Raw genomic sequence first — 55,320 nt, forward strand, 5'->3', positions numbered from 1 at the left:
CCGGGTGGCGCGACGGGCGAGATCACAGAGCTTGGAGGAAGCGGGCCGCGATGGGGGCCGCCACCTGCGCTCCGGTGCCGCCGCCCTCGACCACGACGGCGAAGGCCAGGTCGCCGTTGTAGCCGATGAACCAGGAGTGTGTGGGAGGGTTCTTGCCGTTCTCGGCCGAGCCGTACTCGGCTGTGCCGGTCTTGCCGGCCGTACCGGCGGGGAAGGAGATGCCGCTCGCGGTGCCCTCGCTGACGACGGCGGGCATGAGATGGCGCAGCGCGGACACCACCGCGGGCTCCAGCGCGCGCGGAGGCGTGCCGCCCTCCGGGACGAGTGTGGCCGGGACCAACCGGGGCTGCCGCCAGGTTCCCGCGGCGATGGCGCCCGCGACGGCGGCCATGTTCAGCGGGCTCGCCAGGACGCGCCCCTGGCCGATGGCAGCGGACGCGAGGTCGGTGTCGTCATGCGGCGCGGGGAAGGCGGCGTCCACGGCGGGCACCCCGATCTTGATGCTGGCGCCGAAACCGAAGTCGGCGGCCACCTTGGACAGGCGGTCGGCGCCGAGGCGTCGCACCGCCATGTCGCCGAACGTCGTGTTGCACGAATGCGCGAAGGCGTCGACGAAGCGCAGCGCGCCGTAGTCGTGGAATTCGGCGTTGTGGAACGGGAAGCCGCCGATCGTCTTCTCGGCCGGGCACTCGACGGTCTGCCCGGGCGTGACGCCACCGGCGACCAGGGCTGAGGCGGTCACGATCTTGAAGGTCGAGCCGGGCGGGTACGTGCCGAGCAGGGCGCGGTTGTAGCCGCCCGGCTTGTTGACCACCGCGAGGACCTCGCCCGTGGACGGGCGCAGCGCGACGAGCGAGGCGGGCTTGTCCACGCCCTCCAGGGCCTGCGCCCCCGCCCGGTGCACCCGCAGGTCGAGGGTGGTCGTCAGCGGCTTGCCGGGCTTCGACCCGCCCTCGGCGAGCGTGACGACCTTTGACCCCGTACGGCTGTCGACCAGGTCGGCCCGTGCGGAGGCGGTGCCGGTCAGGCGGGAGGCGTACTGCTCGCGCAGCCCCTCGACGATCTGCTGCACGGAGCCGGGCGTGTCCGGCGTGTCGATGCGGGTGCCGTCGGCGGCGGTTATCGGGGCGCGCTCGGCAGGCACGGTGGTGAGCTTGGCCCGAACACCGTCGGTCATTCGAGGGTGGACGGCCGACGGGGTCCATGCCACCTTCCAGGCGCGGTCGCGCTCGACGAGGCGAAGCCTCCCGTCGTACGCGATGGGCAGCGGGCCGGTCAGCCGGGCCCGGAACCGCACGGTGTCGTCCTGGACGCTCGTCACCTGGAATCGCTGCCCCGTGAGCTTCAGGTTGTCGTGGAAGCGGCGATATGTGCTTTCGAAGCCGACCGGCGGGTCGGCGGCGAGCGTGCGCATCGCCGCGTAGTCCGAGCGCGACCAGGCCGCGAGGAAGTCCCGCGCGGTCTCCTCGGGCGATCCCTTCGTCCGCAGTGCCCACACCGTGACCCCCGCGGCCACCACCGGCACGAGCACCCCCGCCGTGACGTACGGCCAGCGCCTTCGCTCTCGCATGCGTCCCCCTTCGAGTCGAGTGCACGCCAAGAGCAGCAGACCAGCCGGAAGTATGTCCAATATGGATATCAACGTGCTTCATGTGCGATTCGGATATGCTCCCAGCTCATGGACTTGGTCCGGCATCTCGGCTACTTCCTGGTCGTGACGGAAGAGCTGCATTTCGGGAACGCGGCCGCGCGGCTGGGGATGGCCCAGCCGCCGCTGAGCCAGCGCATCAGGCGTCTGGAGGAGGAGCTGGGCGTGCGCCTGTTCGAGCGGTCGAGCCGCCGGGTGGCGCTGACCGAGGCGGGACGGCTGCTGGTGCCCGAGGCCCGCGAGATCGTCGCCAGGGTCGAGCGGATGCGTGACCTCATGTCCGACCTGGCGCGCGGCGACGCGGCGGTCGTGCGGGCGGGCGTTCCCGCCGACCTCGGCGCGGCCGTGCTCGCCGCGCTCATCGCGGGCTTCCGCGACCGCCGCCCCGACGTACGGCTGTCGCTGACCGAGATGGGCACGGCCGCGCAGGTTGCGGCGTTGCTGGAGGGCAGGCTCGACGTCGGGCTGCTGCGTCATCCGGTTGCGGCGAACGGGCTCGCGTACGGGCCGGTGCTCGTCCGGCATCCGGGCGTCCTGCTGGCCGAGGGCGACGAGCTGACCGAATGGGCGACCGTGCACCTCGGCGACCTGGCCGGGCGAGACCTGGTGCTGTTCCCTCGGGACGCGGAGCCCGGCCTGTACGACGACACGCTGGCCTCGTGCCGCCGCGGGGGATTCGTCCCCGCCGAGATCATCTGCACCGACCGGGTGGAGTTCGCCCTCGGCCTGGTCCTGTCCGGCACGGCCGTCGCGTTCGGCGCCCCCGCGGAGGTGCCGGGGGTGGTGTGGCGGCCCCTCGCGGGCACGCCCCTGGCCTGGCGCTGCTCCCCGGCCTGGCGGACCGAGCCGGGGCCGTACGTGCGAGACTTCACGGCCGTGGCCGTACAGGTGCTGAAAGAGAACGCCGGCATGGTGGACGAAGGCGTGCCGCCCGCGCCGCGCGTGGCGCCGCGCCCCGCGACCGGGTTCCTCGCATGAACCCCGGAATGAACCGCGGAATGAACCACGGCATGAATCCTGTGGAGCGGGTGTTCCGCAGCGCCGGCGTCACCGGGTGGCTGCACGCCGTCGACATCGACGACGGGCGCGAGGTGGGCCTGCGGGCCGACGAGCCGGTGGTGCTCGCGTCGGTCTTCAAGGTGCCCCTGCTGCTGGAACTGCACCGCCAGGCCGAGCGCGGGCTGCTCGACCTCAGCGAACGTGTTCGCGTGCCAGCGGCGGACCGTACGGCTGGGGGCACCGGGCTGGCGGCGATGCTGGACGACGCCACGCTCTCGCTGCGCGACCTGGCGTACCTGATGATGGCGGTGAGCGACAACACCGCGGCCGACGTGCTGCTCTCCCGGGTGGGCCGGGAGGCGGTCAACACGCTGCTCGACGGCCTCGGGCTGACGGCGACGCGGGTGGTGCAGAACTGCCGCGACATGCTCACCAGCCTGTGGGTGGACGCGGGCGTGGCGGACCAGTCGGACGTGACCCAGGCGTGCACCGACCCCGAGGTGGTGGCGCGGCTGCGCGCGCTCGATCCGGCGCTGGGCAACCGGAGCACGCCGCGTGAGATGACCCGGCTGCTGGCCATGATCTGGCGGGACGAGGCGGCGGGGGCGGCCTCCTGCGCGGCGATCCGCCGCCTCATGGCCCTGCAGGTGTGGCCGCACCGGCTGGCCTCGGGGTTCCCGTTCGACGACGTCGCGGTGAGCGGCAAGACGGGCACGCTGCCCACGCTCCGCAATGAGGTCGGGGTGGTCGAGTATCCGGACGGCGGGCGCTACGCCGTGGCCGTGTTCACCCGGTCGCTCAGCACCGCGCAGAACCAGCCGCGGGCCGACGCCGCGATCGGGGCCGCCGCCCGGATGGCGATCGACCAGCTCAGAACCCACATATGACAGACCCTTTCTATGTGGGCGGGGAGGGTGACATGCGGCTCAAGCGTGGCAAAGATGGGGGCATGGTCGAGGAAGGCGCTCTGCTCTGGGAACCCACGCCCGACGTCGTACGTGCGGCCCGGATCACCCGTTACATGGAACGACTGGGCCGTACGGGGGACTACGAGGACGTGTGGAAGTGGTCGGTCGAGTCTCCGGCCGACTTCTGGACATCCATATGGGACTACTTCGGTGTGGTCGGTACGCGTGGCGACGGGCCCGTCATCCAGGGAACGATGCCGGACGCCGAATGGTTCGCGGGATCGGCCCTGAATTACGCCGAGAACGCGCTGCGCGGCCACCCCGGCCGGACGGCGGTGATTTTCCGCAACGAATCGGGCAGCCGCTGGCAGTACTCGCTCGGCGAACTCCGTGAGGAGGTCGCCCGGGTCAGGGCGGGGCTCGTACGGCTGGGCGTCGGGCGTGGTGACCGGGTCGCCGCCTACGTCCCGAACATCCCCGAGGCCCTCATCGCCTTCCTGGCCACCGCCTCGCTGGGGGCGATCTGGTCCTCGTGCTCGCCCGACTTCGGCGCGCCCAGCGTGACCGACCGGTTCGCGCAGATCGAGCCGAAGGTGCTGGTCGCGGTGGACGGCTACCGCTACGGCGGCAAGGCGTATGACCGGTCGGAGGTGGTGCGCGAGATCGCCGGGAAGCTGCCGACGCTGCAGGCCACCGTCTGGATCCCCGCGCTCGGCGCCGACGCGCCCGAAGGCGCCCCTGATGCCACGCTGAGCTGGGACGACCTGCGCGCCGAGTCGGCGCCGCTGGAGTTCGAGCGGGTGCCGTTCGGCCATCCGCTGTGGGTGCTGTACTCGTCGGGCACCACCGGCCTGCCCAAGCCCATCGTCCACGGCCACGGCGGAATCGTGCTGGAGCACCTCAAGTCGCTGTCCTTCCACCAGGACCTCGGCGAGGGCGATGTGTTCTTCTGGTACACCACCACCGGCTGGATGATGTGGAACTACCTCATCGGCGGCTTGCTGGTGGGGTCCACCGTCCTGCTGTACGACGGCAGCGCGGCCCACCCCGACACCGGCGCCCTGTGGCGGCTCGCCGCCGAGGAGGGCGTGACGTACTTCGGCACCGGCGCGCCGTACATCATGGCGTCGATGAAGGCCGGGGTGAAGCCGCAGGGGCTCGACCGGCTGCGCGGGATCGGCTCGACCGGCTCGCCGCTGCCGCCCGAGGGGTTCGCCTGGGTCTATTCGGACGTGAAGCCCGACGTGCAGCTCGGCTCGTTCTCCGGCGGCACCGACGTGTGCACCGGGTTCGTGGGCGCGGTGCCGCTGCTGCCGATCCGGGCCGGCGTCATCCCGTGCCGCTGCCTCGGCGCGTCCGTCGAGTCCTTCGACCCCGCGGGCGCCTCGATGGTGGGCGAGGTGGGAGAGCTCGTCATCACCCGGCCCATGCCGTCCATGCCGGTCATGTTCTGGAACGACCCCTCGGGCGACCGCTACCGGGAGTCGTACTTCGCCGACTATCCGGGGGTCTGGCGGCACGGCGACTGGATCAAGATCCTCCCCGACGGGGGCTGCGTCATCTACGGCCGCTCCGACTCGACCCTGAACCGCGGCGGCGTACGGATGGGCACCAGCGAGTTCTACCGGGTCGTGGAGCGGTTCGAGGAGATCGCCGACAGCCTCGTCATCGACACCGGGCAGCTCGGCCAGGAGGGCAGGCTGCTGCTGTTCGTCACCCTGGCCGACGGCGCGTCCCTGTCCGACGAGCTGACGTCCCGCCTGCGTACGGCCCTGCGCACCGAGCTGTCACCCCGGCACGTGCCCGACGAGATCCACGTGGTCCCCGGCATCCCGAGGACGCTGTCGGGCAAGAAGCTGGAGGTCCCCGTACGGAAGATCCTGCTCGGCACCCCCGTGGAGAAGGCCGCCAACCCCGACGCAATGGCCAACCCCGAGGTCCTCACCCACTTCGCGCCGCAGCGGTAGACGGGGCGGTCAGGGGACGAGGGCGTACGCGCGGACGGGGAAGGTGCCCATGCCGGACACGGCGACGGGCGCCGCGTGGAGCCGGAACCCGGTGTGCGGCAGCCGTTCCAGTCCGCGCATGTGCTCGATGATCGGAATGCCCGCGGTCAGCAGGGCGGTATGGGCCGGGCGGAGCCCGTCCGCCGTGTCGTCGATGTTGACGCTGTCGATGCCGACGACGGCCGGTTGCCGCTCGGCGAGCAGGGCGGCCGCCTCCGCCGTCAGGAAGGGATGCTCCGGGTCGCCGTAGGCCGGGCCGCCCCAGTGCCTGTCCCAGCCCGTGCGCAGCAGGACCGCGCGGCCCCTGACGTCGTGGCCTTCGAACGCGTCGGCGCCGATGCCTCGCCCGGGGGAGCCGGAGACGTCGATCAGCAGGCCGGGGACGTCGACCAGCCGGGACAGGTCGATCTGGGCAAGGTCCTCGCCCTCCGCGAGCCGATGGAACGGCGTGTCGAGGTACGTGCCGGTGTTCGCCACCATCGTGATGCGGCCGATCTGGAACTCGGTGCCCGGAGCGTACCGGCCGCGCGAATCCTCGCGCGTCAGATGATCGGTGATCTCCGGTGCGGGCAGGCCGGGATAGGTCACCATGCCGTGCCGGACCACATGACTGAGCTCGACGACACGGGCGCGCGGGTGCTGCTGATTCTCGAACATCACGTGATCAGGATGACGTAGCCAGGACGCGCTCGTACGCCTCCTGCAGCAGTCGGGAGGCACGCGGGCGGTCGGGGTCTGGGCGGGGGATGCCCAGATGGGTCTCGCGCAGCTCGTCCATCAGATTTTCCCAGAGGGGCGGGCCGCCCTCCTCCAGCAGTCGTGCCCGGATGCTCAGCTCCGGCGTCGTCGGACGGTGCCGCAGGCCCCAGGAGCCGAGCGCGACCATGACCGGAATCGTCTGGATGCCCGCCTCGGTGAGGCTGTAGGTCCCTCGGCGCCCTCGCCCCGCGTCCTCGTGGGTCAGGAGACCTCCGGCGACGAGGGCCTTGAGGCGGCTGCTGAGGATGTTCGACGCGATCCCCTCCTCCGAGTTGGCGAGCAGGTCGCGGAAGTGCCGGCGGCCGCCGAAGATCACGTCGCGCAGGACGATGAGGCTCCACCTGTCTCCGAGCGCCTCCACCGCCGCGTTGATCGCGCACCCCGACCGCGGCTCGTCTCGCATGGCCGACCTCCAACTGATTGCGTTTTGCCACCACCTAGTCTACGCTCATTCCCAGCGGTTGCAATCCGCAATCACTTGCCGGAAACAGGAGATCAGCCATGTCTCGTGTCAGGGTGCACAACTTCTCCGTCTCCCTGGACGGCTTCGCCACGGGCGAGGGTCAGAGTCTCGATGAGCCGTTCGGTCACGCGGGCGGGCGGCTCCACGAATGGTTCTTCGCGACCCAGACCTTCCACGCCATGCAGGGGAAGACCGGCGGGAGCGCCGGGGTCGACGACGCCGTCACCGGTACGTGGGACGCGGGCATCGGCGCGGAGATCATGGGCCGCAACAAGTTCGGCCCTCAGCGTGGCCCCTGGGAGAACCACGACTGGACCGGATGGTGGGGGCCGAACCCGCCGTTCCACACGCCGGTCTTCGTCCTGACCCATCACCCCCGGCCCTCGGTCGAGATGGAGGGGGGCACCACGTTCCACTTCATCGACGCCACCCCCGAGGAGGCGCTGCGTCAGGCGCGCGAGGCCGCGGGCGATCTCGACGTGCGTATCGGCGGCGGGCCGAGCACGGTCCGGCAGTTCCTGGCCGCCGACCTGATCGACCACATGCACGTCGCCGTCGTCCCGATCATCCTGGGCCGCGGCGAACGCCTGTGGGACGGGCTCGAAGGGCTCGAGAAGCGTTTCCGGATCGAGTCGGTGACCACCCCGAGCGGCGTCACCCACATGACCTTCACACGACGCTGACCGCCTGAAAGGCTGACGGACATGACCGAGAAGACCGAGAACATCACGTCCAAGGACGGCACGACCCTCGCCGTCGACACGATCGGCCAGGGTGCGCCGGTGATCCTCGTCGGGGGCGCGTTCAACGACCGCTCGACCGTGGCCGGGCTCGGCGCCGAACTCGCGCCGGCGTTCACCGTCGTGACCTACGACCGGCGTGGCCGGGTGGGCAGCGACGACAAGAGCGACGACTACCGGGTCGCCAACGAGGTCGACGACCTGGCGGCCGTCATCGAGCACGTGGGTGGCCGGGCCTCGGTGTTCGGGCACTCCTCGGGCGCCGTCCTCGTGCTGGAGGGGGCCATGCGCGGGCTGCCGATCGACCGGGTGGCCGTCTACGAGCCGCCGTACTGCGCCGACGAGAACCAGCCGAGGCCGGCGGCCGACATCTACGACCGGCTCAAGGCCCTGGTGGCCGCCGGCGACCGCGACGGCGCGGTGGAGCTGTTCCTCCACGAGGCGGTCGGGGTCCCGACCGAGGCGATCGCCGGGATGAAGGCCGGGCAGGAGTGGGCGTTCCTGGCCGACAAGGCGCCCAGCCTGCCGTACGACGTGCTGGTCAGCGCGCCCTGGCAGGTGATGCCGTTCGACCGGCTCGCCGGGATCGGCGTGCCGGTGCTGGCGGTGTACGGCGACCAGACCGCGCCGAACCTGGCGGAGGGGACGAAGGCCGTCGCGGCGACCGTGCCCGGCGCCGAACTCCTGGTGATGCCGGGAGAGGACCACGCGGTGCTGCAACGGCCTGCGGCGCTGGCGCAGATCCTCACGAAGTTCTTCGGCTGATCCGTATGCCCGCTCCGGACGCCCGGAAATTGTCGGAGCCGGCGGATACCTTCGAGTCGGCATGCGAATCGACGGCGCGACCACTGAACTGGCCGGCACTGAACTGATCGGCACTGGGTTGATCGGCACTGGGCTGATCGGCAGGGAGCATCCTGCCGCGATGTTGCGCGCCGAGATCGAACGGGCGGTCGGCAGCCACGGCGGCCTGACGCTGGTCGCCGGTGAGGCCGGCATCGGCAAGACCACGCTCGTCACCAGCGCGGCCGAGGAGGCCAGGCGTCTGGGCGCGCTGGTCCTCAGCGGATCGTGCTGGGACTCCGACAGCGCCCCGGGCTACTGGCCGTGGGTGCAGATCCTGCGCGGGCTGCGGCGGTGCGCCGCGCCCGGGGAGTGGGCGGCGGCCGAAGAGGCGGCGGGCGCCGAACTGGCCGCGCTGCTCGGCGAGTCGCCGGGCGCCGACGTGGCCGAGGGCTTCCGGCTGTACGACGCGGTGACGAGCGCCCTGGTGGCGGTCTCGCAGAGCCGTCCCCTGGTGGTGGTGCTCGAAGACCTGCACTGGGCGGACGCCGCGTCGCTCAGGCTGCTGGAGTTCGCGGCCCAGCACACCTGGTTCGAACGGGTGCTGATGGTGGGCACCTACCGTGACGTGGAGGTGGAGTCGGCGGACCATCCGCTGCGGCCCCTCGTGCTGCCGCTGGTCGCGCGGGCGACGACGGTCCCCCTGACCGGGCTCGAACGCGAGGAGGTCGGCGCGCTGATGACCCGCGCCGCCGGGCGGAACCCGTCCGCCGACCTCGTCACCGAGGTGCACCGGCGCACCGGCGGCAATCCCTTCTTCGTGGAGCAGACGGCGCGGCTGTGGCGCAGCGGCGGTTCCGTCACCACGATCGCTCCCGGTGTCCGAGACACCCTGCTGCGCCGGCTTTCCCTGCTGCCCGCGCCGGTCGTGGACCTTCTCGTCACCGCCGCGGTGTTCGGGCGTGAGTTCCATCGCCAGGTGCTGGCCGCCGTCGCCGCCGCTCCCGTTCTCCAGGTGGAACGGCTGCTCGACCAGGCGGTGGCCGCCCGGCTCGTGGTAGCACGGGGTGTGGAGGCGCGGGGTGGGGAGGCATTCGCGTTCGCGCACGACCTGGTCCGCCAGACGCTCTACGAGTCTCTCGACGAGAAGGCGGCGTCCCGGCGGCACGCCGCGGTCGTCCAGGCCGTCGACCGGTCGCCCGGCCTCGCCGAGCACGTGCTCCCCGCCGACCTGGCCAGGCACGCCTACCTCGCCGGTGACCACGTCGAGCCGGCTCATGCGGCGGACCGGCTGCTCGCCGCGGCCCGCGGCGCCGCCGCTCGCCTGGCCTTCGAGGAGGCGCTCGGGCACTACCGCAGGGCACTCGAACTGGCCGCCGTCGCCGGAGAGCCGCGCCGGCATGTGCTGATCGCACTCGAACTCGGCCGCGAGTTCTACCACGGGGACGACCGCGACAGCGGCCGGCGTGCGTTCGAGGAGGCGGCCGCCGTCGCGCGGGAGACCGGCGAGTCCGAGCTGGTCGCGCGGGTGGCGCTGTCCGTCTACGCGGTCTGTGGTGGCGACGGCGGCCCGTTGGGCGCCGACCTGCTGCGGGAGGCGCATGGTGAGCTGGTGCGGGGCGGCCGGCCCCGCGATGAGGAGCTCTCCCTCGACCACCTCGCGCGGGAGCTGGCCATCCATGTGGCGCTGCTCGCCCGGCGAGGCGAGGACGACGAGGCGCTGGCCTTCAGCCTGTGGGCCTTCCACGACGCCATCTGGGGCCTGGGCACCGCACCGGAGAGGGTGGCGCTCACCGGAGAGCTGCTGACCCTGGCCCACCGCACGGGCGACGTGGAGATGGAGAGCGTCGCCGCCGCATTGCGCTGGGTGGCACTGCTGGAGCAGGGCGACCCCGCCTATCTCGCCCAGTTCCGTGAGTTCGTCGCGCTCGGCGGCCGCACCGACCTGCCGCGCATCGACATGGCCACGGCCAGCGACCGCAGCATCATCGCCGCGTTCACGGGCGACTTCGGCCAGGCGGAGACCCTGCTCGACGAGCTCGCCGGGTTCGAGCACGGGCACGACCACTTCGCGTACATGCTGGACCACCACCGCTGGGCGGTGCGGATGCTCCAGGGCCGTGACGACGACCTGGACGACATCCACCGTGCGCTGCGCAGGAGCCGGCACCCCTGTCCGGGCCTGCTGGAGGCCATGACCGCGCTGCGGAGAGGGGACGGCGCGACCGCGCTGCGCCACCTGCGCGACACCATGGCCAGAGGCGAGCCGCGGCGCTCGATTCAGCCGCTGTGGCTGCGGTTCCAGGCCATGGTCGCCGCGTGGTCGCGCGACCCGGAGCTGTGCGACAAGGCGAGGGCCGAGCTCGACCCCTACCTCGGCAACTGGGCGGTGTCGATGTACGGCTGGGACATCGGCGGCCCGGTGATCCTCCTGCGTGCTCTCGTCGACGCGGCGCAGGAACGCTGGGACCAGGCGATCGACGGGTTCACCGCCGCCTGGCACTCCGCCGACCTGCTCCTCGCCCGCCCGTGGTCGGTCGAGGCGCGGGCGCATCTCGCGGAAGCGTTGCTGCGGCGGGGACGTCCGGGCGACGCGGATGAGGCCGGGAAGCTGCTTGACGACGTGGAGGGCGAAGCGGACCGGCTCGGCATGGAGCACATCGTGGAGCGCGTCCGCCGGGTGCGTCTCAGGGAGCGCGCGCCCGTGCACGGCCGCTGCGGAGCCGAGTTCCGGCGGGACGGCGCGGTCTGGACCCTGGGATTCGGCGGCCACACCGTTCACCTGCCCGACGCCAAGGGCCTGCGCGACCTTCACTGCCTGCTGAGCCACCCCGGGGCCGACCTGCCCGCCGTACGGCTGCTCGACCCGGAGGGCGGGGAGCTCGTCGTCGCCGCCCGGGGGATGGGCGGCGACGCCGTCCTCGACGAGGAGGCCAAGGCGCGATACCGGCGCCGGCTCGCCCTGCTCGACGAGGAGATCGACCGGGCGGCCGAGCGGGGAGACGACGGCCGGGCGGCGGAGTTCGACAGGGAGCGAGCGGCCCTGCTGGCCGAGCTGCGCTCCGCCTCGGGGCTCGGCGGGCGCGACCGCCGCCTCGGCGACGAGGCGGAGCGCGCCCGCAAGGCGGTCACCGCCCGCATCCGTGACGTGCTGCGCAAGCTCGACCGGCTTCATCCCGCGATGGCCGCCCATCTGCGCGCCGCCGTCTCCACCGGCGCCACCTGCCGCTACCAGCCCGAGCATGAGGTCACCTGGCGCCTGTGACCTATTTACGGTTGTAGAGGCGCATGGTCAGCGCGCCGAAGACCACGATCGACACCGCGCCGCAGACCAGCACCCAGGTGATCTCCCCGGTGTCCGGGCTGCCCGCCATCAGCGAACGCGCCGCGGTGACCAGGTGGGAGATGGGGTTCACGCCGACGAACGCCTGAAGCCAGCCCGGCATGGTCTGCGGGTCCACGTAGACGTTGCTGAGGAAGGTGAGCGGGAACAGCACCAGCATGCTGACGCCCATCACCGACTTCTCGCTGCGCAGCAGCAGCCCGAACATCGTCCAGATCCACGAGAACGCGAACGAGAAGGCCACCAGCAGCGCGATCGCGGTCAGCACGCCGACGACCCCGCCCTGCGGGCGGAAGCCCAGCACCAGGCCGACCACGAGGATGACCGTCGCCGCCATCGTGTAGCGGAACGCGTCGCCGAGCAGGTAGCCGACCATGGTCGACGGCCGCCAGATCGGCAGCGTACGGAAGCGGTCGAAGACGCCCTTCTCGATGTCCTTGTTGACCTCGACCCCGGTGTACATCGTGATCATCACGACGCTCGTCACCATGATGCCCGGCAGCAGGAACTGCAGGTATTCCGTCGGCGAGCCCGCCAGCGCGCCGCCGAACAGGTAGGTGAACATCAACGTCATCATGATCGGGAACGCGGTGACGTCGAAGAGCTGCTCGGGCACATGCTTGATCTTCAGCATCGCCCGCCAGCCGAACGTCAGCGAGGCCGACAGTGCGCTGGGGCGCGGCGGGCGTGTCCCGGGGGCCAGCACCGCGCCCAGCGTGTCGGCCGCGGGGACGAAGGACGTGCCGGTCTCGGTGGTCGTGGCGCTCATGCCGCCGTCTCCTCCATCTTCTTGTCCGTGAGAGCCCTGTCGGTGAGTGCGAGGAAGACTTCGTCGAGGCTGGGCTGGCCGAGGGAGAAGTCGTCCACGACGATCCCGGACGATGCCAGCGCGGCGAGGGCGCGCGAGGCTCGCTCCGCACCTGCGTCCGCGTCCTCTCCGGGGATGCGGGCGGTCAGGGCCACGGGGTCGGCCTCCAGGTGGATCTGGGTCTTCAGCTCCCCGGTCAGCACCCGCTCGGCCTCGGGCCGTTGCGCGGCGTCTCGCAGCCGTACGTGCACCGACCCCGAGCCGACCGACGCCTTGAGCTCGCCCGGCGTGCCTTCGGCGATGACCCTGCCATGGTCGATGACCGCGATGCGCCCGGCCAGCCGGTCGGCTTCGTCCAGATACTGCGTGGTGAGCAGCACGGTCGTGCCGTGGGCGACCACGATCCTGACGATGTCCCAGACCTGGTTGCGGCTGCGTGGGTCGAGGCCGGTCGTGGGCTCGTCCAGGAACAACAGGTCGGGCGTGTTGAGGATGCTGGCCGCGATGTCCAGCCTCCTGCGCATGCCGCCCGAGTAGTTCTTGACCTGCCGACCGGCGGCCTCGGTCAGCCCGAACGCCTCGAGCAGCCGCATGGCCCTGTCCCTGGCGGCGGCCTTCCGGTGGCCCAGCAGCCTGCCGAGCAGGACCAGGTTCTCCATCCCGGTCATCTCCTCGTCCACCGAGGCGTACTGGCCCGTCAGGCTCACCCGGCTGCGTACGGCGTCGGGCTCGCGCAGCACGTCGTGGCCGAACACCCTGGCCTCGCCGCCGTCCGGGCGCAGCAGGGTCGCCAGCATCTTGACCGCGGTGGTCTTCCCCGCCCCGTTGGGGCCGAGCACGCCGTACACCGTGCCCGCGGGCACGGCGAGGTCGAGCCCGTCCACCGCGCGGTTCTCGCCGAATGTCTTGACCAGGCCCGATGTCTCTATCGCCAGCCCTGGTGTCCGGTCCCGCATGATCTGTCGTCTCCGTTCCGTCCAGCGTTTCACCAGAGAGGCGCCAGATCCGGGGCAGGCACCCGCTAGATCCGATCTAGCGGCCGTGACATCTGTCGTGGCGGGGTCGTGACAGACGGCGGAGGTCCGGACCGGGGCGGCGGCGGAGGCTTGCCGTATGAACCTTCATGACGGCGCCCCCGCCCTCTCCGTGACGGGGCTGCGCAAGACGTACGGCGAGACCCGCGCGGTCGACGGGATCGACCTGGTCGTGGGCCGGGGGGAGGTGGTGGCGCTGCTCGGCCCCAACGGCGCGGGCAAGTCCACCACGATCGACATGGTCGTCGGGCTGGCCCGCCCGGACGCCGGGGAGATCGCCGTGTTCGGCGCGTCTCCCCACGAAGCGGTGCGGCGCGGCATGGTGGGCGTGATGCCCCAGGAGGGCGCGTTGCTCGACGACGTGACCGTGGGGGAGACCGTGACGCTGATCGCGTCCCTCCACAGCGCCCCGCTGCCGGTGGAGGAGGCGCTGAGCCGCGCCGGGGTGGCCGATCTCGCCGACCGGCGGGCCGCGCGGCTGTCCGGCGGCCAGCAGCAGCGGGTCCGGTTCGCCATGGCACTGGTGCCCGGCCCGGACCTGCTGGTGCTCGACGAGCCGACGGCGGCCATGGACGTGACGGCCCGGCGGGAGTTCTGGCAGTCGATGCACGCCTTCACCCAGACCGGCCGCACCGTGCTGTTCTCCACGCACTACCTGGAGGAGGCCGAGGCGTACGCGGACCGGGTCGTGCTGATGCACGCGGGCCGCGTCGTGGCCGACGGCCCGGTGTCCGCGGTCATGGCCGAGGTGTCCGGCCGTACGGTGACCGCGACCGTGCCCGGCGCCCGCGCCGAGGACCTGGGCGCACTGCCGGGCGTGGCGGCGGCGCACGTCCGCGACGGCCGGGCCGAACTGCGCTGCACCGACTCCGACCTGGTCGTACGGGAGCTGCTGACGCGCTATCCCGAGGTCCGGGACGTCGAGATCGGCGCGCTGGGCCTGGAGGACGCGTTCCTGCGCCTGACCGGAGTGTCGGAGGCCGTGCGATGACCGGATACCTCACGTTCGAGATCAGGCGGACCCTGCGGGACGCCAAGTTCCTGCTGTTCGCGGTCGCCCTGCCGGTGGGGCTCTACCTGCTGATGGCCGACCGTTTCGCCGACCAGGGGGCTCCCGCGTCGTACGTGATGGGCGGCGTCGCGGCGTTCGGGGCGGTGAAGACCGCGCTCGACGTCGGTGCCCGTACGGCGGTGGAGCGCGCGATCGGCTGGCAACGCCAGTTGCGGCTCACCCCGCTCAGCGGCGGCGGCTATCTGCTGGCCAAGGCGTCGGTGGCGATGGTCGTGGCGCTGCCGCCGGTGGCCGGGGTGTCGCTGGTCGCCGCGCTTGTCAGCGGGGTGCACCTGTCTCCCGGCGGATGGGCGGTGGCCGTGCTCGGCGTGTGGGCGGGCACGGTGCCGTTCGCCCTGCTCGGCCTGCTGATCGGCCAGTTCGCCACCGCCCAGAACCTGCAGGCGTACCAGGGGGCGGTGGTGCTGGTGCTCAGCTTCGTCGGCGGGCTGTTCATCCCGGTGAGCACGTTCCCGCAGGCGCTCGCGACGGTGGCCAAGGTCCTGCCGAGCTACTGGCTCGCGCAGGTCGGGCACGCCGCCGCGCTCGGCGATGGCAGCGACGGTGGCAGCGGGCAGGCCGCGCTGGTCCTGACGCTGTACGCGCTCGTGCTGGGCGCCGCCGTGGCCGTCCGGTATCGCCGCGGCACCGCTCGGGCCTAGGGTGACTGACGTGGGCGAGCAGGGCGTATGGGGACGTTCCGCCTGGCCGGTGTGGAACCCGGCCCGGCCGGCCTCCCGTACGGCTCACATCCGCGGCGTCGTCGTGCTGTCGCTCTTCCTGCTCTGGCCGCTGTGGGAGGTCCTGCGCCCGGACGGAGGCGGACCGGATGCGGCGGTCGGGGCCGTCGTCCCCCTGTACGGCGCGGGCTGGCTCGTCGCCATGACCACCGGGCCCCGCCTGCCGCCCCGGCGGCGGATCCTGCTCGTCGGGATGCTGTTCGCGCTTGCGGTCGTGGCGGCGCTGCTGCGCGACGGCCCGCTCTACCTCGGCCACGCCGGCCTCTTCAGCTTCGCGCTCGCGGCGGCGGCCTGGCTGTTCCCGGCGCTGTGGGCCGTGCTCCTCGGGCTGGCAACCTGGGTGGTTCAGGTGCTCGCCAACTGGTCGGCCCCCGGTCCCGTCCATTGGGGACATGTGGGCGGACTCGTCCCCGGGATCGTGATCCCGGTGGCCGTGACGCTGCTGATCCGGCTCGTCGTCCAGCTCGGCCAGGCCCGCGAGGAGATCGCGGCGCTGGCCGCGGCGGCGGAGCGCGACCGGCTGGCCAGGGACCTCCACGACGTGCTCGGGCACAGCCTGACCACGATCACCGTGAAGACCGGCCTGGCCCGCCGGGTGCTGGAGAGCGGCGGCGACCCGGAACGCGCGCTGGCCGAGTTGCGCGACGTCGAGCGGTTGTCCCGGCAGGCGCACAGCGAGGTGCGCCTGACCGTGTCCGGCCGCCGCCGTCCCTCCCTCGCCGCCGAGCTGGCGGGGGCCCGCGCCGCGCTGCGGGCCGCCGGGATCAACCCGGTCCTCCCGCCGTCCGCGGACCACGTCCCGGCCGAACTGGCCGAGCCCTTCGCGTACGTCCTGAGGGAGGGGGTCACCAACGTGATCCGGCACAGCGGTGCGACGCGGTGCGAGGTGCTGCTCGGAGACGACTGGCTGGAGGTGCGCGACAACGGCACGGGGCAGAAAACAGCGGGGCAGCACGCGGCGAAGCCGGGCAACGGCCTGTCCGGGTTGGCCGAACGGCTGCGAGCCGTCGGCGGGCGGATCGAGGCGGGCCCGCTGCCCGCCGGTGGGTTCCGGCTGCGGGCGAGCCGCGCATGATCAGGGTGCTGCTCGCCGACGACCAGGCGCTCGTACGCGGCGCGCTGGCGGCGATGCTCGCGCTGGAGCCGGACATCGAGGTGGTGGCCCAGGTCGGCTCGGGCGAGGAGGTCGTCGAGGCCGCGCGGCAGACTGTTCCCGACGTGGCGTTGCTGGACGTCCAGATGCCGGGCAGGGACGGCCTGGAGGTCACCGCCGACCTGCGCGCCGCGCTCCCGTCCTGCCGGGTGGTGATCTGTACGACCTTCGGGCGGCCGGGCTACTTCGCCCGTGCCATGGAGAACGGCGCCTCGGGCTTCGTCGTGAAGGACGCGCCGCCCGAGCACCTGGTCGACACGGTGCGCCGGGTCCACGCGGGCCTGCGCGTGGTCGATCCCGCCCTGGCCGCCGAGTCGCTCGCCAGCGGGTCGAGCCCGCTGACCGCGCGGGAGCGCGACGTGCTGCGCGCGGCCCGGCAGGGCGGCACCGTGGCGGAGATAGCGCGGAGCCTGCACCTGTCCGCCGGGACCGTACGCAACCACCTGTCGGCGGCGATCGGCAAGACCGGCGCGAGCACCCGCGCCGAGGCCGCACGGATAGCCGACGAGCACGGCTGGCTCTGAGCCGTCTCCCCGCCTCCAAAGAGGCGCTGCGTGCGCCGAAGGGAGGACGCGGGCCGAGCGGGATCCCTCGCAGCATTGCGGCATGTCACACTCGTCCGCAATCGGGGGCGCCACACTGGTCGTTGGACCGCTGGTATGGCTGGCCGGACTGACCACCCGCCATCTGGCGGTCACGGCAGCGACCTTCACTCCGGCACAGGCCGCCCGACTGGCCGGCGAGGAGTTCGACGGGCCGAAGGAACTCGCCGCGTACGCGCAGCATCCGGACCTGGTCACGGCCGGTTACGCGCTTTTCGCCGCCGGCGCCGTCGTACTGTGCCTCGCTCTCGTCACCCTGGCCCGCGTCGCCGCCGCGCGGTCACCGCGGCTCGCCCTCGCCGGTGGCGCGCTCGTGGTGGTGAGCCTGTTCGCGCGCCTGTACTGGGCCGGTGTCGACCATACGGCCTTCCAACTCGTCGATCGGGTCGGCGTCGACCAGGCGACCAGGATCGTGATGGACATCTACCCGCAGATCTCCTACGGGCCCTGGAGACTTCCCGTGACGGCGGCCTTCGGCTGGTACCTCGGCGTGCCGCTGCTGGGCGCGGCGGCCTTCCGCGCGGGGACGTTCGGGCTCATCCGCCTTGTCCTGTTCCTCGCTTCCGCGACCCTCTGGAGCGGTGTGCTCAAAGCCAGCACGTGGGATGGGGTCGCCTCGTCGGCGCTGCTGTGCCTGGCGCTGGTGCCGCTGGGAGTCGGTCTGCTGCGTGGCCGGACAGCCCCAGCCGTTGCGTTCTAGCGTGGGTCTGTGGACGGCGTGGCGGCACAGATGAGGGTGTGGGAGACGCGGCTGGCGCCATGGACCCTGCCGGTCGTGGCCTGGTGCGCGGCGGCGTTCCCCGCCGTGCTGCCGCAGGCGCAGCCGTACGCCCGACTCGCCGCGATCGCGATCGGGCTGATGGCCGCCGTCGCGGCGTGGAAGGCGTCGACATGGGCCCTGCTCGGGCTGGCGACGGCGGGGGCGTTGTTCATGCCCCCCGCACTGCTGCTGGGCGTGGCGTCGTACCTCGCGGCCACCACGCTCAGACGCCCATCCGTACTGCCGGGCTACGTGGTGGTGGCGAGTGCGGTGGCGGTCGTGCCGCAACCGGGCGAGGACCTGACCTCCGCGCTCGGCGGTGCGCCCTCGCTGGTCTGGCTGCCGCTGGCGGTGGGACTGTGGGCCGACGCCCGCAGGCAGGTGGTGGCCGGGTTACGCGAGCGTGCGCAGCGGCTGGAACGCGAGCAGACGGCCCGCGCGGAGCAGGCACGTGCCCATGAGCGCGCCCGTATCGCCAGGGACATGCACGACATCGTGGCGCACCGGGTCTCGCTGATGGTCCTGCGGGCGGGCGCACTGGAGGTCAACGCCCCCGACGACAAGACAGCCCAGGAAGCCGAACTGATCCGGACGACGGGCAAGGAGGCGCTGGCCCAGCTCAGGACCGCCCTGGGCATCCTCGGCAAGGAGGGCGAAGGCTTCCATCCGCAGCCGACCCTGGCCGACCTCGACTCGCTGCTCGAGCAGTCTCGCTCCGCGGGCGTACCCGTGGAGATGCGGGAGGAGGGCACGACGGGCCCGTTGCCCGTGCTGCCGCAGCACACCGCCTACCTCGTCGTTCGAGAGGCGCTCACCAACATCCACAAGCATGCCGGTCCCACCGCCACCCGCGTGACGCTGCGCCACCTTCCCGCCGCCCTGGAGGTCACCGTCAGGAACGCGCCGCCCGTACGGCCCGTGCCCTCCCTGCCGGGAAGCGGGCTCGGACTCATCGGGCTGAGGGAACGGGTCGAGTTGCTCGGCGGGGAGTTCACCGCGCGGGCGGGCGACGACGGCGGGTTCGTGGTGTGGGCGAGGCTGCCGAAATGATCAGAGTCCTCATCGCGGACGACGAGGCGCTCGTACGGACCGGTCTCCGGATGATCCTGGAGTCCGCCGGTGACATCGCGGTGGTGGCCGAGGCCCAGACCGGCGCGGAGGTGGTCGACGCGGTCGCCCGCCACTGGCCGCAGGTCGTGCTCATGGACGTACGCATGCCTCGCATGGACGGCGTGACCGCGCTCCAGCACATCAACCGGTCGCCGAATCCGCCGAAGGTGGTCATGCTCACCACCTTCGACCGTGAGGAGTACGTCTACGGCGCGCTGCGCGCCGGGGCCGCCGGGTTCCTGCTGAAGGACACCGCGCCCCGAGACCTGATCGCAGCCGTACGCGCGGTGGCCGAGGGCAGCGCCATGCTCTCGCCCACGGTGACCAGACGGGTGCTCGACGCCTTCGCCGGACAGCAGGCGGCCGACGTGCGCGCCGCCCGTGAACGCCTGGCCGTCCTGACGGAACGCGAACGCCAGGTCGTCCGGGCGGTGGCGCGCGGACTGTCCAACGCCGAGATCGCCCGCGAACTCGGCATGACGCAGACCACGGTGAAGACACATGTCAGCCGCTCGCTTTCCAAGCTCGGCCTGACCAACCGGGTTCAGATCGCCCTGCTGGTCCGGGACGCCGGCGAGGCCGGCCGGGCCGGATGAGCGCACGCGCACGGTTGTGCCCGTTACGCCGCGTGCATCCACCCCCATGCCGCCGCTTCGCGGCGGTCCTCCTGGAAGCGTGTGATCGTCATGACGATCGCGATGGCCAGGGCGGCCGTCGCGATCGACAGGACGTTGCCGACGATGTCGAAAACGGCCGCATTCCGAATGGCCGGCATTTCCTCGGCATTCGCGTAGGTCCGCCGCCCCACTGTCGCCAGTAGTCCGGTGACCAACCACGCGAGCCACCAGGCCCAGACCAGGCCGGACCGGCGGGCGGTCGTGAAGTGTGCGGACTCTTCGACAGCGCCGGGCTTGGACGACGTCCAGATATCGTCGACGATTTGTTTTGGAAATACGAAATTGACGATTGGGACGACCCATCCGAAGATCAGCCAAGGCTTGGCGTGCCGGTGCGGCCACGGGCTCAGGATCTCGGCGTTCGCCCGGGCCTGGAACAGCCAGATCAGGAACATGACAGCGGTAGCGGCGAAGGCGACGCTCTCCACCAGGCCGGATATGAGATACCGCACGTCGTTGGCTTGGAGGTCGCGGATAGGGACCGCATCACTGTCGGCCAGAAACCTGTCGATGAGCACGACCCGTTGCACGTCGACGACGGAGGCGATCACGTACACCAGAGAATCGACGGCCAGCATCACGACGGTCGCCGTTCCCAGACGTCGTATCGAACGCAGCGGCGCAGGCGGTGGTGTGGAATACACAAAGGACTCCTCACAATAGGCCGTCAACTGATCGTCCGATACCGGGCGCAAAATCGACCGTTCGCGTTTCTCTCCTGGAATGGTTTCGGAATATCGCCGTAGCCGGACGACGGCGTCCGGCCACGCTGCGGCCGGTGGGCCATGACGCGGCGCCGTGATCGCCGACGCCCCCGGGAAAAAGCGGATGACCGGCACGCGGCTCGAGCGCGAGAATCGCCCCCATGTCTCAGCCGATACTGCGTACCGACCGCATCACGCTTGTTCCGCTGTCCGACGAACACCTGGAGCACGAGGTCGAACTGGACGCCGACCCCGAGGTCATGCGCTATCTCACCGGCCGCGCACGCAGCCGTGAGGAAGTGGAGGTCCTTCATCGCGAGCGGCTCGCCGCCGCGGACCGCGTCGCGGGGCTCGGCTTCTGGGCCGGTTTCGTGGACGGGCGGTTCGTCGGCTGGTGGCTTCTTGAGCCGCCTGCGCGTGCCGACCAGGGCCCGGTCGAAGGGCAGGCCGAACTCGGATACCGGCTCCTGCGGCGCTACTGGCGTCAGGGCTTGGCCAGCGAGGGAGCCCGCGAGCTCCTTCGGCACGGATTCGAAGACCTTCGGCTGACCCGCGTCTTCGCCGAAACCATGGCGGTCAACACCGCCTCCCGCGCCACGATGACGGCGATCGGCATGCGGCACGTCCGTACGTTCCACTTGGACTGGGAAGAACCGCTGCCCGGCAGTGATCTCGGTGAGGTCGAGTACGCGATCACCCGAGAGCAATGGCTCACTTTCTGATTAGGTTGTCGGCATGGAGGTAGAGATCAGCGGCTTACCGGTGCATTTCGCGGAGTACGGCGACGGGATTCCCGTTCTGGCGTTGCACGGGGCGGGGGTGGACCATCGCGAGATGGCCGGCTCCCTGGAGCCGGTCTTCCGCGACCGGCCGGGTTATCGGCGGGTCTATCCGGACTTGCCCGGCATGGGCCGCACTCCGGTGCCGGACTGGTTGCGCGGCTCCGACGACGTCCTCGATCTCTTACTCGGCCTGATCGACGCGGTCGTCGGCGACGCGGAGTTCGCGATCGTCGGCCAGTCGTTCGGCGCGTACCTGGCCAGGGGCATCGTGGACCGGCGTCCGGCTCAGGTCGCGGGGCTGGCGCTGATGTGCCCCCTGGGCGAGGAGTCGCGTGACGTGCCCGCACACGCGGTGCTGCACGCCTCGGTCGACGTGGCCGACGTGCTGAGCCCGGCCGAGCAGACCCAGTTCCGGGACTACTTCGTGGTGCAGACGCCTGCCACTCTCGAACGGTTCCGGGAGTACGTCGCCCCGGCCATCCCCCTCGTCGACCAGGACGGTCTGGGGCGGGTGTTCGAACAGTGGCGGCTGAGCCACGCTTCCGCGGACGGGTCTCCGTACACGGGCCCGACTTTGATCCTCGCCGGGCGCCAGGACGCCACGGTGGGGTACGCCGGTGCGTGGGATCTGGTGGAGCGGTATCCGCATGCCACGTACGCCGTCCTGGACCGGGCCGGTCACGCGCTGCCGCACGAGCAGACCGGGCTGCTCACCGCGTTCGTCGCCGAATGGCTCGACCGTGTGAACGAGCGCCTCGCCGGGTGAGCCACGCTCACGGATTCGGCGGGTAAGGGTCGCTGCGCAGCCTGCTGTACATCCAGCCGTCGCGCCACTGACCGCGGAGGAACTCCACCGCGCGTAAGACGCCCTCCAGTTTGAAGCCGGCCTTCTCCAGCGACTTCTGTTCCGCGGTGTTCTCCGGATGGGTGAACGCCTGGATGCGCTCGACCGGGGTGTGGGTGAACAGGTAGTCGCACAGCATCGCCTGAGCGCGCCAGCCGATGCCACGGCCACGCCAGTCCGGCAGCAGGGCGATCCCTATCTCCCAGTATCGGGAGACGCCGAACCCTCGGGCCGACCAGCTCACCAGGCCCGCGGCCGTGCCGTCGGCCTCGACGATGAGCCTGCTGTCGTCTTCGCCCAGGTATCCGTCCTTGGCGAAGCGACGTGCCGGTGCCTGGGCGTCGCGAAACCCCGCCCAGTCCAGGCCGATCAACCCCGGCTCCGTGGCGAAACGCCGGAACATGCCGAGATCGTCTTCTGTCACCGGCCGCAGCCGTACCTCAATCGCGCTCACCGTGCCGCCTCCCGTCGATGTTCTTCGACACTAGCGCTGAGATCATCAGCCGCTGACGGCGCGAAGGGCGCCGGGGTGGCGGCCGGTGAGGCGGTCGAGCCTGGCGGCGGTGGCGTCGTCCGCGGGGAGATAGGCGATCAGGAGTTGGTTGTCGTCGTCGGCCAGGCCGAGGGTTTCATAGGCCAGCCGTAGTTCGCCCGCCTCCGGATGCGTGAGCCGTTCGAGGCCGGTGCGCCTGGGCGGGCCCGGCGAAGTTTTCAACCGGTCGGTGAAGGGGGTGCCGACGGCGAGGGTCAGTTCGTCGACCAGGTGCTCGACGTGCGGGTCCTCGCGGGAAACGCCCAGTTTCAGCCCGGCGAGCCGCTGGTCGGCGACTCGGTCCCACTCGGGATATGCGGCTCTGGCCCGGGGATCGGCGAAGACGTACCGCACCAGGTTGGGCGGCCGGCGGTCCAGCAACCCGATCGGGCCGGTGAGCCGCTCGTAGCCGTTCGTGTACGCGAGCACGTCACCGAGCCGGTTGACCACCAATGCCGGGGCGGGTTCGAGCCGGTCGAGCAGTGCCCGGACGGTGGGCCGGACCGACTGCGCGGGCGGCCCCTGGCACGGGCCGACAAGCCGGCCGGCGCCATCGGCCGCCTTGAAGTGGTGGAGCAGATGGAGGCGCTCGTCGGCGGACAGGCGCAACGCGTCGGCGAGGGCGGCGAGCACCGGCACAGAGGGATGACGATCGCGCCCCTGCTCGAGCCGGGTGAGGTATTCGACGCTGATCCCGGCGAGCGTGGCCAGTTCGGAACGGCGCAGGCCGGGGGTGCGGCGCCGGCCGCCGCCGGGCAGCCCGACCTCGGTGGGGGTGACGGCCTCGCGGCGGGCCCGCAGGAACTCGCCCAGGGTGTTGTCGCTCACGATTCGCAGGCTACCGAGTGGCCTCGTTTCCGATCGTGGCCCTGCGGGGGCCAGTCTCGGCCCGGCCTCCCTCCGGCGGTCCCTGTCGCCGGATTCTTTGTTTCCACAGTCGTAAGGAGCGTTGAAATGGATCTGGGACTCAGGGGCCGTACGGTCATCGTGACGGGAGCCTCCGGCGGCATCGGCCGCGAGATCGCCCGCGGGTTCGCCGCCGAAGGGGCCGACGTGGTGCTCACCTACCACCACTCCCAGGCGGGTGCGGAGCGGCTTGCCAAGGAGATCGACGGACGCTCGCTGGTCGCGCCGTACGAACTGGACGACGACGAATCGGCCCGCGGCCTGGTCGAGACCGTGCTCGCATGGTCCGGCCGGATCGACGTGCTGGTCAACAACGCCGTGCACTGGGGCGCCACCGAGCCGGAGGCGGACCTTCCCTTCGAGGCCGTGCCCGACGAGAGGTGGCAGAAGATGATCCGGGCGAACGTCGAGGGCGCGCTGCGGCTCAGCCGGGCGGTCGTCCCGTCCATGCGGGAACGCGGATGGGGCCGGATGGTGCACATCTCGTCAAGCATCGCGGTCGACGGCATGCCGGGTGGGGAGTACTACGGGGCGGCCAAGGCGGCACTGCACGGTTTCAGTAGGTCCGCCGCGTTCGGGCTGGGGAAGGATGGCGACATCCTGTCCAACGTCGTGATGCCCGGGTTCACCAGGACCGAGACCAACGTCGCGATGGTCGAGCAGGCAGGCGATCACTACAGCGCCCGGGCTCCGATCGGCCGCCTGCTCGACGCCGCCGAGGTCGCGGGCGCCGTCGTCTACCTGGGCTCGGCCGCCAACACCGGCATCACCGGACAGGCCATCAAAGTGACCGGCGGCGCCTGACCGGTTCAGGTGGCGGGGCAGCGGTAGGCGGGCACTCGACGCCCTCACGGTCCAACTCTGCTGTCCCTGCCCCAGTCCCAGAGGGCTTGCAGGACCGGACCGAGGGAGCGTCCACGCGGGGTCAGGCTGTACCGGACCCGAGGCGGCCAGCCGGAGAGACGGTGACGGTCGACGACTCCGACGTCCGCGAGGTGGGCCAGCCGTTCGGAGAGGACCTTGTCCGAGAGGCGGGGCAGTATGCGGCGGAGCTCGCTGAACGTACGGTCGCCGCGGAGGAGTTCGCGGATCACCAGTGTCGTCCACCTGCCGCGGAGCGCCGCGAGGGTGATCTCCACAGGGCAGGACGGGGAAGGCTCGGCGGCCTCGCCCATCGGGCCGTCCGGAAGGCCCGGCCGGGCGATGCACACCCTTTGGTTAGCCACGAAAGCGCCTCCTAATGTTCCTCGCGGTTCCTGGACGACCGGAGGGATGAAAGCCGATGAGTCGAGAAATAGCACGCCGGGCCGAGGACGTCCCCGCGGTGTTCGCCGCGCGATTCAACAGCGGCGTGCCGGCCGCTGTGTCGGAGATGTACGAGGACGGCGCCGTGTTCGTGCCGAGTCCCGGCATGGCAGTGACCGGGGACGGGATCGGCCGGGCAAACGCCGAATTCCTCGGTCTCGGAGTGCCGATCACAGTGCGGCCCCGGCACACCTACGTGTCCGGCGATCTCGCGCTGCTCGTGGTGGACTGGATCATCGACGGCGCGGACGTCCGGGGTGATCGGGTGCGCATCGAGGGCACCGCGACAGACGTCGCCCGCCGCGGCCCGGACGGCGTCTGGCGGTACGTCATCGACAACCCGTTCGGGGTGGCGCCTGTGGAAGGAAACTGAATCAAGAGGCGGGGCAGCGGTAATCGGCGTGGCGGTTGGGGGAGCAGCACACCACGCCGCAGGTGAGGAACCGGCCGCCGGTCAGCCAGATGCCCCACTGCACGTCCACGCCGCTGGTGAGCGCCTCACGGGCGTTGTGCAGCCGGAGGTCGAGGCTTATTTGAGCCTCGTCGGCCGGGCGAAGGAAGGAGCTTTCCATCGACCGGTAGCGCTCCGCGAGCCAGGCGAGTGCGTCGTCGGGTGTGGCCGGAGAGGCGTCGATCCGGTGGGCCGGCTTCAGCAGCCAGTCGCACGTACGCATCGGCGGCAGCGGGGAGCTCGTGAACGGGCCGGGGTCGGCGGGCGGCAGCGGCGGTCGTCGCTCGGCCTCGTTGCGCAGCTCTTCCCCGATCCCGCTCCACACGTAGCAGTGCAGGTGCATGGCGCTCCGTACAGTGGGGGTGGCCCCTGCCTGCTATCACCGGGCAGGGGCCACCGTGCTCCTACAGTGTGGTCAGGCCGGCCGCGCGAAGCTCGGCACCGGTGAACCGGAGAGTCCCGGCATCCGGGTTCTTGCTGTCACGCAGGGCGAAGGCGTCGGCCTCGCCCGGAATCGGGGCCAGCTCGACGCAGGACTCCATGTCCTCGTCCTGCTGGTTGCCGCCGCACAGCCGCCGGAAGCGCACTCCGGCGAGGTCGCGGTCGTACAGGTCCATCGTGTTCCTTCCTGTTGGTGGTCCCGCCCCGGACCGTTCGCCGGGCGGGCGTCTTGTGGGCTTCAGCGGGCCTTGCCGAGCAACAGATCCATCCACAGCCGTCGCGCCTGCGGATCGGGCAGGCGTTCGGCCTCCCGGACCTCCGGCGTGTTGGCGGTTCTGTCCGTACGGCGGACGAACAGCAGCCCGCCCGACGCACACAGCTCGTACGCCAGCGGCGCGCAGTGGTCGCAGGTATGGGCCACAACCCGGGCCCGGACGCTGCGCCTGGTCTCCCGCATCCACCGGATCGCGACATGTTCGGGCTGCTCCGGAGCCACATGCAGCCCGGGACATCCAGAGTCGGCCTGGGCCAGAGCATCGAGCGCCCGGACAGCGGACGCTCGGAGGGCAGGTACGCGGTCACTCACTGGGGCAACAACCCTGCGGCGAGCTCCTCCTGCTCGCGGAGTTGCGCAACGAGTTGGTCGGCGTCGTCAGCGTCGATGGTGTGGCTCAGCCCGTGACTCAACTGCGCGTCAGTGAGCCGCTGGTTGCGTGTGGCCCATAGGCGATCGGCTGAGCTCCGCCAGATCGTCCAGTGGGGGAACGCGGCCTGCAGATCCTGGAAGGTTGTCGTCGTGGACATGGCGATAGCATCACGCGCTGTCCTGGTGCGTTTACACTGCGTTCTCGGGACGTGCGGGACGTTTCGCGTTACCGTCTGGATACGTCCTCAACGTCCTCCCGATTCGAGGTCGCCGATGACCAATCACTCTCTACGCCAAGCCATGTCCAGTGCGAGACTTACCGAAAGGGACCTCGCGCTGCGGTGTGAGGTGGACGTTAAGACGGTGTCCCGCTGGCTGGCTGACGAGGCACGCGTGCCGCACCCACGTCATCGGTGGGCCGCTGCCGAAGCGTTGGGAGTGGATGAGTCCGTGTTATGGCCCGAGGCGATAAGGAACACGGTCAAGACTGGACCTGATCGGGAGGTCGTGTCGGTCTACCCCTACCGGTCAGCCTGCCCGAAGAGCGTATGGCGGGCGCTCATCACCGACGCGAAGTCGACAATCACGTTGGCCGGATACACGAACTACTTCCTCTGGCTGGAGCACCCCAATCTGGCGAAGGTGCTCAAGCGCAAAGCTGAGCAGGGATGCCACGTCCGCTTCCTGATTGGCGACCCTGACAGTGAGGTAACTCGCCGACGCGAGGAAACCGAAGCGGTCCCGCTCACGGTTTCCACTCGGATCCGCATCACGCTGGCCGAACTCGACCATCTCAAGGACGTGCCCGGTATCGAGGCGCGGTTCGGCGACGAGCACATCGCCCTGTCGGCATTCCAGTTCGACGACGAAATGCTCGTCACCCCACACCTGGCCAAGCTGGTCGGGCACGACTCGCCGCTCCTGCACCTCAAGCGCCACCAAGACGACGGCCTCTACGACCGCTTCGCGTACCACGTCAACGAACTGTGGTCAGCCGGCCGAGAAATATGGCGGCAGGCGTAGCACGACGTTCCCCTGCTTGTCGCTAATCAAGTGACCGTGCGGAACTCGCTACATCTAGTCCTTGGTCCAGCACTCTCGATGGTAAGCAACGTGCCTCAAATCAATTTTGTGGTTCTTGTGCACGCGCAGCTGACCTACTGCTTGGCCAGTTAATGCATCCATAACGTGTAGTTCGTCCGTAAGGTAGATTGCCCCGTTATCGAAGCGTACGTGATCGTTCGGGCATAGGCAGAGGAGATTTTCTGGTACGTCGGGACCATGGTGAGGCTGCCCCAGGCCGCGTATGTGGGCACCTTCGCTGTACAGGCCTCCCTCTACTTGTATGGCAAGTCCGCAGACCTGGCATTCATGGGAGTACCAGGACTTAACGATGTGCGCGATCATGCTGTTTCGCACGATACGCTGCATGATCGAGGTAGTTACCGGAGCGGGCCCGACGGCATACTGATCAATCGACGCAGGACTGGTGTCTTTTGGTGTCGATACTTCCCCGTCTTTGAGCTTGACCAGGCGGAACTGCCAGACGCGAAAGCCGTCCACCCCCATCTTGGCCCAATGGCTTTCCACTCGATAGAGTCCGTCGTATCGATAGCCCGAGCTTGGTGCGAATGGCGACTGGTGATGCCGCTTGTTGTGACGTCCTCGTATGACGCGTACCGGCAGTCCCTCTAATTCACTACGAACGAGAGCGGCATTTCCTGAGTCGATTAACTCTTGGTCTCGAATCTGGCGCCCAGTATTTGGGTCGCGTCCCCCATGTCCAGTGTAAATAATTATTTCCCCGTAGTCCGCGTCGTCTACGTATCCGCCAGATACTACGATTGCGTCCGCTCCGGTTTTGGCGTTACCGGATATGCCTGCCATGTTCTGCGAGTGCAGGCCGGCAATTCGAAGTTCTTCTCTGTTCTTGAATGGAGAACCTGTGGGGTAACCCGCGATGTGTCCGAACTGTACTGCCATGCTGCAACATGATGGCATATGGAGTAACCACAAGAGCACCTTAGCCCGATTTGTGGTCATATAGGTATATGTGAGCGCAACGCCTATTGGTTGGAGTGCTTCCTCGGGACCGTCGGGAAGGTGCCGGTACGAGCTCCTCATCCCGCAACTAGGGCGTCAGGCGGTAAGGGCTGTCACCTGAACATCCATCTCCAGTTGAGTGCTACTTGAGCGGTCGCTTAAATCGGCTTACTCTCGGTTTGAGCGATCGCTCAACGCGTTGGAGGGTGCGTGGGTCGGTTTGTGTACGTCGAGTGCTTGATTCGGGCTGACATGGGCGCACTCTGGGAGCGGACGCAGCGGCCTGAGCTGCATCAACGCTGGGATCTCCGGTTCACGGACATCGACTACGTGCCGCGTGCCGACGACGGGCCGCAGCACTTCCGATACGCCTTTCGGGTCCTGCCGGGGCTTGTCATCACCGGCGACGGTGTCACGACCGGGGACCGTCACGACATCGGCGGCAGGACGTCGGCGCTGCGGTTCGCCTCGGACCATCCGCTCTCGCTGATCCGCTCGGGCTCCGGCTACTGGCGATACGTACCGACCGACGACGGCGTCCGCTTCATCACCCGGTACGGCTACCGCCCCGGCTGGGGCAAGGCTGTGGACGCCATGTTCCGCCCGCTCATCGGCTGGGCGACGGCTTGGTCCTTCGACCGGCTTCGCCTCTGGCTGGAGACCGGCCGAACGCCTGAGCGCTCCCTGTGGCAGGCCCTCGCCGAACTCTGCCTGCGCACCCTCGCGACCGCCGTCGCCGTCGCCATCACCCCGGCCGTCATCGCCTGCCTGATAGGAGCAGCGGCCATCCTCCTGCCGCCGCTCCCGTCAACCCCCGCGGCGCGCCGATGCCGACGCCGTCCGCCTGATCGGCAGGCGGCAAAAGCTCCCCTGACCCACCTGGAGACGCCATGACCTCGATCTTCGAACGTGCCCTCGGCGCTGACTTCGTCCGTCTGCACCCGCAACTGCGGCGCCGCTTCGGCGTGAGCGTCACCGGCAGGCGGGCTTGCGTCGGCACGGGGGTGATGGAGCACATTTGGCATGCTGGCTTCACCCGGCCGTTCCTCGCCCTGGGCGGGACCCGCAACATCCTGGTCCCCGAGCAGGGCCGGCAGGTGCCGTTCATGATCGAGAACTACCCGTACATCGACTCGTACGGACGGGAGACGGTCAGCTTCGTCCGCACATTCGATCTGCCCGGCCACCGCAGACGGTTCGACGCCCAGATGGTGTACGACCCCGTCAAAGGCATCGTCGACTACCTGGGCTCGCACCAGCATCTGGCCGTGGACCTGGACTTCCACGTGGACGAGCGCGGGGGCCTCGTCATCCGCTCCAACGCGTTCCGACTGCACGAGGGGTGGCTCTCCTGCCGTCTTCCCGCGCTCATGACCGGCACGGCCGTCGTCAGGGAGTCGTACGACGACGAGGCGGGGGAGTTCCGCGTCGGGGTGACCGTCTCGCACCACAGGCTGGGGCCCATGTTCGGCTATTGGGGCGCATTCAAGGCCCGATATGTCGACGTCACCGAGCACGGTGTGCCCGCCACGATCAAGCCGCTGCGCGAAGAGGCGCGCCTGTGAAGTCAGCGCAACGGGGGGACGGCGTTGCGAGCGCGTTCGAGAGCGAGGGACGCCCACCAACTGCCGCCGACCGGGTCCACCTGGTGATACACCGGATCCTCCGGCCCGGGGCCGCCCCGGAGGCACCGGCCGCTGGACTCTCCGGGGTGGCGGATCCACAGGAAGGCGTCGGCCAGCTCGTTGCCGGTGTCGGTGGTCGGGCGCAGGCCGACGCCCCGCCCTGGCGGGTTGCACCACAATTGAGGGTCGGCGTACTTGCCCTCGGGGGCATCCCACACGCCCTTGCCGTTGCGGCTGGTGTCGATGACGAAGTGGGTCAGCGGCGCGTCGTCCGGCACGGCGTCGATCTCGGCGTCCGCACAGGTGCCACCGCCCTTGGTGCTCAAGAGGTAGACGCAGCGGGAGAGCCTGTCCCCGTATCGGAGGAGGCTGTCGGTGTGCTGGAAGTCCGAGCTGTTCAAATAGAAGCCGTCGGCCCGCCCCACCCCGGCGTTCACGAGCCGATCGGCCATCGCGACGAAGTCGGGCCACCCCTCGATGCCGCCGTCGAGGTAGACGGCCGTGTGCGGGAGCTTACCCAGGCGGTCCACCGCGTAGCCCAGCTCGCGGTAGCGCTCGGTCATCCCCGCCTTCCCGCCCGAAGGGCAGTCGCCGGTGCCCGGCAGCTCGGTCAGGCTGTTGGGTTCGAGCACCACGACCGCCCGGCCGGCGCCGATGCCGGCCGCGATCCGGTCGATCCAGTCCTTGTACGTCTGCTCGTTCGGCGCCCCCCGATCGGAGCAGTCGAGCAGCGGGACGTAATCGGTAAGGAACACCGGTACGGCGTCGTGGGCCGCGGCGAGCCGCATGGTGGACGTGACCGTGTCCTTCACCTCGGCGACCGGCATGTTCAGGTTCACGGAATGCGGCACTGCGGCCAGGGCGCGCATCAGCGCGGCGTCGGTTTTCCTGCCCTGAGCGTCCCAGAGGTCCGCCTGGCGCTGCGGGTCGAGCTCCTGCTTGTACGCGAACCGTACGCCGGGCTCGCGCAGCGGGTTGCCCCCGCTGTCGGCGGCGGAAGCGGACGGGACCGTGACAGCCACGGAGGCCGCCGAGGTGACGGACGTGGTGGCGGACGAGCCGGACGAGGACGAGCCCGACGAGGTGCCGAGCCAAGTGGCGGTCGCCGCCGCGACCAGGGCCAGCGCGCCCGCCCCGGTACCGATCATCAGGCTGCGGTGGCGTCTCCCACCACCCCCGGGCAGAGTGGTGACGGATGGTGCCGTGGAACCCGTGAGCGTGTCGAGAAGGGCCTGTACGGTCGGCCGTTCGGCGGGGTTCTTGGCCAGGGCGCGGGCGACCAGTGTGCCCAGTGGCCCGTCGAGGCCGGTCAGGTCGGGTTCGCCGTTGACGACTCGATTGAGCACGACGGGGAGCGATCCGTGGCCGAAGGGGGCGTGGCCGGTGCCCGCGTAGGTGATCGTGCTCGCCCAGGCGAAAACGTCGGAGGCGGGTGTGAGGGGGCCGCCCTCGAACTGCTCGGGGGACATGAACGAGGGGGTGCCGACGATGGCGCTGCTCATATGTCCGGCCATGTCTGACAGGTGAGCGATGCCGAAGTCGATGACTTTGGGGCCGATGGGGGAGAGCAGGACGTTGCCGGGCTTGAGGTCGCGGTGGATGATCCCGGCGGCGTGGATGGCGCGCAGGGCGGTCGCGATGCTGACGGCGAGGCCGTCCAGGCTGGAGCCGTGTAGCGGTCCGTCGCGTTCGACGGTCTCCTTAAGGGTCGGCCCGGGCACGTATTCGGTGACCAGATAGACGGTTTCGCCGTCCACTTCTGCGTCCAGGACGGCGGCGGTGCAGAAGCGGGCGACTCGTTTGGCGGCCTCGACCTCGCGCCGGAACCGGCGGCGGAAGTCGGGGTCGGCGGCGATCGTGTGGTGCAGCAGCTTGACCGCCACGCGCGTCCCGTCCGGGGCCTCGCCCAGGTAGACGGTGCCCATGCCGCCCTCGCCCAGCCTGCGCAGCAGCCGGTACGGCCCCACCTGGGCCGGGTCACCTGCCCGCAGACCGGACTCATGCTGCTCGGGTAAGCCCCCCGTCTCGCTGCCGCCGTTCACATCGCCCCCGCTGGGATGTCCGGAAGGTCAGTCAGTACGGATCTTATTGACCACCGCCGCGCGGGGCCATCGCCGAACACGTGCCACTACGGTGAAGCCGCGAAGAGGAACGAAGGGGGAGACGATGGGCGACACCCGTACGCGGCTGCTCGAAGGCGCTCTGGAGACACTGCGAACCCAGGGCATCGCGGGGGCCTCGGCGCGGGCGATCGCCACCGCGGCCGGGGTGAACCAGGCGCTCGTCTTCTACCACTTCGGCACGGTCGACGACCTCCTCGCCGCGGCCCTGCGGCACGGCTCCGAGCAACGGGTGGCCGTCTACCGGGCCCGGTTCGCGACCGTGAACTCGCTGAAGGAGCTGCTCGACCTCGGACGTTCGCTGCACGCTGAAGAGCGCGAGGCGGGGAACCTCGCCGTGCTCGCCCAGATGCTCGCGGGCAGCCAGATGGACGACAAACTCGCCCCCGCCACCGCGGCCGGTCTCGGTATGTGGGTCACCGAGATCGAGGAGGTCCTCAACCGGGTGCTGGCCGGCAGTCCGCTCGCGGAGTTCGTGGACGTCGCCGGGCTCGCCCGCGCCACCGCGGCGGCTTTCGTCGGCCTCGAACTGTACGAGGGCGTCGACCGGGACGGCGCGGAGCGCGCGTTCGACAGCCTGGAGCAGCTCGCCGGCCTGGTCGGCGTCCTGGAGGACATGGGCCCGCTCGTACGGCGTACCGTCCGCGCCCGCCTCCGTAAGGCCAACTCCGGCGAGAAGTGAGTCAGCGCAGCGGCGGGACGGCGTTGCGGGCGCGGTCGAGGGCGAGCACCGACCACCAGGTGCCGCCGATGGGGTCGACCTGGTGGTAGACGGGGTCCTGGGGACCCTTGCCGCCTCGCGTGCACTGGCCGTTGGACTGCTCCGGGGAGCGGAGCCACAGGAACGCGTCGGCCAGTTCGCTGCCCGTGTCGGTGGTCGGGCGGCGACCGACGCCGCGGCCCGGAGGATTGCACCAGATCTGCGGGTCGGCGTACTTGCCCTCCGGCGGCTCCCACCCGCCCTTGCCGTTCCGGCTGGTGTCGATGACGAAGTGGGTCAGGGGCGTCCCGGCCGGCACCGCGTCGATCTCGGCGCCGGTGCAGGTGCTCCCGCCGTTGTTCATCTTCAGGTAGAGGCAACGGGAGAGGCTTTCCCCATACCTGAGAAGCTCGTCGGTCTCCTGGAAGTCCGCCGTGTTCAGGTAGAAGCCGTCGGCTCGCTTCACCCCGGCCTTCACGAGCCGGTCGGCGATCTCGACGAGGCTGGGCCAGCCCTTGATGCCGCCGTCGAGATACACGGCCGTGTGCGGGAGCTTCCCCAGGCGGTTCACCGCGTAGCCGAGCTCGCGGTAGCGCTCGGCCGCGCCCGCCTTGCTCCCCTGGGAGCAGCTGTCCGAGCCGGGAAGCCTGGTCAGGCTGTTCGGTTCCAGCACGACCACCGTCCGCGCCTTGCCGATCGCCTTCGCCACACGGTCGATCCAGTCACGGTAGGACCGCTCGTCCGGCTCTCCCCATTGGGAGCAGTCCTTCATCGGCACGTGGTCGGTCACGAACACGGGAACGGCGTGACGCGCGGAGGCCACCCCTACGGTGGACGCGACCGTGCGCCCGGCCTCGGCGGCCGGCAGGTTCAGGTTCACGGGATGTGGCACTGCGGCGAGGGCGCGCATCAGTGCGGCGTCGGCCTTCTTACCCTGCGCGCTCCAGACGCTCGCCTGGCGCTGCGCGTCGGGATCCGGCCGGTACGCGAACCGTACGCCGGGCTCGCGAAGCGGGTTGCCGCCACTGCTCGTCGGGGCCTTCGACGCGGCCGAGGCGATGGGCGTAGGCCCTCCGGAGACCACCACCGTGGAGCGCGTGGAGGTGACTGAGGAGGTCGCGGAGGCCGAGGCGTGTGTGTCGCCGCCGGAGGGCCATACGGCGACCACCGTCGCGATCACCGCCAGTCCGGCGACTCCGGCCGCGACCCCGGTCAGCAGCCTGCGGCGGCGTCTGTCGCCTCCGGGCAGTGTGGTGACCCATGACTCCGGCGCCACTGACGCCTGCGACATCACCTCCGCCCCCGAAACCAGCGAGGGCATCGCGGGGGAGCCGGTGAGGGTGTCCAGGATGTCCTGTACGGTCGGCCGTTCGGCGGGGTTCTTGGCCAGGGCGCGGGCGACGAGCGTGCCCAGTGGCCCGTCGAGGCCGGTCAGGTCGGGTTCGCCGTTGATGACCCGGTTGATGACGACCGGCAGCGGCCCGTTGCCGAAGGGGGCGTGGCCCGTGCCGGCGTACGCGACCGTGCCCGCCCAGGCGAAGACGTCGGAGGCGGGTGTGAGGGGGCCGCCCTCGAACTGCTCGGGGGACATGAACGATGGCGTGCCGACGACCGCGCTGCTGTGCGTGGCGGTGTCGGTCAGGTGGGCGACGCCGAAGTCGATGACTTTGGGGCCGATGGGGGAGAGCAGGACGTTGCCGGGCTTGAGGTCGCGGTGGATGATCCCGGCGGCGTGGATGGCGCGCAGGGCGGTCGCGATGCTGACGGCGAGGCCGTCGAGGCTGGAGCCGCGCAGCGGTCCGTCGCGTTCGACGGTCTCCTTAAGGGTCGGCCCGGGCACGTATTCGGTGACCAGATAGACGGTTTCGCCGTCCACTTCTGCGTCCAGGACGGCGGCGGTGCAGAAGCGGGCGACTCGTTTGGCGGCCTCGACCTCGCGGCGGAATCGGCGGCGGAAGTCGGGGTCGGCGGCGATCGTGTGGTGCAGCAGCTTGACCGCCACGCGCGTCCCGTCCGGGGCCTCGCCCAGGTAGACGGTGCCCATGCCGCCCTCGCCCAGCCTGCGCAGCAGCCGGTACGGCCCCACCTGGTGCGGGTCGCCCGTACGCAGGTCGGCGGGGTGCCACGGCGGGCCGGACGGCCATCCGGGGCCGGACTCGTGCCCGTCACCGAAACCGCGTAAGCCCCCCGCCTCGCTGCCGCCGTTCGCCCCAGAATGCGACATCGTTCGCCCCCGCTGGATGCTCTCGCCAGATCAGTAAGGATCTTATTGACCGTCGCCGGGCACGGCCATCGCCCGGCACTGCGGAGCCGCTCAGCGGTCGCGGCGGCCGTTCTCCCGGTCGGCATCGTCCTTCCGGCCGTGGTCGAGGCCGGTGAACTGCCGCACGTACGCCTGGTAGGCGTCGGCCCGGACTCTGGCCGACGGCGATTGAACACCTCGGACGATGCTCTGAGGGATGCCGCCGGAACCGGACCGCCTGGACTGGTAGTCCCGCAGCCGTTCCCGATGGTCGTCCGCCCAGTCGTGAAGCGCCCCGATGCGGGCAAAGTAGAACGCCACGGCCAGCAAGGGCGTGAGGAGAACCGTCGTCACGATGGATCCGACGTCGTGAAGGAGCACCCCAAGGATCAGGACGACTCCGACCACGATGCCGACTCTGATCAAACCTCTCCGAATGCTGCCGCTAGCAGCCCGGGCCCACTCGCGCACGCGCCGCAGCGGAGGCTGATACGCCGCGCCGAGTCGTACGACTGTCGGTAGCCGGCCTGCGTACGCCGCCAGGGTCAGCGCGACGAGATACCAGGACACCGTCGCGGCGATGTCCGGGAGAGTCCAGCCCCAGATGATCCAGGCCACCGGGATCGTGGCGGCGCCCCAGGCCCCGAGCCACAGCGTCGCGCGGACGACCGCTCCCAATCGGGCGGTGGGCGAGAGCCGCCGGCTCTCATAGTCGGCCCACTGCCGGTCGCGCAGAGCGGAGGCGGCGTCCAGCGCGGTCGTCATCCGCTGGTTCTGCCGGTCGACCGCCGCCTGGTGACGCTGCTGTTCCGCCTGGGCCGCGGCGAAAGCAGTGAAGTCGGCGCGCACGAGCCATCCGATAGGGGTATCGGAGCCGCCGTCCCGCGCGCGCAACCAGTCGTACCACTCGATCTCACCGGCGGGGGGTGGCGCCACGCGCTCGCAGCCGGCGCGCAACCACGCCTTGCTCTCCGGGTAGGGCAGAAGGGCCGCGAGCAGCAGCCCGCGTGCCCCGCTCTCGGCCCATTCCCGGGCTTCGGTCGGCAGTCCGGGAGCCTGAGCGGCCAACTGCCGCCACGCATCCCAGGCCTCGTCCCAGGCCTGTTGCGTTCCGCGCAGTGCGCTCAGCATTGTGAACCTGGAGAGGGCGTCCAACAAGCCGCCCTCGCAGAGGTCGCGGTAGAGCTCCCACTCGGGGCCGCTTTCGCGCAGACGACCGATCCTGAGTGCCTCGGAAAGCGACTTCGGGGTCACGACCGTTCCCCGCCAGACGGCTTCTCCCTCCGGATCGAGCCAGCCCAGCAGGTGAAGCAGTTTCAGGTCGGCCGGGAGTCCGTCGTCTCGGAGCCGATGGTCGACGAGTTCGATCTGGGCGGTCAGGTCATCGGCGGTGAGACCGTCGAGCTCGTGCAACCAGGTGAGAAGGCCGAGCCGGCCATCGGAGGCTGCGCCGGTCGCGGCCGCGCCCTCGAAGAACTGACGCCTCGCCGCAGCCCAGTTGCCACGGATGGCGGCGGCCAGTTCTTCCCGGGTCGTAACCGCCGCACCCGCGAGGACCAGCGGGCGGCGCTGCGGCGCCGCTTGGTGGAAGTGGTTGATCTGGACGTTGCGATCGCCGAGTTGGAAGGGGGCCGGGCCGTGGAAGACGTTTCCCGATACTCCGTCTCCGTCTGATTCGGCGTCGCGGGTCATGCCCTCGGCCCGAAGTGGTTGTCCTGACGGTTGTGGTCCCCGATCTGAAACGCGGTCGGTCCGTGGAAGACGTTCCCCGACACACCTCCCACCGATGCCTGCCGGGCCTGGTCGGCGATGTCGTTCAGTTCACGGGCGACCCGTTCGCGTTCGGCCTCGCCGAGACTCTCCAGCAGCATTTCGAACCGGGCCGTCCAGGACGCCTCCTGCCGTGCCCGTATCAATGCCGCATCCCCCGGGGCGAGCGAGGCGAGATCCGCCGCGGTCTGATCCAGCCGCATCAGTTCCGCCTGCTCACGTTCGGGATCGTCGCGGCCGAGCACCTGCGCCACCCGCTGCCGCACAGTCACCCACACGTCCGTGCCCGCGGCCTGTACCACCGCGGTGCCGCCCGCCGCGGCCACCGCTGCCAGCCATTCGACCAGCATTTTCGGCCTCCTCACATGCTTTATGGAATTCCACCCGGTTCCGCCTATCAGCGTCTTGAATGCATCCGCTTACGGGCATGATCTCGGGGCGCGAAATGCTCGGCCGATGCACGGCTCACACGGTGTGGTCCAGTTGGCGCCAGCGGCCGGGGTCGTTGAGCCGTTGCAGCCGTAGCGCCTCGTCGTGGTAACCACGGCGGGCGTCGTCCTCGGTGCGAAAGGCCAGGGGCCTGCCCCGGGGCTCCGACGACGTCACGTACCACTCGCCGTACTCACAGCCGCTCGGCAGCCGGCCCAGCGTGATCTGGAAGGACTTGCGCGGATCGGCGGCGGCGAACTCCCATCGGGCCACCGGTTCGAGGCCGGAACAGGCGGACAGCCACCCCGCGGGCAACTCCACGCTCCCTGCTTCCGTCCGCTTGGCCGCCAAGCGCGCCAGTTCCTCGGGAGCGACCAGCAGGTACGCCGCCAGGACGCGCGACGCCTTCGACAGCCCATATTCGGCGGACGGGTTGCGGTCGACCTCGTCCCAGTGGGTGCCGACCACCCGCGCCAGCTCCAGCGCGTCCAGCCTGCCCGACATCAGTTCCTCGCGGACCGGCAGGATCTTGTGAAGCCATCCCGCACCTGTCTCGTTCAGGTTGAACAGCTCGGAGTCCTCGGCGTACAGGCTGAACCGCAGGAGCAGATCGTCGCCGCTGGTTTCCATGCACAGGCCTTCCAGCGAGGTGCCGTGCAGATGCGGAGCGACGGCCTGCGTCGGCAGCGCCGCGCTGGGGATCCGGAAGGCGACCGTACGAGGACCGTAGTTGTCGAAGAACAGCCAGGCGTCGAAGGTCTGCTCGACGAATTTCTCCATCTCCCGCGTGTAGTCGTCCCAATCGACGGATGCGGAGAATTGGTTCGCCGTTACGATCGGCTGCCCGGGCAGCATTCGCAGCACCGACTGCGTGTTCTCGTCGAGAACACGGTCGACCACCATGGCCTCGACGTATCTGTAGTGACGCCGTTCGTCCCGGTACTTGCGCCTGCCCATGCCTGCACTCCCTGGGAACACTCCGTCCGACGTACTGTAACGATCACACGAATCGAATGGGCGGAATCAGGCGCAAAAGGGCATCAGTTCGTGAGCGTGGCCGCCAGCAGTTCGCGGAACGCGATCGGCTTACGCCCGAGCAGCTCCCCGAGGGCGGGGCCGACCTCGGCGAACTCTCCCCGGCGGCTGGCCTCGAACATGCCCAGCAGGAACCGGGCCTGCGGCTCGGCCACGCCGCGCGCCACCATGCCCGCGACCCACTCGTCGTCCGGGACGGTGACGCGAGTGATCTCGCGTCCCGTCAGGTCGGCGGCGATCGCGGCGACGTCCGCGAGGTCGAGTGAGTCGGGACCGGTCAGCGGCGGCGTGATCCCGTCGAGCCGGCCCTCCTGGGTCAGTGCGACGGCGGCCACCTCGGCGAGGTCGGCGTGGGCCGTCCAGGAGACCGGGCCGTCCTCCGGCGCGACGAGCGTGCCGGACTCGAGCGCCTGACCGGCGAACTGGAGCGCGGTAGCGGCGTAGAAGCCGTTGCGCAGCGCGGTGAACGCGACCCCGGCTGCGCGCAGGTCCTGCTCCGTCTCGGCGTGGGACGGCATCGGCAGGAAGGGCGAGGCCGGGTTCGCGCCCATGTGGCTGGTGTAGAGGACACGCTCGGCGCCCGCGGCCGTGGCGGCCTCGATCGCCGTACGGTGCGGGCGGGCGTCCGCCGGGCCGGAGACGATGAGCACCTGTGACGCGCCCTCGAACGCGTACGCCAGGCTCGCGGGGTCGTCGAAGTCGCCCTGCCGGACGCGTACGCCGAGGTCCACGAGGTCCTGGGCCTTGAGGGGGTCGCGGACGCTGACGCCGATCCGCTCGGCGGGGATGCGTGCGAGCAGGTGCTCGACGACGCCACGGCCGAGCTGACCGGTCGCTCCGGTGATAACGATCACGATTCACTCCTTGCTATCGATGATAACGATAGAACGCTAACACTGGAAAATCGACGATAGCACCACGCTGATATCGTTGGAATCGTGAGCGATCCGGAGAGTGAGGCGGCGAGTGGCCGCGACAGGACGCGGGCGCACATCGTGTCGGTCGCGGCCCGGCTGCTCGCGAGCGGCGGGCGCGACGCCCTCTCGACCAGAGCGGTGGCCTCGGCGGCGGGGACGCAGGCGCCGACGATCTACCGGCTGTTCGGCGACAAGGAGGGCCTGCTCGACGCGGTCGCCGAGTATGGCTTCAGCTCCTATCTGCAGGACAAGAAGGCGAGCCCGCCCGCCGACGATCCGGTCGAAGCCTTGCGGGCCGGATGGGACCTGCACGTCGGGTTCGGGCTGGCGAACCCCGCCTTGTTCTCGCTCATGTACGGCGACCCCACGCCGGGACGGCGGTCGCCCGCCGCCGTCGCCGCCTTCCGCATGCTCGGCGAGCGTATCCACGCCATCGCCGCCGCCGGCCGGTTGAAGGTCGGCGAGCGCCTGGCGGCCGACCTCCTGCACGCCGCGGGCTGCGGCACGGTCTTCACGTTGCTCGCACTGCCCGAGGAGCGGCGTGACCCGCGCCTGTCGGAGGTGGCCCGCGACGCGGCGATAGCCGCCATCACCACCGACGCCCCCGCGGTCGAAACCCCCGGACCGGCCGCGGCGGCGATGGCGCTGCGCGCCGCGCTGCCGGACGCCACGGCTCTCACCGACGGCGAACGCCACGTGCTCGGCGAATGGCTCGACCGCCTCGCCGCGGACGGATCCGGCTGAGGTCTCGGCAGGCCGGGGTCAGCGGGCCGCGCCGGTCTCCGCGTACTCCACCAGAAGTTCCCGGCGCAGCCGGGCCAGGTGCGTCCCGCCGTCGGTGGACGACGAGCTGTAGCGGTCGACGTCGTGAAGGGCGCGCCAGCCCGGAAGCCGATCCCGGATGATCCGCAGGATTCCGATGACCGGCACGGCGTCTGCGCCGCCCGAGGCGGGCCGCAGGATGGCCGGCCCGGAGGTGAGTATGGCGTCCACTTGGGCGTACCCGTCCTCGATCTGGCGGGTCACCTCGTCGATCGCTTCCTGCCTGGTGCAGCCGGCCTCTTGGCGGAGCACCCTGACAAGGTTGTAGGGAGTGCCGGCGGCCTCGTCCTGATCCAGGGTCCGCAGGTCGTTCTCCGCGAGCACGGTGGCCGAGCCGAGGTCCAGCAACCGCCGCAGAAGCGGATGGTCGCGTACGGACGGCTTGAACTCGCCGCCACATGTGATCTCGAAGGCGTCCAGGAAGACGGGCACCCCGGCGCTCCCCAGGCGCAGCGGGAACTGGTCGCGCAGGCTGGGGACGAACCCACTGAGTCGGTGGCATGCCTCGCGCTCGGCCGCGTCCAGCCAATCGAGCAGGTGGCCGATGGCCCGCGTCCGCCACCAGGGCGGCTGCGTCAGGCGGATCCGCTCCCATGCCTGGGCCAGAGCCGTGGCGACCGCTCCACCGGTCGGCGGGGTGTCGTCGAGCCCGCCGATGAGTGTGGCGAGCCGGTGGCGCATCTGGGCGGCCTCCGCGTGGTCCGCGAGACCCGGCTCGTCGAAGAGGTCGTCGAGCACGATGCACACCAGCATCCACCGGGCCAGGGTTTCGAGCTGGTCGGCGTCGGCGCCCGGCCATATCAGCGCGGTGGCCGCGGCCATGCCGCTCCATCGGGGGTGGCGGGTCTCCTCCGGTGTGGCGGCCAGCCCGGTGTCCAGCAACCAGGCGTCCAACCGGTCCTGCACCAGCCGAACCAGGACGTCGCCTTGAGCGGAAGCGGGGGAGGGGGCGGGAGAGGGCGCGGGCACGGTGGCGGTAGCCGGGCCGGCCTGTCTGACGGAGCCCATGACCGACTGCACGTAGTCGGTCAGCGCCTCTCGTGACCCAGGATCGCCGACGCCCCGCAGCCGCCGAAGGGCCGCCTCCGCCTGCTCGTCGGCGACCTTCCGGGCTTCCTCCACTGCTCCGCAGGACAGGACCAGTCGCCGTGCGCGCTCGGCCTCGGCCGTCGTCAGGCCGCGACGCAGCAGCCGGGCGAGCGCGGGTTCGCAGGCCAGGGCCCTGATCACGGGGAGTGTGTAGACGCCTTCGACGAGGTCGGAGTTGACGGGTTTCCCGAGCTCCCCGGTCGTGGCGGTCAGGTCCAGGATGTCGTCGCGCACCTGGTAAGCCATGCCGAGATGCCAGCCGAACCGTGCCATGGCCTCCTCCGCCTCCGGGTCCCGCCCGGCCTGCATGGCGCCCAGCCGGCAGGCGAGGGACAGCAACTCGGCCGTCTTGGCGCCGGTCACCTCCAGGTAGGCATCCTCGGTGCGGGAGAGCAGGAAGCGGTCGGCGGTCTCGGCGATCATCCCCGAGCAGATGTGCTGGACGGCCTCGGCGGCCACCAGTGCCTCGCGCTCGCCCAGCTCGGCGACGATCCGGCTGCCGTTGATGAACAGGAGGTCACCGGCCAGGACCGCCAGGCGTGCGCCCCAGACGCTGTTGACGCTCGGCCGGCCCCTTCGTTGCCGCGCGTCGTCGATGACGTCGTCGTGATGAAGCGATGCCATGTGCAGCAGCTCGACGGCGGCCGCGGCCTTCACGGCGCGGACGTCGGCGGCCCGCTCCGGGCCGGCGAGCACGTAGTACGACAGCAGTGCCAAGGTGGGCCGGATCAGGTGGCGGTGACCGGCCGGCTGCCTGGTCAGCGCCGTCAGATCAGCGCGGCTCGGCACGTCCGCCACGCCGACGATCTCGCGGACCCGTTCCAGGTCGGACTCCAGGGCGGGAAAGACACGGGAAACGATCTCAGATGTCATGGATGCTCCTGACGGGGGATTCAGGCGGAAACCGTCGCCGGCCCGCCCGCCGGCCGGTGTACGCGCGTGCGGCCGGCGAAAGCGGAGATACCGAGGGCCGCCGTGCCCAGTGCCCAGCACACGGCGGGGGCGACGGCGCTCCAGGGCACCGTGTCCAGGGCCACCGCGGCGACCGCGCCCTGCATCGGCCCGTAATCGGGCAGGTAACGCACCAGGGTGCCGGCCGCGGCCGGGGTGGCGAGCGGGCTCTGCAGGGCCAGGTCGACCGAGCAGATCACGGTGACGAGGACCAGACCGGCCAGGTCACTGGTCAGCACGGCGGCCAGCACGATGCCGATCCCCCCGTAGATCAGCGCCCCGCCGAACAGGGCGGTGGCGAGTAGCAGGGGCTGAGCGGGCCGGTGGGTCAGGCAGATCAGACCGGTCGCGTACGTCGCGACGCAGAGCGCGACCATCACCAGGGCGGTGAGCTTCGCCGCGATCAGGGACAGCTGGGGGAAACCCGACCGCACCAGCCGGCGATCGAAGGACGCCGAGTTCATCGTGGTCACGAACATCATGAACCCGGTGATCAACGCCAGGATCTGCAGCGCGCCGGCGAGCTGGTTGAGCACGTTGGCCGGCAGGGTGACGACCCGCTCTGCGGCGCGGACGTGGAACGGCAGCGCGATCTCCAGGGACAGGGCGTAGATGAGGATCGCCCACACCGGTATGAAGACCACAATGATCACGAGAGCCAGCCGGTTGCGCAGATGCTGCACGAGCGTCATGCACACGGCGGTGGCGTAACAGTCCCAATGGCGTCTCATGGGGCACCAGTCCTGTCCGCGACCCCGGCGTCCACGCGTTCCTGCTCACGCAGCACGCCGCCCTCCAGCCGATGGAGCGTGTCGAGGCGGGCCGCGTCGTAGGCGAGGTGGGAGACCACCAGCACCGAGCGGCCACGCGCGCGCAGTTCCTCGGCCAGGTCCCAGAACCGGACGTACGTCTCCCAGTCGAAGCCCTGGTAGGGCTCGTCGAGCAGGAGCACGTCGGGGTCGTGCATCAGGGCCAGGACGAGGTTCAGCTTCTGCCGCGTGCCTCCGCTCAGCGTGGCGGGCCTGGCCCGGCGGGAGCCGGAGAACCGCAGCGCCTCCAGCAGCTCCTCGGCCCTGCGCAGGCTCTCCAAGCCGTAGGCGACCTGGAAGAACCGCAGGTGCTGCTCGACCGTGAACGCGTCGTGCAGCACCGTCTCCTGCGGGCAGTGACCGACGCGCCCGCGGTGGCGCACCGACCCGCCGTCCGGCCGCAGGTCGCCCGCGAGGACGCGCAGCAGTGTGGTCTTGCCCGCGCCGTTCTCCCCGACGATCCCCACCACCCGGCCGGGCGGCAGATCGAGATTCACTCCATTCAGGACCGGGCCGCCCCGGTAGCTCTTCCGTACGTCCCGCACTCGCAGCACGGGCTCATCCGACGGCATGCAGCACCCTTCTCCACCCGGTCCCGCGTCGGCTACTTCGCTGTGTCCACGGCGATGAACGCGACCGTGCCGCTGGCCTGGACGCTGCTCACGCCCTTGGTGGAGCACTGGCCGATGTCCGAGGTGGGAGCGGCCTTCCCGGCGATCCGCTTACCCTTCAGCTTTCCTTCGGTGACCTCGCCGACCAACATCATGTCGCCCGGGTTGTACGAGGCGATTCCGTCCATGTTGGGTCGGATCGTGGAGGTGCCCAACGTCTGGCCCTGGGCGTCCTTCCAGGTGACGGTGCCCGTGCCGGTGACGTTCTGGATGCCCGTGCAGGACGCCTGCCCGCTGCCCTGGAGGGTGGCCGTACCCGAGCGGATGTTGGGGAAGCTGCTGTCGGGAGAGGCGCAGTTGGTGAGCGTCAGAGTGCCCTTGGCCGTCACCGTGCGGGCCTCCTTGCCCACCGCCGGGTCGGCGGTGATCGGCTGGGCGCTGCTCGTGCTCATCGCGCACGTCAGCACGGTGTGGCCGCCCGGCTGCTTCGGCGAGGGGTCGGCGACCGGCCTGGTGCTCGTGCCGGTGCCGCCCGACGCGCCCTGGGCCACGGTAGGGGCGACCACCAGGGCCAGGCCCGCCACGGCCGCCGCGGCGGCGCCGACGCCGCAGGTCAGGTAGACGCGCGATCGAGAAACGTTCATGGACTTCCCCCCGGTTGATTGCTGTCAGCAAGATACTTATCACAATCAGTAACGGGATGGGCCGTGACTCAAGACGCTGTCGGCAGCGGAGCACACGGGCGCCATCGGGTGACCTACGACGTCCGGTCGTCGTTTCCGCTGGTCAGATCATTACGGTCATCGTGGCGGCGACCACTCGGAAACCGAGCCTCTCGTACACGCGGCGGGCGGGGTTGCCCTCCGTGACGACCAGGCCGATGCCGGTCAGACCGTCCGCGCCGGCGTGGACCAGGGCGGTCGACAGCATGAGCGCGCCGAGGCCCCTCGGCGACCGGTCCGGGTGCCGGAAGACGTCCGCGATCCACGGTCCCCGATTCGAGTCGGTGACGAGAACGCCGCCCACGACCTCTCCCTCATCCCGTACGGCGAGGACGCTGCACGGAAGCAGCGGACCGATCTCCTCGCCGCTGAGGAGCGGAACGAGCTCCTCCTTCAGGGCCTTCTCGCCGTCTCGCGGACGGTGGTCGGGATGGCCGGGCGGGTAGGCCGCGAACCACGCGGGGAAGATCTCGGCGGGCGACCGGTCACAGGGGACGATCCGGAAGCCGGCCGGAGCGGCGTCCGCGACCGGCCGGGCGATCGGCAGATCGCACCACATCACGTGCATGTGCCGCAGTAGCCGGGCGCCCCGGTCGAGCAGCGCTCGACCGAGCTCAGCCGGCGCGGAGACCGCCCAACCGGGCATCCGCGACGTGATCGTGTCCGCGGCTCCCGCGCCGATGTCCTCGATCGCGTACGCCCACGGGTTGCCGTCGCGGACGCCCTCCAGGTAGCTGAACACCGGGACGCCGTCGGCGCCGAGCATTGTCCGCCGCTCCTCGGTCATACCGTGAGGTTCGCGCAGCCCGGCCCGATCGGCAACCGGTCGAGGTCACGCGTCGTCGTCCTCGGCCTCCCAGCGCAGCAGGTCTCCCGGCTGGCACTCGAGCGCCTCGCAGAGCGCGGCGAGCGTCGAGAAGCGCACCGCCTTGGCGCGGCCGTTCTTGAGCACCGCCAGGTTGGCGGGCGTGATCCCGACGCGGTCCGCGAGCTCGCCCACGGACATCTTCCGCTTGGCCAGCATGACGTCGATCTCGACGAGGATCGGCATCAGATCACCTCGTCCAGCTCGGCCTGCATTCGCGCCGCCTCGATGTCGCGTGCGACGGCCTGGGCGAGCAGCATCCGCAGCACGAGCACGATGAGCGCGACCCCCAGGGCCGCCACGCCGGCCCCGCCTATCAGGAGGACCACGCCAGGTGGGACGGGCTCGCCCGGCGCCAGGACGGCCCCGAGCGCGAAGATCAGGAGGGCGGCCGCCACGAAAGCGCCGGTCACGACGTCCACCCACCGGAAGGCGGCGTGGGTGAACACCGTGCCGCGCCGCACCATGGTCACCAGCCGCCATACGCAGACCAGGACGACTTCCACCGTCACGAAGCCCAGGACCGTGATCGCGAGGATCGGGACGCGCAGGTACGCGTACTTCGGGTCGAGCTCCTCCAGGTCGGAGGCGAGCAGTGCCCTAGACGCCCTGGGGGAGGCGGAACAGGCGGCCGGGGTCGTATGCCGCCTTGACCTGGGCCAGCCGGGCGGCGTTGGCGCCGTAGTACTGCTGCCGCCAGTCCTTGAGCTCCGGGTCGATGTAGTTCACGTACGCGTGGTCGCCGAAGTACGGCCGCATGGCGGCGTGGGCGGTCCGGGCCCAGCCGGCGGCGCCGGAGAAGTGGGAGTAGTACTGCACGCTGAACAGCGCCTTGCGGTGCGGGAAGGCGGTGGCGTCGGGGCGGACCCGGCCGACGGCGCCGCCGAGCGCGTCGAGCATCACCGAGTGCCGTCCCGGGGCGGCGACCTGGGCCAGCAGCGCCTTGATCCCGGCGGACGACAGCGGCGTGTAGGCGAAGTGCGACTTGGCCGAGAACGAGTCGCGCACGAGCTTCCCGCTCGGATTCTGCCCGGGAAGCGTGCCGGGACGGTGGCACTGGGCCACGGACATCGACGCGCAGCCCGCCTCCACCATCATCGCGTGGTCGTACGCGGAGGTCGCGACGTAGCGGGTCGCAGGGCCCGAGCCGACGCGGTCGACGAGCTTCTGCAGCAGGTTCTCACATGCCGTCCTGCCGCCGAGGTAGAGGCCGCCGACCATCACATCGAGCGAGGGATCACGGTCGAGATGGCAGTTCGACCACATCGCGTCGGGGGCGGAGGGCGCCCACGCCTGCCATGCCTTCAGCACGGCCGCGGCCTTCGACCAGGGCCAGTGCAGGAAGAACAGGGTCACGGAACGCGTCGGATGGGTCCGGAACGTGAACGACGTCGCCACGCCGAAGTTGCCGCCGCCGCCTCCCCGGGAGGCCCAGTAGAGGTCCGGGTGCGAACTCGGCGAGCAGGTCAGCACCTTCCCGTCCGCTGTGACGATCTTCAGGGACTCCAGCGCGTCGCAGGTCAGGCCGTACTGCCGCGACACCACGCCGATGCCGCCGCCCAGCGTGAGCCCGGCCACCCCGACCGTCGGGCAGGAGCCCGCCGGGATGCTGACGCCGTGCGCCGCAAGCTTGGCGTAGACGTCGACCAGGCGCGCCCCGGCGCCGACCGTGGCGTGGCCGCCCGAGTAGGACACGCCGCTCATCGGCGACACATCGACGACGAGCCCGCTGCCCGTGGACCAGCCCGCGTAGCTGTGGCCGCCCGACCGGGAGGTCACCGGCACGCCGTATCGCCGGGCGAACGCCAGGCACTCCGACACGTCCGCCGCCGTCGTGCAGTAGGCCACCCCGGCCGGGCGGGTGGAGTCGAAGGCCGAGTTGAACACGTGGCGCGCGTTGTCGTACGACGCGTCGCCGGGGCGGATCAGTTTGCCGTCCAGCCCTCGCCCGAGCGCGGACCAGTCGGCGGGACGGGGACCCGCGGCGGCGAAGGCCGTGCCGGAAAAAGCCGCGGCCCCGGCCAGGGCCGAGACGCGAAGGAAACTCCGTCTGTCGATCATGGTCGTACTCCCGAGGTGGTGATCTACCTCGTTGAGACGCTCATGGAACCGGTCCGGTTGGTTACAAGCTCATCACTTCGTTCCTATACGCAGGGCCTCCTCTCCGCAGAGGACGGGAGGCGTCACCAAGGACGGCTCCGTCTCCTCGGAGCGGTCCCAGCCCTGACCGGCCGGCGCCGGCGGCCCGCGAGGGACGGTTTCGGGACGGACGGTCCCGCCAGGCTGAACGTGCCCTCCCTGCGCACCGTGTGCCAGCGCAGCCGGGCCCCCAGGACCGCGGTGGCCACCGACTGGATGACGACCAGGTACATCAGCTGCCGGTAGACGAACTGCTGCAGCGGCAGCACCCACAGCACCGAGGCCCGTTCGCCGTCCAGGCGCAACGCGTACCAGCCGGTGAGCGCCTGCACCGCGACGAAGCCGGCCCACACCGCGACCACGGGAAGGGGATCGCCGACGAACAGCCCATAGAGGGCCATGACGTCGACGACAGGGGCCAGCAACGGAAGGATCACCTGGAACAGCGTGAGATATCCGAGGCATCGACGGCCGAACGGACGGCGCTCCACGATCGCCCCGCGATGCTTCCAGATCGCCTGCAGCGTGCCGTAGCACCACCGGTACCGCTGCCGCCACAGCTGGCCGAGTGAGGCGGGCGCCTCGGTCCACGCGCGGGCCCGCTCCTCGTAGACGACCCGCCACCCCCTGCGGTTGATGGCCATGGTCAGGTCGGTGTCCTCGGCGAGCGTGTCCGCGCTGACGCCTCCGGCCGACGCCACCGCCTCGCGGCGGAACGCCCCGATCGCCCCCGGCACCGTCGCCATGCAGCCGAGCAGATCGAACGCGCGGCGGTCCAGGTTGAACCCGACGACGTACTCGACGTGCTGCCAGCGGCCGATCAGTCCGCGCCGGTTGCCGACCTTGGTGTTGCCGCTGACCGCGCCGACGGTGCGGTCGGCGAGCGGCCGTACGAGGTGACGGATGGTCGAGGGCTCGAAGACGGTGTCACCGTCCACCATGACCAGGATGTCGTGGGCGGCGTGGGCGATGCCGGTGGCGAGCGCGACGGGTTTCCCGGCGTTCGGCTGCCGGATCACCCGGACCCCGGGCAGGCCGAGCGAGGCGGCGATCCGCCCCGTGCCGTCGGTGGAGCCGTCGTCCACGACGACGATCTCGACCGGGCCCGCGTAGTCGGTCCTGACCAGGGACCGCACCGTCGCCTCGATCCCTGCAGCCTCGTTGTAGGCGGGGACGATCACCGAGACCGGCGGCGGGGCCGCCCAGTGGGGCGTGCCGGTGCTCGCGGACCTCCCGCGCGTCCTTCGGGCGTGCGCCCACGCCAGTGCGACGAAAAGGGTCAGCCGGAGCACGGTGAGCACGCCGGCCGCGGCGAGGAACCAGCCGAGCGCCTCGACGAAGGCGAAGGAGGCCCGCTGGGCGAACCCCAGGACCGTGCCGAGGACGCGCTCGTCGGGGGAGGCGGCGGTGTGCGCCGTGGGCAGCCCGACGGCCTCCGTGAGCGTGGTGGCGGAGTACCCCTTCCTCTCCAGCCGGGTGAGCAGCCGGTCGACGGCGGCCAGCGTGCGGGTGCGGTCGCCTCCCGAGTCGTGGAACATGATCACCGCGCCCTCGCCGTCGACCGTGCGCGCGAGGGACGCGAGGACCATCTCGTCCACGGGCGGGCGGCTCCAGTCCTGGGTGTCCACGTCGGTGAACGTCACGAGGTATCCCTCGTCGCCGAGCAGCCGCATCGCGGAGAGCTGCCCGTATCCGACCGCTCCCGGGGCCGAGGAGTACGGAATGCGGGCGAGGCGGGTGTGGATCCCGGCCGCCGCGGCCAGCGTCTTCTGCGTCAGGGACATCTCCACGCGGACCCGCCAGGCCGGCACCGCGCCCAGGTCGGCGTGGGTGTAGGTGTGGTTGCCGATCTCGTGCCCTTCGGCGACCACGCGGCGGGTGAGCTCGGGGTGCTCCGCGACGTGGGCCCCCAGGACGAAGAAGGTCGCCTTCGCATGGTGCTCGCGGAGCAGGTCGAGCAGCTTGGGCGTCCAGCGCGGGTCGGGACCGTCGTCGAAGGTGAGCGCCACCCGGCGGGGCTTGCTCCGCGCGCTGAGCGGCTGCGACCCCGAGGCGTTGACCAGAGGGCCGCCGGAGCGGATCTGCTCCAGCTCGGCGGAGTCGCCGTAGTCCGCCGGCGGCGCCTCGGTCTCGCCGATGACGTTGTGCGCGTACGCGTTGAGCAGCAGCGCTCCGGCCATGAGCAGGGCGGCGATCGCGACGAGGAACCAGTGGCCGCGCGGCTCTGTGGGTCTCCGCTCGGCCGGCCTGCGCTGTCGTCTCATCGACGCGTCACTGGGAGGCCCCGGGCGTCTGCCCGGGCTGCTGGGAAGTCGTCTGGACGGTGCTGGGCTCCGGCGCCGGGGTACGCGTCGCCTCGTCGGCCGGCGCCGTGGTCTGCGCGACCTCGGGAGCCGACGGCGCGGGCGTGGACGCACCGGACGCGGAGATCTCCACATCCGGCTCCGGGACCGCGGAAGGCCTCGTGCTCGGCTTGTGGCTCTTCCGCGTGGAAGGAACGGCGGAGGGCGCCCTGCTCGGCAGTCCGTGAGCGGAGGGTGTCCGCCGCGCGGAAGCCGCCGTCGCGCGCGGCGTGCCGCTCGCCCGGGGGACACGCCTGCGCTCGGACCTCGGGGACGGGGTGGGGGAGCCCGCGGGGGAGCGTTCCACGACCTGTTGTCCCTGCGTGCCCGGCCAGCCCATCGGGGGCAGCTCCGGGCCGGCCAGTGCTCCACTCACCAGGGTGAGCGTCAGCGCGAGGACGACGATCGCCCCGCCGACCGCGGTGGCTGTCAAGATCTTGGCCCGGCGCCCGCTCTGGTCCACGAAGACAGCCGTACGCCCCGGACGATGATCTTCCACGACGCATGATCGTACGCGAGTCGAAAGCAGCTTCGAGAAGTTCAAACCGTTTTGTGATCAGGCATTTCCGGATTTCCCGATGTCCGGCGTGGGGAACTCCCGCCGGTGGGCGGCGTCTCCGGGGCGGCATGCGCATCGGAGCCCCCGGCGGGGGCGGGGCTGGTTAAATGGGGCACGGTCAATCCCCTGGTCGCGTGCACCGGACGAAGTTGACGTTTGTGCCGTTATGGGGTGGTATCGGGGGCGGTGGTGCCGGGCTTTCGATCAATGGGGATCGGAAGGGACGCGCCCATCGTGGAGGAGTGGCGCATGCCTGCGACGCCGTACGGCCGGGCCGGGTCCGGGGAGGTCCTGCCCCCGCCGCGCAGCTTCGGCGAGGAGGGCGGGCGCCTGTCCTACGGCGGCTATCTCCGCCTGCCCGAGCTGCTCGCCCAGCAGGAGCAGCGGTCCGGGGCCAGTGACGAGTTGCTGTTCATCACCGTCCACCAGGTCTACGAGCTGTGGTTCAAGCTCCTCCTGCACGAGCTGGAGCGGATCAGGGACGCGATGATCGAGGGCGCGCTGTGGCGCGCCAGGCATCTGTTCCGCCGGGTGCACGCGGTGGAGAAGGTCCTGGTCGACCAGGTCCAGGTGCTGGAGACCATGACGCCGCAGGACTTCCTGGAGTTCCGGTCGGTCCTCGCCCCCGCGAGCGGCTTCCAGTCGGTGCAGTTCCGCGAGCTCGAGTTCCTCTCGGGCGCCAAGGATCCGTCGTACCTCGGCCGGCTGAGGGACGCGAGCGAGGCCGAACTCGCCAGGCTCCGGCGGCGGCTCGCCGAGCCGACGCTGTGGGATGCTTACCTCACCGCCCTCTCCCAGCGTGGCCTGCCGGTCTCCGACGAAGAGATCATGGAATCCCTGCTGGCCGTGGCCCGTGACCGGGGATCGTACGACGATCTGTGGGACCTGGCCGAAGATCTCCTCACCCACGACGAGACGACCGCGCTCTGGCGGATGAGGCACGTGCAGATGGTGGAGCGCCAGATCGGCACGAAATCCGGTACGGGAGGCTCGTCCGGGGCACCGTACTTGAGGGGAAGGACGCGTTTGCACTTCTTTCCCCTGCTCTGGGAACTCCGGGCCTGGCTTTGAATCCTCACAAGGGAGTGAGTAGCGACATGCCGCTCGAAATGGCGCTGAATCGGCAGGAATCGGATGAAGCGCTGGACGAGCTTCTCCGCACCGCCGCCGAGAGGTGCGCGCACGCGCCGGGAGCGCTCCAGGTGGAGGGCGAGGACGTCCTGACCTTCCTGAGGCGGTACTACCGCAACGTCCCGGTCGAGGACCTGGCCGACCGCGACCCGGTGGACGTGTACGGACCCGCGATGGCCCACCGCCACCTGGCCCAGCACCGGCCGCAGGGACGCGCGCTGGTCCGCGTCTACACCCCCACGCTTGAGGAGTGCGGCTGGGACCCGGGCCGCACGGTGGTCCAGATCGTCACCGACGACATGCCGTTCCTCGTCGACTCGGTGACGACCGAGCTGGACCGGCACGAGATCGGCACCCACCTGATCGTCCACCCCCAGATGCGGGTGCGCAGGGACATGACCGGCGAGCTGCTCGGCCCGGACCAGGAGAACATGACCGGGCAGGTCGTCCGCGAGTCCTGGATGCACATCGAGATCGACCGGCAGGCCGATCACGCCGTGCTCAAGGAGCTGGAGAGCGACCTGCAGCGGGTGCTCCTCGACGTGCGCTGCGCGGTCGAGGACTTCGCCAAGATGCGCGCCCTTGCCGTGCAGACCGCCGAGGACCTGGCGGTCAACCCGCCGCCGCTCGACCCCGCGCAGGTCGAGGACAGCATGGAGCTGCTGCGCTGGCTGGCCGACGGCCACTTCACGTTCCTCGGCTACCGGGAATACCGGCTCGAGGACACCGACGGCGGCGCCGCGCTGCGCGGCCTGCCCGGCACCGGGCTCGGCATCCTGCGGGCCGACAAGGCCGGATCGGCCAGCTTCGCCGCCCTGCCGCCGAAGGTCCGCGCGAAGGCGCGGGAGAAGCAGCTGCTGATCGTCACCAAGGCCAACAGCCGGGCCACCGTCTACAAGCCCCACTACCTCGACTACGTCGGGATCAAGGTCTTCTCGCCCGAGGGCGAGGTGATCGGCGAGCGGCGGTTCCTCGGGCTGTTCACCCACGTGGCGTACAACGAGTCGATCTCCCGCATCCCGGTCCTGCGGCGCAAGCTCGCCGAGGTGCTGGAACGTGCCGGGTTGTCGCCCGACAGCCACGACGGCAAGGATCTGATGGAGATCCTGGAGACCTACCCGCGCACCGAGCTCTTCCAGATGCCCGTGGACGAGCTGCTGCCCATCGCGCTCGGCGTGCTGCGGCTGCGCGAGCGCAAGCAGGTCAAACTGTTCCTGCGCCGCGACGACTACGGCCGCTACATCTCCTGCCTGATCTTCCTGCCGCGTGACCGCTACACCACCAAGGTCCGCCTGCACATGCAGCGGATCCTGATGAAGGCGCTCGGCGGCACCTCGCTCGACTACAGCACGATGATCGGCGAGTCGGCGCTGGCCCGGCTGCACGTCGTGATCCGCGGCGAGCGCGGCAAACCGCTCGCCGAGACGCCGGTCGACGTCGAGGAACTGGAGGCGCGGCTGGCCGCCACCACCCGCACGTGGGAGGACGACCTCGCCGCCGCGATCAACGAGCTGTGCCCGGAGGAGGAGGCGCCCCGGCTGCTGCGCCGCTACGGCACCGCCTTCCCCGAGGGCTACAAGGCCGACTTCCCCGCGCGTACGGCGGTCGCCGACCTCAAGCGGCTGGAGGCGCTCGGCGAGGACCCGAACGCCATCGGCATGAACCTCTACGAGCCGTACGGCGCGGCCGAGGGGGAGCGGCGCTTCAAGCTCTACCGGCTGGGCGCGCCGATCTCGCTGTCGCGGGTGCTCCCGCTGCTCACGCGGATGGGCGTCGAGGTGGTGGACGAGCGGCCGTACGAGATCGACCGCGACCACGACCCCGACACCAGGGACGCCTGGATCTACGACTTCGGCCTGCGGTACACCCCTTCGGAGGAGGTGCACCGCGACGAGTTCAAGCGGCTGTTCCAGGACGCGTTCGGCGTGCTGTGGCGCGGCGAGGTGGAGAACGACGGCTTCAACGCGCTCGTGCTGGCCGGCGGGCTCACCTGGGAGCAGGCGGAGATCCTCCGGGCGTACGCCAAGTACCTGCGGCAGGCCGGGACCACGTTCAGCCAGTCGTACATCGAGAGGGTGCTGCGCGGCAACGTGCGGCTGGCCCGGCTGCTGGTGCGGCTGTTCGAGGCCAGGCTCGACCCGCGGCGGCCGGACGACGGCAGGCCGGAGGTCTGCGACGCGCTGACCGAGGAGATCCTCGCCTCGCTGGACGAGGTGGCCTCGCTCGACGAGGACCGCATCCTGCGGGCCTACCTGGAGATGATCCAGGCGACGCTGCGCACCAACGTCTTCCAGGCGGCTCGCGACGACGGGCGCGACGCCGGGGACGCGGGCAGCCAGTTCGTCACCGGCAGGCGCAAGCCGTACATCTCGCTGAAGTTCGATCCGCAGGCGATCAGCGTGCTGCCGCTGCCCCGGCCGAAGTACGAGATCTTCGTGTACTCGCCGCGGGTCGAGGGCGTGCACCTGCGCTTCGGCAAGGTCGCCCGCGGCGGCCTGCGCTGGTCGGACCGCATGGAGGACTTCCGCACGGAGATCCTCGGCCTGGTCAAGGCGCAGATGGTCAAGAACACCGTCATCGTGCCGACCGGCTCGAAGGGCGGCTTCGTCGTCAAGCAGCCCCCCGCGGGCGGGCGCGACGAGCTCCTGGCCGAGGGCGTGGCCTGCTACCGCCAGTTCATCTCCGGGCTGCTCGACCTCACCGACAACCTGGTCGCGGGGGAGGTCGCGCCGCCGCCCGACGTCGTGCGGCACGACGGCGACGACACCTACCTCGTGGTGGCCGCGGACAAGGGCACCGCGACGTTCTCCGACATCGCGAACGCGGTGGCCAAGGAGTACGGCTACTGGCTCGGCGACGCCTTCGCCTCCGGCGGGTCGGTGGGCTACGACCACAAGGCCATGGGCATCACCGCCAGGGGCGCCTGGGAGTCGGTCAAGTACCATTTCCGCACGCTCGGCGTGGACGTGCAGACCACCGACTTCACGGTGGTCGGCGTCGGCGACATGTCCGGCGACGTGTTCGGCAACGGCATGCTCCTGTCGGAGCACATCCGGCTCGTGGCGGCCTTCGACCACCGGCACGTGTTCGTCGACCCCGACCCGGACGCCGCGCGGAGCTTCGCCGAGCGGCGACGGCTGTTCGAGCTGCCCAGAAGCTCCTGGGACGACTACGACAGGTCGCTCATCTCGGCGGGCGGCGGCGTGTGGCCGCGCACCGCGAAGTCGATCCCGGTCTCGCCGCAGACGCGCGCCGCGCTCGGCCTCCCGCACGGCGTCACCGCGCTCGCACCGAACGACCTGATCAGCGCGATCCTGCGGGCCCCCGTCGACCTGCTGTGGAACGGCGGCATCGGCACGTACGTCAAGGCGTCGTCGGAGACCCACGCCGACGTGGGGGACAAGGCCAACGACGCGCTGCGGATCAACGCGGCCGACCTGCGCTGCAAGGTCGTGGGCGAGGGCGGCAACCTCGGCTTCACCCAGCGCGCCCGGATCGAGTTCGCGCTGAACGGCGGGCTGATCAACACCGACTTCATCGACAACTCGGCCGGTGTGGACACCTCCGACCACGAGGTGAACATCAAGATCCTGCTCGACCAGGTCGTCCGCGACGGCGACATGACCGACAAGCAGCGCAACCAGCTCTTCCTCGACATGACCGACGAGGTGGGCAGGCTGGTGCTGGAGGACAACTACGCCCAGAACGTCGTGCTCGCGGCGGCCCGCGCGCAGGCGCCGGAGATGCTGCACATCCACGCCCGCTACCTGCGCAGGCTGGAGCGCGAGGGGCTGGTCAACCGGGAGCTGGAGTTCCTGCCCTCCGACAAGGTGCTCGCCGAGCGGCGCCAGGCCGGGCTCGGGCTCACCAACCCCGAATTCGCGGTGCTGCTCGCCTACACCAAGCTCGTGGTGGACGCGGAGCTGCTGCAGTCGGACATCCCCGACGACCCGTCGCTGGCGTCGTGGCTGGTGTCGTACTTCCCCTCGGCCCTGCGCGACCGCTTCCGGACGTACATGGACTCCCACCCGCTGCGCCGGGAGATCATCACGACCCGGATCGTGAACGACGTGGTGAACTTCGGCGGCACGAGCTTCGTCTACCGCTTCGGCGAGGAGACCGGCGCCTCGACGGCCGACATCGTGCGGGCCTACCTGGTGACGCGGGAGGTCTTCGACCTGCCCTCGTTCGTGCGCCAGATCGA

Annotated in this window: 54 protein-coding genes (1 of these 54 only partly in view); 24 read left to right on the plus strand and 30 right to left on the minus strand. The window is 70.6% G+C overall.

Translation table 11 applies throughout. The annotated features are described in order from the left end of the window. Positions 1-22: 22 nt before the first annotated feature. Positions 23-1,570, minus strand: coding sequence for a penicillin-binding transpeptidase domain-containing protein (locus Msi02_RS11225; RefSeq protein ID WP_204048286.1), 1,548 nt, complete (start codon positions 1,568-1,570; stop codon positions 23-25). Between the two features lie 108 nt (positions 1,571-1,678). On the opposite strand from Msi02_RS11225, the gene Msi02_RS11230 reads away from it, so the two are divergent. The 3 genes from Msi02_RS11230 to Msi02_RS11240 all read left to right on the plus strand — a co-directional run bounded on the left by Msi02_RS11230 (position 1,679) and on the right by Msi02_RS11240 (position 5,522). Further along, positions 1,679-2,626, plus strand: a complete 948-nt coding sequence (locus Msi02_RS11230) for a LysR family transcriptional regulator (RefSeq protein ID WP_204048287.1) — start codon at positions 1,679-1,681, stop codon at positions 2,624-2,626. Positions 2,627-2,658: 32 nt separating this feature from the next. After that, on the plus strand, positions 2,659-3,534 hold the full coding sequence (locus Msi02_RS11235; RefSeq protein ID WP_204048288.1) for a serine hydrolase: 876 nt from the start codon (positions 2,659-2,661) through the stop codon (positions 3,532-3,534). Between the two features lie 62 nt (positions 3,535-3,596). Next, positions 3,597-5,522, plus strand: coding sequence for an acetoacetate--CoA ligase (locus Msi02_RS11240; protein ID WP_204048289.1), 1,926 nt, complete (start codon positions 3,597-3,599; stop codon positions 5,520-5,522). Between the two features lie 9 nt (positions 5,523-5,531). Here Msi02_RS11240 and Msi02_RS11245 read toward each other — a convergent pair whose 3' ends face one another. Beyond that, positions 5,532-6,218 carry a cyclase family protein gene (locus Msi02_RS11245; protein WP_204048402.1) on the minus strand — a complete coding sequence of 229 codons (687 nt, stop codon included), beginning with the start codon at positions 6,216-6,218 and terminating at the stop codon, positions 5,532-5,534. Positions 6,219-6,225: 7 nt separating this feature from the next. Further along, the gene (locus Msi02_RS11250) at positions 6,226-6,723 is read right to left on the minus strand and encodes a winged helix-turn-helix transcriptional regulator (RefSeq protein WP_204048290.1); all 498 of its coding nucleotides are present in this window, start codon (positions 6,721-6,723) and stop codon (positions 6,226-6,228) included. A gap of 98 nt (positions 6,724-6,821) precedes the next feature. Here Msi02_RS11250 and Msi02_RS11255 point away from each other — a divergent pair, with 98 nt between their 5' ends. The 3 genes from Msi02_RS11255 to Msi02_RS11265 all read left to right on the plus strand — a co-directional run bounded on the left by Msi02_RS11255 (position 6,822) and on the right by Msi02_RS11265 (position 11,571). Then, positions 6,822-7,466 (plus strand): dihydrofolate reductase family protein, encoded by a 645-nt coding sequence (locus tag Msi02_RS11255; protein ID WP_204048291.1) that lies wholly within the window; start codon positions 6,822-6,824, stop codon positions 7,464-7,466. 21 nt (positions 7,467-7,487) lie between these two features. Beyond that, entirely contained in the window at positions 7,488-8,288 is an 801-nt protein-coding gene (locus Msi02_RS11260) for an alpha/beta fold hydrolase (protein WP_204048292.1), read from the plus strand. Between the two features lie 61 nt (positions 8,289-8,349). After that, entirely contained in the window at positions 8,350-11,571 is a 3,222-nt protein-coding gene (locus tag Msi02_RS11265; protein WP_204048293.1) for an ATP-binding protein, read from the plus strand. A 1-nt stretch (position 11,572) separates the two neighbouring features. Here the strand turns inward: Msi02_RS11265 and Msi02_RS11270 are convergent, their stop codons facing one another. Together Msi02_RS11270 and Msi02_RS11275 are read right to left on the minus strand one after the other, a co-directional pair. Next, a complete protein-coding gene (locus Msi02_RS11270) occupies positions 11,573-12,418 on the minus strand; it encodes an ABC transporter permease (protein WP_204048294.1) in 846 nt (281 codons plus the stop codon). Next, entirely contained in the window at positions 12,415-13,413 is a 999-nt protein-coding gene (locus Msi02_RS11275) for an ATP-binding cassette domain-containing protein (RefSeq protein WP_204048295.1), read from the minus strand. Before Msi02_RS11275 ends, Msi02_RS11270 begins: the two co-directional genes overlap by 4 nt. Before the next feature lie 157 nt (positions 13,414-13,570). Here Msi02_RS11275 and Msi02_RS11280 point away from each other — a divergent pair, with 157 nt between their 5' ends. From Msi02_RS11280 to Msi02_RS11310, 7 genes are all read left to right on the plus strand, one after another. After that, entirely contained in the window at positions 13,571-14,482 is a 912-nt protein-coding gene (locus Msi02_RS11280; protein WP_204048296.1) for an ABC transporter ATP-binding protein, read from the plus strand. Beyond that, positions 14,479-15,204, plus strand: coding sequence for an ABC transporter permease (locus tag Msi02_RS11285; RefSeq protein WP_204048297.1), 726 nt, complete (start codon positions 14,479-14,481; stop codon positions 15,202-15,204). Before Msi02_RS11280 ends, Msi02_RS11285 begins: the two co-directional genes overlap by 4 nt. 10 nt (positions 15,205-15,214) lie before the next feature. Then, positions 15,215-16,357 (plus strand): sensor histidine kinase, encoded by a 1,143-nt coding sequence (locus Msi02_RS11290; RefSeq protein WP_204048298.1) that lies wholly within the window; start codon positions 15,215-15,217, stop codon positions 16,355-16,357. Continuing rightward, positions 16,354-16,959: a response regulator transcription factor gene (locus Msi02_RS11295; protein ID WP_204048299.1), complete on the plus strand. Its 606-nt coding sequence runs from the start codon at positions 16,354-16,356 to the stop codon at positions 16,957-16,959. The genes Msi02_RS11290 and Msi02_RS11295 overlap by 4 nt, the downstream gene beginning before the upstream one ends. 82 nt (positions 16,960-17,041) lie before the next feature. Next, entirely contained in the window at positions 17,042-17,737 is a 696-nt protein-coding gene (locus Msi02_RS11300; protein WP_204048300.1) for a hypothetical protein, read from the plus strand. Between the two features lie 9 nt (positions 17,738-17,746). Next, positions 17,747-18,847 (plus strand): sensor histidine kinase, encoded by a 1,101-nt coding sequence (locus tag Msi02_RS11305; protein WP_239108303.1) that lies wholly within the window; start codon positions 17,747-17,749, stop codon positions 18,845-18,847. Further along, a complete protein-coding gene (locus tag Msi02_RS11310) occupies positions 18,844-19,503 on the plus strand; it encodes a response regulator (protein WP_204048301.1) in 660 nt (219 codons plus the stop codon). The genes Msi02_RS11305 and Msi02_RS11310 overlap by 4 nt, the downstream gene beginning before the upstream one ends. A 23-nt stretch (positions 19,504-19,526) precedes the next feature. On the opposite strand, the gene Msi02_RS11315 is transcribed toward Msi02_RS11310, so the two are convergent. Continuing rightward, a complete protein-coding gene (locus tag Msi02_RS11315; RefSeq protein ID WP_204048302.1) occupies positions 19,527-20,423 on the minus strand; it encodes a DUF4328 domain-containing protein in 897 nt (298 codons plus the stop codon). A gap of 26 nt (positions 20,424-20,449) precedes the next feature. Between Msi02_RS11315 and Msi02_RS11320 the strand changes: the two genes are divergently transcribed. Together Msi02_RS11320 and Msi02_RS11325 are read left to right on the plus strand one after the other, a co-directional pair. After that, the gene (locus Msi02_RS11320) at positions 20,450-21,010 is read left to right on the plus strand and encodes a GNAT family N-acetyltransferase (RefSeq protein ID WP_204048303.1); all 561 of its coding nucleotides are present in this window, start codon (positions 20,450-20,452) and stop codon (positions 21,008-21,010) included. A gap of 13 nt (positions 21,011-21,023) precedes the next feature. Next, positions 21,024-21,836, plus strand: a complete 813-nt coding sequence (locus tag Msi02_RS11325) for an alpha/beta fold hydrolase (protein ID WP_239108304.1) — start codon at positions 21,024-21,026, stop codon at positions 21,834-21,836. A 7-nt stretch (positions 21,837-21,843) separates the two neighbouring features. Here the strand turns inward: Msi02_RS11325 and Msi02_RS11330 are convergent, their stop codons facing one another. Together Msi02_RS11330 and Msi02_RS11335 are read right to left on the minus strand one after the other, a co-directional pair. Then, positions 21,844-22,368 carry a GNAT family N-acetyltransferase gene (locus tag Msi02_RS11330; RefSeq protein WP_079315597.1) on the minus strand — a complete coding sequence of 175 codons (525 nt, stop codon included), beginning with the start codon at positions 22,366-22,368 and terminating at the stop codon, positions 21,844-21,846. A 45-nt stretch (positions 22,369-22,413) separates the two neighbouring features. Beyond that, on the minus strand, positions 22,414-23,274 hold the full coding sequence (locus Msi02_RS11335) for a helix-turn-helix domain-containing protein (RefSeq protein WP_204048304.1): 861 nt from the start codon (positions 23,272-23,274) through the stop codon (positions 22,414-22,416). Positions 23,275-23,400: 126 nt separating this feature from the next. Between Msi02_RS11335 and Msi02_RS11340 the strand changes: the two genes are divergently transcribed. Beyond that, positions 23,401-24,156, plus strand: coding sequence for an SDR family NAD(P)-dependent oxidoreductase (locus Msi02_RS11340; protein ID WP_204048305.1), 756 nt, complete (start codon positions 23,401-23,403; stop codon positions 24,154-24,156). Between the two features lie 44 nt (positions 24,157-24,200). On the opposite strand, the gene Msi02_RS11345 is transcribed toward Msi02_RS11340, so the two are convergent. Next, positions 24,201-24,578 (minus strand): winged helix-turn-helix transcriptional regulator, encoded by a 378-nt coding sequence (locus Msi02_RS11345; RefSeq protein ID WP_239108305.1) that lies wholly within the window; start codon positions 24,576-24,578, stop codon positions 24,201-24,203. A gap of 56 nt (positions 24,579-24,634) precedes the next feature. Between Msi02_RS11345 and Msi02_RS11350 the strand changes: the two genes are divergently transcribed. Beyond that, positions 24,635-25,030 (plus strand): YybH family protein, encoded by a 396-nt coding sequence (locus tag Msi02_RS11350; RefSeq protein ID WP_204048306.1) that lies wholly within the window; start codon positions 24,635-24,637, stop codon positions 25,028-25,030. A gap of 1 nt (position 25,031) precedes the next feature. On the opposite strand, the gene Msi02_RS11355 is transcribed toward Msi02_RS11350, so the two are convergent. From Msi02_RS11355 to Msi02_RS11370, 4 genes are all read right to left on the minus strand, one after another. Next, a complete protein-coding gene (locus Msi02_RS11355) occupies positions 25,032-25,451 on the minus strand; it encodes a hypothetical protein (protein WP_204048307.1) in 420 nt (139 codons plus the stop codon). Between the two features lie 61 nt (positions 25,452-25,512). Further along, a complete protein-coding gene (locus tag Msi02_RS43130) occupies positions 25,513-25,725 on the minus strand; it encodes a DUF397 domain-containing protein (protein WP_239108306.1) in 213 nt (70 codons plus the stop codon). A 62-nt stretch (positions 25,726-25,787) separates the two neighbouring features. Further along, on the minus strand, positions 25,788-26,006 hold the full coding sequence (locus Msi02_RS11365) for a hypothetical protein (protein ID WP_204048308.1): 219 nt from the start codon (positions 26,004-26,006) through the stop codon (positions 25,788-25,790). A 125-nt stretch (positions 26,007-26,131) separates the two neighbouring features. Then, positions 26,132-26,353 carry a hypothetical protein gene (locus tag Msi02_RS11370; RefSeq protein ID WP_204048309.1) on the minus strand — a complete coding sequence of 74 codons (222 nt, stop codon included), beginning with the start codon at positions 26,351-26,353 and terminating at the stop codon, positions 26,132-26,134. A gap of 349 nt (positions 26,354-26,702) precedes the next feature. Here Msi02_RS11370 and Msi02_RS11375 point away from each other — a divergent pair, with 349 nt between their 5' ends. Further along, the gene (locus tag Msi02_RS11375; RefSeq protein WP_239108307.1) at positions 26,703-27,218 is read left to right on the plus strand and encodes a DUF5919 domain-containing protein; all 516 of its coding nucleotides are present in this window, start codon (positions 26,703-26,705) and stop codon (positions 27,216-27,218) included. Positions 27,219-27,272: 54 nt separating this feature from the next. Here the strand turns inward: Msi02_RS11375 and Msi02_RS11380 are convergent, their stop codons facing one another. Continuing rightward, positions 27,273-28,178, minus strand: coding sequence for a YDG/SRA domain-containing protein (locus Msi02_RS11380; protein WP_204048311.1), 906 nt, complete (start codon positions 28,176-28,178; stop codon positions 27,273-27,275). Positions 28,179-28,460: 282 nt separating this feature from the next. On the opposite strand from Msi02_RS11380, the gene Msi02_RS11385 reads away from it, so the two are divergent. Beyond that, positions 28,461-29,132 carry a hypothetical protein gene (locus tag Msi02_RS11385; protein ID WP_239108308.1) on the plus strand — a complete coding sequence of 224 codons (672 nt, stop codon included), beginning with the start codon at positions 28,461-28,463 and terminating at the stop codon, positions 29,130-29,132. Beyond that, on the plus strand, positions 29,129-29,803 hold the full coding sequence (locus Msi02_RS11390; protein WP_204048312.1) for a DUF4166 domain-containing protein: 675 nt from the start codon (positions 29,129-29,131) through the stop codon (positions 29,801-29,803). Before Msi02_RS11385 ends, Msi02_RS11390 begins: the two co-directional genes overlap by 4 nt. A 2-nt stretch (positions 29,804-29,805) precedes the next feature. Here Msi02_RS11390 and Msi02_RS11395 read toward each other — a convergent pair whose 3' ends face one another. Continuing rightward, positions 29,806-31,830, minus strand: coding sequence for a glycoside hydrolase family 6 protein (locus tag Msi02_RS11395; protein WP_204048313.1), 2,025 nt, complete (start codon positions 31,828-31,830; stop codon positions 29,806-29,808). 199 nt (positions 31,831-32,029) lie between these two features. Between Msi02_RS11395 and Msi02_RS11400 the strand changes: the two genes are divergently transcribed. Next, complete coding sequence (locus tag Msi02_RS11400; RefSeq protein WP_204048314.1) at positions 32,030-32,665, plus strand: TetR family transcriptional regulator; 636 nt, start codon at positions 32,030-32,032, stop codon at positions 32,663-32,665. Between the two features lies 1 nt (position 32,666). Here Msi02_RS11400 and Msi02_RS11405 read toward each other — a convergent pair whose 3' ends face one another. The 5 genes from Msi02_RS11405 to Msi02_RS11425 all read right to left on the minus strand — a co-directional run bounded on the left by Msi02_RS11405 (position 32,667) and on the right by Msi02_RS11425 (position 39,013). Then, positions 32,667-34,907 carry a glycoside hydrolase family 6 protein gene (locus Msi02_RS11405; protein ID WP_204048315.1) on the minus strand — a complete coding sequence of 747 codons (2,241 nt, stop codon included), beginning with the start codon at positions 34,905-34,907 and terminating at the stop codon, positions 32,667-32,669. A 90-nt stretch (positions 34,908-34,997) separates the two neighbouring features. Continuing rightward, positions 34,998-36,617, minus strand: a complete 1,620-nt coding sequence (locus Msi02_RS11410) for a hypothetical protein (RefSeq protein WP_204048316.1) — start codon at positions 36,615-36,617, stop codon at positions 34,998-35,000. Continuing rightward, the gene (locus Msi02_RS11415; RefSeq protein WP_204048317.1) at positions 36,614-37,045 is read right to left on the minus strand and encodes a hypothetical protein; all 432 of its coding nucleotides are present in this window, start codon (positions 37,043-37,045) and stop codon (positions 36,614-36,616) included. Before Msi02_RS11415 ends, Msi02_RS11410 begins: the two co-directional genes overlap by 4 nt. Positions 37,046-37,160: 115 nt before the next feature. Continuing rightward, positions 37,161-38,081 carry a hypothetical protein gene (locus tag Msi02_RS11420; protein ID WP_204048318.1) on the minus strand — a complete coding sequence of 307 codons (921 nt, stop codon included), beginning with the start codon at positions 38,079-38,081 and terminating at the stop codon, positions 37,161-37,163. Positions 38,082-38,164: 83 nt separating this feature from the next. Then, positions 38,165-39,013, minus strand: a complete 849-nt coding sequence (locus Msi02_RS11425) for an SDR family oxidoreductase (RefSeq protein WP_204048319.1) — start codon at positions 39,011-39,013, stop codon at positions 38,165-38,167. Between the two features lie 84 nt (positions 39,014-39,097). Here Msi02_RS11425 and Msi02_RS11430 point away from each other — a divergent pair, with 84 nt between their 5' ends. Next, a complete protein-coding gene (locus Msi02_RS11430) occupies positions 39,098-39,820 on the plus strand; it encodes a TetR/AcrR family transcriptional regulator (RefSeq protein WP_079315615.1) in 723 nt (240 codons plus the stop codon). Between the two features lie 18 nt (positions 39,821-39,838). Here the strand turns inward: Msi02_RS11430 and Msi02_RS11435 are convergent, their stop codons facing one another. The 10 genes from Msi02_RS11435 to Msi02_RS11480 all read right to left on the minus strand — a co-directional run bounded on the left by Msi02_RS11435 (position 39,839) and on the right by Msi02_RS11480 (position 49,925). Beyond that, entirely contained in the window at positions 39,839-41,860 is a 2,022-nt protein-coding gene (locus tag Msi02_RS11435) for a polyprenyl synthetase family protein (RefSeq protein ID WP_204048320.1), read from the minus strand. A 20-nt stretch (positions 41,861-41,880) separates the two neighbouring features. Then, on the minus strand, positions 41,881-42,669 hold the full coding sequence (locus Msi02_RS11440; RefSeq protein ID WP_204048321.1) for an ABC transporter permease: 789 nt from the start codon (positions 42,667-42,669) through the stop codon (positions 41,881-41,883). Beyond that, the gene (locus Msi02_RS11445; protein ID WP_204048322.1) at positions 42,666-43,319 is read right to left on the minus strand and encodes an ABC transporter ATP-binding protein; all 654 of its coding nucleotides are present in this window, start codon (positions 43,317-43,319) and stop codon (positions 42,666-42,668) included. Before Msi02_RS11445 ends, Msi02_RS11440 begins: the two co-directional genes overlap by 4 nt. A gap of 32 nt (positions 43,320-43,351) precedes the next feature. Then, complete coding sequence (locus Msi02_RS11450) at positions 43,352-44,002, minus strand: hypothetical protein (protein WP_204048323.1); 651 nt, start codon at positions 44,000-44,002, stop codon at positions 43,352-43,354. 142 nt (positions 44,003-44,144) lie between these two features. Continuing rightward, the gene (locus Msi02_RS11455) at positions 44,145-44,867 is read right to left on the minus strand and encodes a GNAT family N-acetyltransferase (RefSeq protein ID WP_204048324.1); all 723 of its coding nucleotides are present in this window, start codon (positions 44,865-44,867) and stop codon (positions 44,145-44,147) included. Between the two features lie 45 nt (positions 44,868-44,912). After that, positions 44,913-45,131 carry a helix-turn-helix domain-containing protein gene (locus Msi02_RS11460; RefSeq protein WP_204048325.1) on the minus strand — a complete coding sequence of 73 codons (219 nt, stop codon included), beginning with the start codon at positions 45,129-45,131 and terminating at the stop codon, positions 44,913-44,915. Next, a complete protein-coding gene (locus Msi02_RS11465) occupies positions 45,131-45,541 on the minus strand; it encodes a DUF2975 domain-containing protein (protein ID WP_204048408.1) in 411 nt (136 codons plus the stop codon). The genes Msi02_RS11460 and Msi02_RS11465 overlap by 1 nt, the downstream gene beginning before the upstream one ends. Before the next feature lie 4 nt (positions 45,542-45,545). Next, a complete protein-coding gene (locus Msi02_RS11470; RefSeq protein WP_204048326.1) occupies positions 45,546-47,006 on the minus strand; it encodes an FAD-binding oxidoreductase in 1,461 nt (486 codons plus the stop codon). Between the two features lie 122 nt (positions 47,007-47,128). Further along, positions 47,129-49,348, minus strand: coding sequence for a bifunctional polysaccharide deacetylase/glycosyltransferase family 2 protein (locus tag Msi02_RS11475; RefSeq protein ID WP_204048327.1), 2,220 nt, complete (start codon positions 49,346-49,348; stop codon positions 47,129-47,131). Positions 49,349-49,355: 7 nt separating this feature from the next. Further along, entirely contained in the window at positions 49,356-49,925 is a 570-nt protein-coding gene (locus tag Msi02_RS11480) for a hypothetical protein (protein ID WP_204048328.1), read from the minus strand. 309 nt (positions 49,926-50,234) lie between these two features. Here Msi02_RS11480 and Msi02_RS11485 point away from each other — a divergent pair, with 309 nt between their 5' ends. Both Msi02_RS11485 and Msi02_RS11490 read left to right on the plus strand, forming a co-directional pair. Beyond that, a complete protein-coding gene (locus Msi02_RS11485; RefSeq protein ID WP_204048329.1) occupies positions 50,235-51,056 on the plus strand; it encodes a tryptophan 2,3-dioxygenase in 822 nt (273 codons plus the stop codon). 26 nt (positions 51,057-51,082) lie between these two features. Then, a protein-coding gene (locus Msi02_RS11490; RefSeq protein ID WP_239108309.1) for an NAD-glutamate dehydrogenase crosses the window boundary here: on the plus strand, positions 51,083-55,320 show its 5' portion. Its footprint extends 706 nt past the window's final position; the window shows 4,238 of its 4,944 coding nt (coding positions 1-4,238); the start codon lies at positions 51,083-51,085; the stop codon falls past the right edge of the window.

The organism is Microbispora siamensis (genome assembly GCF_016863095.1).
Lineage (GTDB): Bacteria > Actinomycetota > Actinomycetes > Streptosporangiales > Streptosporangiaceae > Microbispora > Microbispora siamensis.

Excerpts from the sequence above, each read along its gene's own strand:
- Msi02_RS11365 (WP_204048308.1), bottom strand. The coding sequence starts at position 26,006 with ATGCGGGAGACCAGGCGCAGCGTCCGGGCCCGGGTTGTGGCCCATACC.
- Msi02_RS11285 (WP_204048297.1), top strand. The coding sequence starts at position 14,479 with ATGACCGGATACCTCACGTTCGAGATCAGGCGGACCCTGCGGGACGCC.
- Msi02_RS11275 (WP_204048295.1), bottom strand. The coding sequence starts at position 13,413 with ATGCGGGACCGGACACCAGGGCTGGCGATAGAGACATCGGGCCTGGTC.
- Msi02_RS11450 (WP_204048323.1), bottom strand. The coding sequence starts at position 44,002 with ATGAACGTTTCTCGATCGCGCGTCTACCTGACCTGCGGCGTCGGCGCC.
- Msi02_RS11415 (WP_204048317.1), bottom strand. The coding sequence starts at position 37,045 with ATGCTGGTCGAATGGCTGGCAGCGGTGGCCGCGGCGGGCGGCACCGCG.
- Msi02_RS11355 (WP_204048307.1), bottom strand. The coding sequence starts at position 25,451 with ATGCACCTGCACTGCTACGTGTGGAGCGGGATCGGGGAAGAGCTGCGC.
- Msi02_RS11485 (WP_204048329.1), top strand. The coding sequence starts at position 50,235 with ATGCCTGCGACGCCGTACGGCCGGGCCGGGTCCGGGGAGGTCCTGCCC.
- Msi02_RS11295 (WP_204048299.1), top strand. The coding sequence starts at position 16,354 with ATGATCAGGGTGCTGCTCGCCGACGACCAGGCGCTCGTACGCGGCGCG.
- Msi02_RS11325 (WP_239108304.1), top strand. The coding sequence starts at position 21,024 with ATGGAGGTAGAGATCAGCGGCTTACCGGTGCATTTCGCGGAGTACGGC.
- Msi02_RS11260 (WP_204048292.1), top strand. The coding sequence starts at position 7,488 with ATGACCGAGAAGACCGAGAACATCACGTCCAAGGACGGCACGACCCTC.
- Msi02_RS11445 (WP_204048322.1), bottom strand. The coding sequence starts at position 43,319 with ATGCCGTCGGATGAGCCCGTGCTGCGAGTGCGGGACGTACGGAAGAGC.
- Msi02_RS11440 (WP_204048321.1), bottom strand. The coding sequence starts at position 42,669 with ATGAGACGCCATTGGGACTGTTACGCCACCGCCGTGTGCATGACGCTC.
- Msi02_RS11340 (WP_204048305.1), top strand. The coding sequence starts at position 23,401 with ATGGATCTGGGACTCAGGGGCCGTACGGTCATCGTGACGGGAGCCTCC.
- Msi02_RS11350 (WP_204048306.1), top strand. The coding sequence starts at position 24,635 with ATGAGTCGAGAAATAGCACGCCGGGCCGAGGACGTCCCCGCGGTGTTC.
- Msi02_RS11270 (WP_204048294.1), bottom strand. The coding sequence starts at position 12,418 with ATGAGCGCCACGACCACCGAGACCGGCACGTCCTTCGTCCCCGCGGCC.
- Msi02_RS11410 (WP_204048316.1), bottom strand. The coding sequence starts at position 36,617 with ATGACCCGCGACGCCGAATCAGACGGAGACGGAGTATCGGGAAACGTC.
- Msi02_RS11265 (WP_204048293.1), top strand. The coding sequence starts at position 8,350 with ATGCGAATCGACGGCGCGACCACTGAACTGGCCGGCACTGAACTGATC.
- Msi02_RS11255 (WP_204048291.1), top strand. The coding sequence starts at position 6,822 with ATGTCTCGTGTCAGGGTGCACAACTTCTCCGTCTCCCTGGACGGCTTC.
- Msi02_RS11475 (WP_204048327.1), bottom strand. The coding sequence starts at position 49,348 with ATGAGACGACAGCGCAGGCCGGCCGAGCGGAGACCCACAGAGCCGCGC.
- Msi02_RS11235 (WP_204048288.1), top strand. The coding sequence starts at position 2,659 with ATGAATCCTGTGGAGCGGGTGTTCCGCAGCGCCGGCGTCACCGGGTGG.
- Msi02_RS11370 (WP_204048309.1), bottom strand. The coding sequence starts at position 26,353 with ATGTCCACGACGACAACCTTCCAGGATCTGCAGGCCGCGTTCCCCCAC.
- Msi02_RS11230 (WP_204048287.1), top strand. The coding sequence starts at position 1,679 with ATGGACTTGGTCCGGCATCTCGGCTACTTCCTGGTCGTGACGGAAGAG.
- Msi02_RS11435 (WP_204048320.1), bottom strand. The coding sequence starts at position 41,860 with ATGACATCTGAGATCGTTTCCCGTGTCTTTCCCGCCCTGGAGTCCGAC.
- Msi02_RS11320 (WP_204048303.1), top strand. The coding sequence starts at position 20,450 with ATGTCTCAGCCGATACTGCGTACCGACCGCATCACGCTTGTTCCGCTG.
- Msi02_RS11460 (WP_204048325.1), bottom strand. The coding sequence starts at position 45,131 with ATGCCGATCCTCGTCGAGATCGACGTCATGCTGGCCAAGCGGAAGATG.
- Msi02_RS11390 (WP_204048312.1), top strand. The coding sequence starts at position 29,129 with ATGACCTCGATCTTCGAACGTGCCCTCGGCGCTGACTTCGTCCGTCTG.
- Msi02_RS11240 (WP_204048289.1), top strand. The coding sequence starts at position 3,597 with ATGGTCGAGGAAGGCGCTCTGCTCTGGGAACCCACGCCCGACGTCGTA.
- Msi02_RS11455 (WP_204048324.1), bottom strand. The coding sequence starts at position 44,867 with ATGACCGAGGAGCGGCGGACAATGCTCGGCGCCGACGGCGTCCCGGTG.
- Msi02_RS11380 (WP_204048311.1), bottom strand. The coding sequence starts at position 28,178 with ATGGCAGTACAGTTCGGACACATCGCGGGTTACCCCACAGGTTCTCCA.
- Msi02_RS11420 (WP_204048318.1), bottom strand. The coding sequence starts at position 38,081 with ATGGGCAGGCGCAAGTACCGGGACGAACGGCGTCACTACAGATACGTC.
- Msi02_RS11300 (WP_204048300.1), top strand. The coding sequence starts at position 17,042 with ATGTCACACTCGTCCGCAATCGGGGGCGCCACACTGGTCGTTGGACCG.
- Msi02_RS11225 (WP_204048286.1), bottom strand. The coding sequence starts at position 1,570 with ATGCGAGAGCGAAGGCGCTGGCCGTACGTCACGGCGGGGGTGCTCGTG.
- Msi02_RS11310 (WP_204048301.1), top strand. The coding sequence starts at position 18,844 with ATGATCAGAGTCCTCATCGCGGACGACGAGGCGCTCGTACGGACCGGT.
- Msi02_RS11405 (WP_204048315.1), bottom strand. The coding sequence starts at position 34,907 with ATGTCGCATTCTGGGGCGAACGGCGGCAGCGAGGCGGGGGGCTTACGC.
- Msi02_RS11250 (WP_204048290.1), bottom strand. The coding sequence starts at position 6,723 with ATGCGAGACGAGCCGCGGTCGGGGTGCGCGATCAACGCGGCGGTGGAG.
- Msi02_RS11245 (WP_204048402.1), bottom strand. The coding sequence starts at position 6,218 with ATGTTCGAGAATCAGCAGCACCCGCGCGCCCGTGTCGTCGAGCTCAGT.
- Msi02_RS11470 (WP_204048326.1), bottom strand. The coding sequence starts at position 47,006 with ATGATCGACAGACGGAGTTTCCTTCGCGTCTCGGCCCTGGCCGGGGCC.
- Msi02_RS11280 (WP_204048296.1), top strand. The coding sequence starts at position 13,571 with ATGAACCTTCATGACGGCGCCCCCGCCCTCTCCGTGACGGGGCTGCGC.
- Msi02_RS11400 (WP_204048314.1), top strand. The coding sequence starts at position 32,030 with ATGGGCGACACCCGTACGCGGCTGCTCGAAGGCGCTCTGGAGACACTG.
- Msi02_RS43130 (WP_239108306.1), bottom strand. The coding sequence starts at position 25,725 with ATGGACCTGTACGACCGCGACCTCGCCGGAGTGCGCTTCCGGCGGCTG.